General features: G+C 48.0%; 53 protein-coding genes (1 of these 53 running past the window's edge). 26 read left to right on the top strand and 27 right to left on the bottom strand.

Features of this window, described 5'->3' with window-relative positions:
* The 3 genes from B160_RS0113085 to B160_RS0113070 form a co-directional block, all read right to left on the bottom strand.
* Positions 1-1,079, bottom strand: the 5' end (the start) of a protein-coding gene (locus B160_RS0113085; RefSeq protein ID WP_018628374.1) for a SusC/RagA family TonB-linked outer membrane protein. The gene continues 2,104 nt to the left of window position 1, outside the view; the window shows 1,079 of its 3,183 coding nt (coding positions 1-1,079); its start codon is at positions 1,077-1,079; its stop codon lies off the left edge, out of view.
* A 389-nt stretch (positions 1,080-1,468) separates the two neighbouring features.
* Positions 1,469-3,376: a S9 family peptidase gene (locus B160_RS0113075; RefSeq protein ID WP_026309739.1), complete on the bottom strand. Its 1,908-nt coding sequence runs from the start codon at positions 3,374-3,376 to the stop codon at positions 1,469-1,471.
* 189 nt (positions 3,377-3,565) lie between these two features.
* The gene (locus B160_RS0113070) at positions 3,566-5,365 is read right to left on the bottom strand and encodes a POTRA domain-containing protein (protein ID WP_018628371.1); all 1,800 of its coding nucleotides are present in this window, start codon (positions 5,363-5,365) and stop codon (positions 3,566-3,568) included.
* Between the two features lie 224 nt (positions 5,366-5,589).
* Here B160_RS0113070 and hemW point away from each other — a divergent pair, with 224 nt between their 5' ends.
* Positions 5,590-6,711, top strand: coding sequence for a radical SAM family heme chaperone HemW (gene hemW, locus B160_RS0113065; RefSeq protein WP_018628370.1), 1,122 nt, complete (start codon positions 5,590-5,592; stop codon positions 6,709-6,711).
* Between the two features lie 17 nt (positions 6,712-6,728).
* Here hemW and B160_RS0113060 read toward each other — a convergent pair whose 3' ends face one another.
* From B160_RS0113060 to B160_RS0113030, 7 genes are all read right to left on the bottom strand, one after another.
* Complete coding sequence (locus tag B160_RS0113060) at positions 6,729-8,561, bottom strand: type VI secretion system baseplate subunit TssF (RefSeq protein WP_018628369.1); 1,833 nt, start codon at positions 8,559-8,561, stop codon at positions 6,729-6,731.
* Positions 8,562-8,599: 38 nt separating this feature from the next.
* Entirely contained in the window at positions 8,600-9,028 is a 429-nt protein-coding gene (locus B160_RS0113055; RefSeq protein ID WP_018628368.1) for a GPW/gp25 family protein, read from the bottom strand.
* Between the two features lie 4 nt (positions 9,029-9,032).
* Entirely contained in the window at positions 9,033-10,121 is a 1,089-nt protein-coding gene (locus tag B160_RS0113050) for a PKD domain-containing protein (protein WP_018628367.1), read from the bottom strand.
* Between the two features lie 27 nt (positions 10,122-10,148).
* Complete coding sequence (tssO, locus tag B160_RS0113045; RefSeq protein ID WP_018628366.1) at positions 10,149-10,670, bottom strand: type VI secretion system TssO; 522 nt, start codon at positions 10,668-10,670, stop codon at positions 10,149-10,151.
* A 55-nt stretch (positions 10,671-10,725) separates the two neighbouring features.
* Positions 10,726-11,832, bottom strand: coding sequence for a hypothetical protein (locus tag B160_RS0113040; RefSeq protein WP_040679849.1), 1,107 nt, complete (start codon positions 11,830-11,832; stop codon positions 10,726-10,728).
* A 65-nt stretch (positions 11,833-11,897) separates the two neighbouring features.
* Positions 11,898-12,752, bottom strand: a complete 855-nt coding sequence (locus tag B160_RS30665; protein WP_018628364.1) for a TssN family type VI secretion system protein — start codon at positions 12,750-12,752, stop codon at positions 11,898-11,900.
* A 38-nt stretch (positions 12,753-12,790) separates the two neighbouring features.
* Positions 12,791-13,660 carry a hypothetical protein gene (locus B160_RS0113030; RefSeq protein WP_157558048.1) on the bottom strand — a complete coding sequence of 290 codons (870 nt, stop codon included), beginning with the start codon at positions 13,658-13,660 and terminating at the stop codon, positions 12,791-12,793.
* Between the two features lie 308 nt (positions 13,661-13,968).
* Here B160_RS0113030 and B160_RS0113025 point away from each other — a divergent pair, with 308 nt between their 5' ends.
* From B160_RS0113025 to B160_RS31670, 11 genes are all read left to right on the top strand, one after another.
* Entirely contained in the window at positions 13,969-15,882 is a 1,914-nt protein-coding gene (locus tag B160_RS0113025; RefSeq protein WP_018628362.1) for a type VI secretion system Vgr family protein, read from the top strand.
* A gap of 3 nt (positions 15,883-15,885) precedes the next feature.
* On the top strand, positions 15,886-16,479 hold the full coding sequence (locus tag B160_RS0113020) for a DUF4123 domain-containing protein (protein WP_018628361.1): 594 nt from the start codon (positions 15,886-15,888) through the stop codon (positions 16,477-16,479).
* Between the two features lie 10 nt (positions 16,480-16,489).
* Complete coding sequence (locus B160_RS31370; protein WP_018628360.1) at positions 16,490-17,122, top strand: PAAR domain-containing protein; 633 nt, start codon at positions 16,490-16,492, stop codon at positions 17,120-17,122.
* 11 nt (positions 17,123-17,133) lie between these two features.
* Complete coding sequence (locus B160_RS0113010; protein WP_018628359.1) at positions 17,134-19,104, top strand: hypothetical protein; 1,971 nt, start codon at positions 17,134-17,136, stop codon at positions 19,102-19,104.
* Positions 19,105-19,116: 12 nt separating this feature from the next.
* Entirely contained in the window at positions 19,117-19,770 is a 654-nt protein-coding gene (locus B160_RS0113005) for a hypothetical protein (protein ID WP_018628358.1), read from the top strand.
* A 55-nt stretch (positions 19,771-19,825) separates the two neighbouring features.
* The gene (locus tag B160_RS29070; protein WP_018628357.1) at positions 19,826-20,275 is read left to right on the top strand and encodes a hypothetical protein; all 450 of its coding nucleotides are present in this window, start codon (positions 19,826-19,828) and stop codon (positions 20,273-20,275) included.
* A gap of 19 nt (positions 20,276-20,294) precedes the next feature.
* On the top strand, positions 20,295-20,777 hold the full coding sequence (tssD, locus tag B160_RS29065) for a type VI secretion system tube protein TssD (RefSeq protein WP_018628356.1): 483 nt from the start codon (positions 20,295-20,297) through the stop codon (positions 20,775-20,777).
* A 23-nt stretch (positions 20,778-20,800) separates the two neighbouring features.
* Positions 20,801-22,138, top strand: a complete 1,338-nt coding sequence (locus tag B160_RS0112990; protein ID WP_018628355.1) for a hypothetical protein — start codon at positions 20,801-20,803, stop codon at positions 22,136-22,138.
* A 67-nt stretch (positions 22,139-22,205) separates the two neighbouring features.
* Entirely contained in the window at positions 22,206-23,825 is a 1,620-nt protein-coding gene (locus tag B160_RS29060; protein WP_018628354.1) for a cell envelope integrity TolA family protein, read from the top strand.
* 97 nt (positions 23,826-23,922) lie between these two features.
* The gene (locus B160_RS30660) at positions 23,923-24,993 is read left to right on the top strand and encodes a lytic transglycosylase domain-containing protein (protein WP_169540057.1); all 1,071 of its coding nucleotides are present in this window, start codon (positions 23,923-23,925) and stop codon (positions 24,991-24,993) included.
* Complete coding sequence (locus tag B160_RS31670) at positions 24,983-25,177, top strand: hypothetical protein (protein WP_018628352.1); 195 nt, start codon at positions 24,983-24,985, stop codon at positions 25,175-25,177. Before B160_RS30660 ends, B160_RS31670 begins: the two co-directional genes overlap by 11 nt.
* A 35-nt stretch (positions 25,178-25,212) precedes the next feature.
* On the opposite strand, the gene accC is transcribed toward B160_RS31670, so the two are convergent.
* The 3 genes from accC to efp form a co-directional block, all read right to left on the bottom strand.
* The gene (gene accC / locus B160_RS0112970) at positions 25,213-26,553 is read right to left on the bottom strand and encodes an acetyl-CoA carboxylase biotin carboxylase subunit (RefSeq protein ID WP_018628351.1); all 1,341 of its coding nucleotides are present in this window, start codon (positions 26,551-26,553) and stop codon (positions 25,213-25,215) included.
* A gap of 115 nt (positions 26,554-26,668) precedes the next feature.
* Positions 26,669-27,145: an acetyl-CoA carboxylase biotin carboxyl carrier protein gene (gene accB, locus B160_RS0112965; protein ID WP_018628350.1), complete on the bottom strand. Its 477-nt coding sequence runs from the start codon at positions 27,143-27,145 to the stop codon at positions 26,669-26,671.
* Positions 27,146-27,339: 194 nt separating this feature from the next.
* A complete protein-coding gene (efp, locus tag B160_RS0112960) occupies positions 27,340-27,906 on the bottom strand; it encodes an elongation factor P (protein ID WP_018628349.1) in 567 nt (188 codons plus the stop codon).
* Positions 27,907-28,267: 361 nt separating this feature from the next.
* Here efp and B160_RS0112955 point away from each other — a divergent pair, with 361 nt between their 5' ends.
* Complete coding sequence (locus B160_RS0112955; protein WP_018628348.1) at positions 28,268-29,341, top strand: porin; 1,074 nt, start codon at positions 28,268-28,270, stop codon at positions 29,339-29,341.
* Between the two features lie 158 nt (positions 29,342-29,499).
* On the opposite strand, the gene B160_RS29050 is transcribed toward B160_RS0112955, so the two are convergent.
* Both B160_RS29050 and B160_RS0112945 read right to left on the bottom strand, forming a co-directional pair.
* Positions 29,500-29,919, bottom strand: a complete 420-nt coding sequence (locus tag B160_RS29050) for a DUF5684 domain-containing protein (protein ID WP_018628347.1) — start codon at positions 29,917-29,919, stop codon at positions 29,500-29,502.
* Positions 29,920-30,158: 239 nt separating this feature from the next.
* On the bottom strand, positions 30,159-30,608 hold the full coding sequence (locus B160_RS0112945; protein ID WP_018628346.1) for a GNAT family N-acetyltransferase: 450 nt from the start codon (positions 30,606-30,608) through the stop codon (positions 30,159-30,161).
* A gap of 341 nt (positions 30,609-30,949) precedes the next feature.
* On the opposite strand from B160_RS0112945, the gene B160_RS0112940 reads away from it, so the two are divergent.
* Positions 30,950-31,270: a hypothetical protein gene (locus B160_RS0112940; protein ID WP_018628345.1), complete on the top strand. Its 321-nt coding sequence runs from the start codon at positions 30,950-30,952 to the stop codon at positions 31,268-31,270.
* Between the two features lie 68 nt (positions 31,271-31,338).
* On the top strand, positions 31,339-31,782 hold the full coding sequence (locus tag B160_RS0112935; protein WP_026309738.1) for a tail fiber domain-containing protein: 444 nt from the start codon (positions 31,339-31,341) through the stop codon (positions 31,780-31,782).
* Between the two features lies 1 nt (position 31,783).
* Here the strand turns inward: B160_RS0112935 and B160_RS0112930 are convergent, their stop codons facing one another.
* Together B160_RS0112930 and B160_RS0112925 are read right to left on the bottom strand one after the other, a co-directional pair.
* Complete coding sequence (locus B160_RS0112930) at positions 31,784-32,416, bottom strand: response regulator (protein WP_018628343.1); 633 nt, start codon at positions 32,414-32,416, stop codon at positions 31,784-31,786.
* Positions 32,403-34,301, bottom strand: a complete 1,899-nt coding sequence (locus B160_RS0112925) for a tetratricopeptide repeat-containing sensor histidine kinase (protein WP_169540055.1) — start codon at positions 34,299-34,301, stop codon at positions 32,403-32,405. The genes B160_RS0112930 and B160_RS0112925 overlap by 14 nt, the downstream gene beginning before the upstream one ends.
* Before the next feature lie 271 nt (positions 34,302-34,572).
* On the opposite strand from B160_RS0112925, the gene B160_RS0112920 reads away from it, so the two are divergent.
* From B160_RS0112920 to B160_RS0112900, 4 genes are all read left to right on the top strand, one after another.
* Positions 34,573-35,223: a hypothetical protein gene (locus B160_RS0112920; RefSeq protein ID WP_157558047.1), complete on the top strand. Its 651-nt coding sequence runs from the start codon at positions 34,573-34,575 to the stop codon at positions 35,221-35,223.
* Between the two features lie 355 nt (positions 35,224-35,578).
* A complete protein-coding gene (locus B160_RS29045; RefSeq protein ID WP_018628339.1) occupies positions 35,579-35,884 on the top strand; it encodes a hypothetical protein in 306 nt (101 codons plus the stop codon).
* A gap of 135 nt (positions 35,885-36,019) precedes the next feature.
* Positions 36,020-37,567: a YifB family Mg chelatase-like AAA ATPase gene (locus tag B160_RS0112905; protein ID WP_018628338.1), complete on the top strand. Its 1,548-nt coding sequence runs from the start codon at positions 36,020-36,022 to the stop codon at positions 37,565-37,567.
* Positions 37,568-37,648: 81 nt separating this feature from the next.
* Positions 37,649-38,392 carry an AAA family ATPase gene (locus B160_RS0112900; RefSeq protein ID WP_018628337.1) on the top strand — a complete coding sequence of 248 codons (744 nt, stop codon included), beginning with the start codon at positions 37,649-37,651 and terminating at the stop codon, positions 38,390-38,392.
* A 19-nt stretch (positions 38,393-38,411) separates the two neighbouring features.
* On the opposite strand, the gene B160_RS0112895 is transcribed toward B160_RS0112900, so the two are convergent.
* Positions 38,412-38,753: a DUF2304 domain-containing protein gene (locus B160_RS0112895; protein WP_018628336.1), complete on the bottom strand. Its 342-nt coding sequence runs from the start codon at positions 38,751-38,753 to the stop codon at positions 38,412-38,414.
* Positions 38,753-39,442 carry a glycosyltransferase family 2 protein gene (locus B160_RS0112890; RefSeq protein WP_018628335.1) on the bottom strand — a complete coding sequence of 230 codons (690 nt, stop codon included), beginning with the start codon at positions 39,440-39,442 and terminating at the stop codon, positions 38,753-38,755. Before B160_RS0112890 ends, B160_RS0112895 begins: the two co-directional genes overlap by 1 nt.
* A 452-nt stretch (positions 39,443-39,894) precedes the next feature.
* On the opposite strand from B160_RS0112890, the gene B160_RS0112875 reads away from it, so the two are divergent.
* Positions 39,895-41,964 (top strand): tetratricopeptide repeat protein, encoded by a 2,070-nt coding sequence (locus B160_RS0112875; protein WP_018628332.1) that lies wholly within the window; start codon positions 39,895-39,897, stop codon positions 41,962-41,964.
* Position 41,965: 1 nt separating this feature from the next.
* Here B160_RS0112875 and B160_RS0112870 read toward each other — a convergent pair whose 3' ends face one another.
* Positions 41,966-42,763: a glycosyltransferase family 2 protein gene (locus B160_RS0112870; protein WP_018628331.1), complete on the bottom strand. Its 798-nt coding sequence runs from the start codon at positions 42,761-42,763 to the stop codon at positions 41,966-41,968.
* Between the two features lie 49 nt (positions 42,764-42,812).
* The gene (locus tag B160_RS0112865; protein ID WP_018628330.1) at positions 42,813-43,520 is read right to left on the bottom strand and encodes a methyltransferase domain-containing protein; all 708 of its coding nucleotides are present in this window, start codon (positions 43,518-43,520) and stop codon (positions 42,813-42,815) included.
* A 246-nt stretch (positions 43,521-43,766) separates the two neighbouring features.
* On the opposite strand from B160_RS0112865, the gene B160_RS0112855 reads away from it, so the two are divergent.
* The 6 genes from B160_RS0112855 (at position 43,767) to B160_RS0112835 (ending at position 50,559) form a co-directional block, all read left to right on the top strand.
* Positions 43,767-45,578 (top strand): ABC transporter ATP-binding protein, encoded by a 1,812-nt coding sequence (locus B160_RS0112855; RefSeq protein ID WP_040679842.1) that lies wholly within the window; start codon positions 43,767-43,769, stop codon positions 45,576-45,578.
* A gap of 34 nt (positions 45,579-45,612) precedes the next feature.
* Positions 45,613-45,801, top strand: coding sequence for a hypothetical protein (locus B160_RS31665; protein ID WP_157558046.1), 189 nt, complete (start codon positions 45,613-45,615; stop codon positions 45,799-45,801).
* Between the two features lie 288 nt (positions 45,802-46,089).
* Complete coding sequence (locus B160_RS0112850; protein WP_018628326.1) at positions 46,090-46,863, top strand: LytR/AlgR family response regulator transcription factor; 774 nt, start codon at positions 46,090-46,092, stop codon at positions 46,861-46,863.
* A 172-nt stretch (positions 46,864-47,035) separates the two neighbouring features.
* Entirely contained in the window at positions 47,036-49,357 is a 2,322-nt protein-coding gene (locus B160_RS32395) for a hypothetical protein (protein WP_018628325.1), read from the top strand.
* A gap of 66 nt (positions 49,358-49,423) precedes the next feature.
* Positions 49,424-49,906: a DUF1573 domain-containing protein gene (locus tag B160_RS30650; RefSeq protein WP_018628324.1), complete on the top strand. Its 483-nt coding sequence runs from the start codon at positions 49,424-49,426 to the stop codon at positions 49,904-49,906.
* 173 nt (positions 49,907-50,079) lie between these two features.
* A complete protein-coding gene (locus tag B160_RS0112835) occupies positions 50,080-50,559 on the top strand; it encodes a hypothetical protein (protein ID WP_157558045.1) in 480 nt (159 codons plus the stop codon).
* Between the two features lie 343 nt (positions 50,560-50,902).
* Here B160_RS0112835 and B160_RS0112830 read toward each other — a convergent pair whose 3' ends face one another.
* From B160_RS0112830 to B160_RS0112805, 6 genes are all read right to left on the bottom strand, one after another.
* Positions 50,903-52,030: a cysteine desulfurase family protein gene (locus B160_RS0112830; protein ID WP_018628322.1), complete on the bottom strand. Its 1,128-nt coding sequence runs from the start codon at positions 52,028-52,030 to the stop codon at positions 50,903-50,905.
* 267 nt (positions 52,031-52,297) lie between these two features.
* Entirely contained in the window at positions 52,298-53,686 is a 1,389-nt protein-coding gene (gene glmM / locus B160_RS0112825; protein WP_018628321.1) for a phosphoglucosamine mutase, read from the bottom strand.
* Between the two features lie 227 nt (positions 53,687-53,913).
* Positions 53,914-55,887, bottom strand: a complete 1,974-nt coding sequence (locus B160_RS0112820; RefSeq protein WP_169540051.1) for an LTA synthase family protein — start codon at positions 55,885-55,887, stop codon at positions 53,914-53,916.
* A gap of 300 nt (positions 55,888-56,187) precedes the next feature.
* Entirely contained in the window at positions 56,188-57,024 is an 837-nt protein-coding gene (locus B160_RS30645; protein WP_083927703.1) for an IS4 family transposase, read from the bottom strand.
* Positions 56,990-57,397 carry a DUF4372 domain-containing protein gene (locus B160_RS32545; RefSeq protein ID WP_051107167.1) on the bottom strand — a complete coding sequence of 136 codons (408 nt, stop codon included), beginning with the start codon at positions 57,395-57,397 and terminating at the stop codon, positions 56,990-56,992. The genes B160_RS30645 and B160_RS32545 overlap by 35 nt, the downstream gene beginning before the upstream one ends.
* An 11-nt stretch (positions 57,398-57,408) precedes the next feature.
* The coding region (locus tag B160_RS0112805) for a transposase (protein ID WP_018627784.1) at positions 57,409-57,671 on the bottom strand (263 nt) is incomplete at its 5' end.

Below are 57,671 nucleotides of genomic sequence, written 5' to 3'. Positions count from 1 at the left end.
TGAAAACCCTTCTGGAAAACCAGGTCCTGCCAGTTGGTAACCTTGTTGGCCATATAGTTATCGATCTCCGGTGATTTCAGCTCAAGCCGCGACAGCCAGGCGCGGAGCAGTTGCTCATCGGTTACCGAAGTTACCGGCGTTTTCTGATCATAGTTGTACCAGTCCAGTGGCTGCACATTGGTTAGTTTACGCGGATCCACAAACATTTCCGGGTATTTCTGAAGGTCTGCGTCGGTGCGCCTGCCTACTTCGTAATCGTACCGCCATGCCAGGAATTCATCGCCATTCATCACACGGGGCATACCTGCTTTTTCCACAAACCCCAGGTTGGCGTTAAACGTGATCCGCGGCTTTCCGGTGGCCCCCTTTTTGGTTGTGATCAAGACCACCCCATTGGCGGCCTTTGCTCCGTATACTGCGGTTGCGCTGGCGTCTTTTAAGATATCGATCGACTGGATATCATTGGGGTTCAAATCGGCAAACGTACCGTCGAAGATCACACCGTCCACAACATTCAAAGGGCTGCTTCCTGCTTTGAGGGTACCGGAGCCTCTTACCAGGATATCTGCATCGCCCCTTGCCGTATTTCCCGGGTTGCTCTGGCCGATGATGATACCCGCTGCGTTTCCCCTTAATAAGTCCTGAACGGACCGGGGTGCTTCTTTTTCCAGTTTTGTTGCCTGTACGGAAGCCACGGCACCGGTAAGATCCTTCCGTTTAGCGGTACCGTACCCGATCACCACCACTTCATCCAGCCCCATGGTTTCTGCGGTCATGACCACCTCCAGGGTCGCATTGCCACTGACCTCTTTTTCCAGGAGCTGATACCCTGTGGAAGTGAATTCGAGCTTTGCACCGGGTTTCTCCGGCACATGCAGGGTAAAAGCACCTTTTTGGTTGGTAACGGTTCCGGTTGTGGAACCTTTAACAAGGACCGTAACCCCCGGCAACGGGGTACCGCTTTGATTGGTAACAACACCGGTAACCGTCCACCGGTTATTCTGACCCAGGGATGGTTCTGCTTTCCAGACCCATATAAGTGTCAAAAATACAATTATCCAGTTCTTACAGCTGCTCATGATTTATTTGGTTTAATTTAAGTGGAATGATCGTTCTGCGAGGTACTTTGCACTATATACCCATGACCATAGACGCACCCGGAAGGGAATGCCTATTATGGTTCAGTACAAATACATTTCTTTAAAAAATACAATCGTTATCCGATTATAACATTTCTCAAGCTCAAGCAGTACAAATCTAATGATTAATTAATGAATAAAACAAGCATACAGGGGGGAACGATTTACGAAAACGTTGTAAATCGTTTGCCGCCAAAAGGTGCTTTTTGAACAACAGAAGCAGGTTCAGGATGTTGTGCACCATTTTGGCACCGGAAAGTTTTTTATAAGGCATCCTAACCGGTTTCCGGAGAAGGCCGGGTGATCATTCCTGTTTTGCAAGGCGGAGCTTACAGGGTTTCTTTCAGCCAGGCGAAGAATTCGCGTTGCCATACCATAGCATTCTGCGGCTTTAGCACCCAGTGGTTCTCGTCCGGAAAGAACAGGAATTTACTTTTAATGCCTCTTAACTGTGCGGCCTGGAAGGCACCCTGACCCTGCTCGATGGGTACCCGGTAGTCTTTTCCTCCCTGGACGATCATAATAGGAGTATCCCAGTTGGCTACGGCGTTTAAAGGAGAAGCCGCATAGGAGCGTTGTGCGGCTTTATTGTCTTTTTCCCAATAGTAGCCGCCTTTTTCCCAGTGTTCAAACCATAGTTCATCAGTCGTACCCGTCATTGCTGTAAAATCAAAAACGCCGTCGTGGGCAATGAATGTTTTGAACCGTTTTTGATGGCAGCCTGCCAGGGCAAAAACGGAGTACCCGCCAAAGCTGGCTCCCACGGCTGCCCGCCGGGTTACATTTACATAAGGTTCCTTTGAAATATCGTCGATGGCATCCAGGTAATCCTGGATCACTTTTCCGCCCCAGTCTTTGCTTACGGATGCATTCCATTGAGTGCCGAAGCCCGGCATACCGCGCCGGGAGGGGATCACGATAATATAGCCCTGGGAGGCCATTAAATGAAAATTCCATCGATACGAGTGGAACTGCGTAGTGGGGGATTGCGGCCCGCCCTGGCAATACAGGAGTGTAGGATATTTTTTTGAGGGGTCGAAATCGGGCGGATAAACGACCCATTCCATCATTTTTTTGTTGTCGGCGGTCGTTACCCAGCGGCGCTCCGTTCTGACCGGGGCAATATTTTTATAGGCGGCATCGTTTACATGCGTCAGCTGTGTAAGGGTCCCCGTTTTGATGTTGAGCTTATAGAGCTCTGATGCGTGGGAAATGTCTTCCCGGGCTACGATGAGTTCTTCGCCGGTTTGGGCAATAATGGATGTTACATCGAAATCGCCGCCGGAAACCTGCTGAATGCGGGGCAGCATGCGCGTGCGGCCAATATCGTTCACTGAAAAGACCTGCTCGGTTCCGTTGATGGGGGCGATGAAGAACAGGTGTTTGCCATCGCTGCTCCAGATAAAAGAAGATACATTGATCTGGTCGTTGTGACCGGTGAGGTTTACCGTTGTTCCGTTGGTCATCACCACCAGGTCATTCTTATCTGCTTCATAACCTTCGGTTTTCATCTGCAGCCAGGCCATTTTACCCTGTGGGCTAAAGGCCGGGGCCACATCGTAGCCTTTATTGTTTTCGGTCAGGTTCTTTGTGGCCCCGGTGGCAATATCGTATTCATAGATATCGGTGTTGGTGCTTACTGCATAGTCGGTCCCGAACTTTTTCTTGGTTACATAAAGGATCTTTTTGCTGTCGGGCGACCAGATGAAATCCTCGTCCCCGCCAAATGGCTGCTGCGGACAAAAATAGGGCTCGCCAGGCATGATATCCTTTTTTTCACCCGCCTGCCCGTCGGTATAGGGCGCGAAGAATACATGGCTGAAACGGCCGTCAAACCAACGGTCCCAATGGCGGTAATTGAGAGCGGTGTACACCTGTGCAGATGTTTTATCCAACTCCGGATAGCGGTCCGTTCCCAGCACTTTTTTTAGCAGGACGGCGTCGCTGCTCAGGATATACCGGCCATCGGGTGAGATGCGGTTGTTTTCCACGAGGCCGGCAGCATCGGTCAGCTCCGTTGCAGGGCCGCCGGAGAGGGGTATTGCATAGTCTTTTGTGTCCATTTTGTTTTCCGCAATATTAGGCGTGGACACTTTATAGAGCAATGATTGCCGGTCTTTCGAAATTCCTGTGGCGGATACCCGGCCCAGCTTTAGCAGCATTTCCGGACTGAGGGGTTGTTGTGCGTTGGCTTTTAGCATAAAAAGTATGGATAGAACAAGGGTGCATTTTCTCATATGAAAAAATTTGTGCAAAGGTACTTTCTTTGTTCCAGGTTTTGGGTTCAAAGTTTCGGGTTAGAGCCCTGTCGCTGCTTGCTGCGCATTGCCCGGTTCCGGGTTCTTAGCTGAAAGCTACATCCCTTCGAACAGGGACGCAGCCATCTCAGATTTCGATGCTCCATGCTCAAATCTCATCTCTGAAAACTAAAAATAATTAATAAACCCGAAATGGATCTTGGATTGTCGCAGGTTGAACCGGGTATCGTTCCGCTTTCCTACGGCCCAGGCGAGGTTGAAGATTCCGGCCTTTGTTTCAAAGGCCAGACCAATGCCCATTGCGAGGTAGTTGTAATTTTTATGAGCGCCCCTGCTGCCGTCGTATCCCCATCCTCCGTCGGCAAAAGCGTTGAGGTAGGAGTGCTCGCCAACGAGGTAGCGGTATTCCAGCGTACCGATGGCATATTGCGAAAGGAACTGACTTTGCTCGTCAAACCCGCGCAGCAGCCGGTAACCGCCGATCTGGAAAAGCTCGTTGCGGAAAATGTTTGCCCCGGCAAGATAGCCTCCCTGTATTGCAGCTTTTACGGTGCTGGTGCCGCGCCCGGACAGTGGAAAATAACGGGCCGCCAGCAGCCGGGTGCGTACCTGTACCGACCGGAGCTTTACGGTGTCATACAAACTTCCGAAATCAAACAGCGGATCTTCGGGGTCTTCCAGCTCCAATACCTGGTTGTTCTTTTTTATTTTTTTAATGCCGGCAGTGCCTGTAAATTGGATGTCGAGCCCGGAAACGGGATTGAAAATATAATTGGTGGTATTGAGCTGGTATTCCAGGCCGATATTGGAGATGCGGACCGCTGCCTCGCCCGGCAGCTTCCGGGTCTGCAGCAGCTCATTCTTATTGATGCTGTTAATGATCGTGGAAAACTGGTTGTAGAACAGCTTGGCCGTTTGCCGGGTGTTGATGACGTACTGTGTTCCGATGCGGTACTCGAAGTTGAGGTAGCTGGAATCGCGCTTTAACATATCAAAAGCAAGATCGAGACCAAAAGGTGACCGGAACAGGTAGGGTTGCAGAAAAGCAACGTCCAGCCGCTGGGAGGCGGCCTCAAGTCTTTGCCAGACCAGCCCGATGGTTTCTCCCCCGCCCAATGCATTTTTAAGATGCAGCAATCCTTCGCCCGTGATCAGCATTTTTTTTGATTGGGCATCGCTGTTGGGCAGAAAGCCGATAATAAAATTGACCTGGTTGCTCTTTTTTTGCTGCAGGAACACCTCAACAAGACCGCCCGTGCTTCCCCAGTAAAACCGCGGTGGATAGGGTTCTTCAATATAATTCAGCTTTTTCAGTTCGGTGCTGATACGCTGCAGCTTTTCTTTGTTGTATATCGAGCCATTTTTAATGTCAAGGTAGTTCTGGAGGTAATCGTTGCTTAGTTTTGCATTGCCGGTGATGCGGATGCTATCTATCCTGTACAGCGGGCCGGGTTGTACCTGCAGCTGTCCCGATACTTTATTGCCGTTGATGCGCAATGCGCCCATACTGATCCTGGCAAAAGGATACCCATGGTTTTCAAAATAATTCAACATGCGCTGTTGCAGGTTTTCCAATAAAGAATAGTCCAGCAGCCGGTTGGTGAACAGGCGCGCGTCATAGCCGGCCATGGCCAGCCACCGGAGGCTTTCCCCGGTGGCGGTCAGCGAGTCCCACGCATAACGCAAGCCCGTAAAAAGCTGCATATAGGCGAAAGTGGAATCGAACCGGAGCGAGTCGATAGAAGCCGTTACATAACCTTTTGCCTGCAACAGGGAAAGCAGCTGGCCGGTGTACTGGCGGCAATCGTCCTGGTTGATAAAATCGGTTTTGATACCCAGGGTTCCCTTTACAAAATTGCTGTCCTGATCTGCCGGATCAATGATCAGCGCATACCGGTTCTGGGATGCGGCGTGGAAGCCGGTCCATAAAAATAGCAGGAGCGTTAAATGGTATTGTACCTTTGCCATTCAGAAACACAAATAAACGTTATTTTGGTGAATGGTAGGCCGTTCGCGGGGCGGGCGCATGAATTATTAAATAGGTCGGCTGTATATGGGGTTGGGAATGGCCCTGATTCGCAGATCAGTGCTATAAACGCCTGTCTGCACAGCGCAATTTATGTACATGCCTGATCCCGTTCGGCTTGTGTGGGTGTGCCCAGTTTTTATAGCAAACAAAAAATCATAGATCATTGTCCGGTATTTATATCCATATTCCTTTTTGCAGGCAGGCTTGTCACTATTGCAATTTTCATTTTTCCACATCGCTGCATTACCGGGAAGCGCTGGTAAAAGCGCTTGGGGAGGAAGCAGCGCTTGCCGCAGCGTCAGACTTTATAAAGCCGGAGCCGGTTGCCACCGTTTACCTGGGGGGAGGAACGCCAAGCCTGCTGTCCGGGGCTGAAATTGATTTCCTGCTCAGACAGGTAAGAGCTTCATATCCTGTGGCCGGGAATGCGGAGGTAACGCTGGAGGCCAACCCGGATGACCTTAGCACCGGCAAGCTGGAAGATTGGAAAGCCGCGGGCGTGAACCGGTTGAGCATTGGCGTACAATCCTTTTTTGAAGAGGACCTTTTGTGGATGAACCGGGCGCACAACGCGGTACAGGCAAGAAAGGGACTGGAGCTTGCCGTGCAGTATTTCAGCAATATAACGCTGGACCTGATCTATGGGGTTCCGGGGCTGAGCAACGACCGCTGGAAGCAAAATGTACAAACAGCCCTGGAGCTGGGCGCTCCTCATTTATCCTGCTATGCCCTAACTGTGGAGCCTCAGACGCCGCTGGATAAAATGATCCGGAAACATATAAAAGAGCCCGTGGACGCCGGCCTGCAATCGGAACAGTTCCTGCTGCTGATGGATTGGCTGCAGGCCGCTGGCTATGAGCATTATGAGGTCTCAAATTTTGCAAAACCGGGATTCCGCAGCCGACATAACAGCGCCTACTGGAAGGGAACGCCTTACTACGGACTGGGGCCGGCGGCGCATTCGTTTAACGGAGACGTACGCCGCTGGAATATTGCAAACAACCAGCAGTACATCCGGGCCATCCGTTCGGGAACCATACCCTATGAGGAGGAAGTGCTGACGCCGATTCAAAAGCAGAATGAGTATGTTATGATCGCCCTCCGGACAATAGAAGGACTGGAGCTGAAAAAGCTGGGCAAGGAGGCACAGCAACAGATCCTAAAACAGGCGACGCGCCATGTTGCGCGGGGCCTGCTCATCGTGGACAATGCCCGTATTCGCTTAACAAAGGAAGGCAAACTATTTGCAGACGGCATTGCCGCCGATCTGTTTGCAACAGAATAGAAGGAGCGGTCGTGGCATCAGTCCGCCGGAATGATCCGGATCTCGAAGGGGAACGCAAAGGAAGCATGGGTCTCCAACTGGTAATACAGCAGCTTTTTCAGGTAAGACAGTTCCTCTTCCGGGTCATTATTCTCTTTAAGATACAGATCGATCCCGATCGTTCGTGCAATGCCCGTTTGGGCGCCCGGGAGCACGTTCATCTGTTTGTTCACAACTACGTTCTGCAGCCGGGTACCGAACAGCTCGTAGCACAATAGCCGGATGTCTTCTTTGCTGATGATCTTGCCTCTGGAAGAAAGCTGGCGCAGCAGCATTTGTTTTTGTGCATGGTCACTATAGCTTTCCACGCCACCGCTAACGGTGGTCAACGCCGCACAGGGCCCGGTGGTCAGCGCATGCATCACGGGTTTGAACAGCGCTGCCGCTTTTACCGCAGATGCCGCCGCCGGTGTGGTGGACCAATACTGCACAAATACGGTTTCCTGCTCTTTTTTTGATCGTAAGAGCACATAATTAAATGCAGGCTTTTCATCTTTTGAAGCCGCCAGCCGGTCCTGAAGCCGTGCCAGCAATTTTGAGATCTCATTGAGCTGGGAGGAAATAAAATCATTACTGACCCTGCTGAAGTAGGCGCTTTCATCCCGGATACGCTCGAGGAGATTGTTAATGGTATTGCGTACATCGCGGCTGCTTTCTTTACCTACCCGTGCTGTTCTTACAATAGCTTGTCCCTCGTAGATATTGTCATCACCCGGGTCCGGCCGCAGTTTATAGCTGCCGCCGTCGGTGCTTTCAATGCTTTTGATATCCAGGTAGCATCCGTTTACAGGCAGCGGAACGATATTGATCCATTTTTCCGTTTTGAAATGAATTTTTTCCGGTTTCCTGTTCAAAGCAGGGAATGCATTCACTCCTACCAGTAACCGCTCCAGGACCTCCTGTTGAAAATACCGGCTCAGTTTTAGTGTAACATAAATGACCTCTTTTGCTTTGATCTCTTCCTGGAGTTTGTCCGGCAGGTGAAGCAGGATGGGAGCGTCTTCCGGTGCAGGTCCAACGGATCCCTGCTGTACGGTAATGAACTGCTGTTCATAAACGCCGGCTATTTCCTTCCGGATCTTCCGGCTGTAATCGCCATCCCTTTCGAGGCTGTCTTTCAGACTGGTATCGTATTGTTCCTGCTGGTGATAACCTTTGGTAAAAGGGGCTTCCTGCTGGTTGATCAGCAGCCGGGCATGCTGAACGGCAAAATAAAAGTTTGCAGCTTCCGAATGCCCTTTCAGGTCAAAGAACAACTGCAGGCCCCGGAGCGAGGAAAACGCTTCCCGGGCATGAAGTGTAAAGTGGATCTCGTTAACGGGTTCTTTATCCTGCGGGTTCTCATGTACCAATAGTTTGCGCCCGGTTTCTGCCAGCCGGTAAACCCTGCTGCCAGCCCTTAGAAAAAGCGCATTTAGCTGAAACAGTTTTACTTCGCCGTTGGGTGTAAAGCAAAGCTCGGTCTCTGACGACGGTGTGCCGGGCGTTTGGGTAACGGCTACTGTACTAAAACAATGCTCCTGGTTCAGCAGTGCCGTTTTTTCTGCAGGTGTTGCCGTTAAGATGCAGGAAGCGGGCTTTGCCCTTAACAGTGCCTGGGGAAGCATCAGCGTTGAAAGCTCGCTGAGCAGATGACCTCTGACATCATTGATCTGGTGGCCGATGTTTTCGACCTCTCCTGCCAGCACATCAAAGATCAGCATCAGCAGCGGATCGAAGTTGGCTTCAATTTCATTTTCCGGAACCTGCCAGTGGGTGGCCGCCAGGCGGATCATCCGGTCCCGGATCTGCTCTTTTTTTAATTGTTCCATTGCCTGATATTGTGATTGTAGCTATGCATCGTTTACTGTTAGTCCAATGTAAGCGGTCCGATGAATAAACCCGTCTGGAACCGGAATGTTTCCAGGGTTTTCCGGATCTGCCCGTTTACAGTGACTTCTATTTTTCTTCTGGGAAGATCGGCATCTGCGGTCTTCAGCACTGCCAGCTTCACCTCCACGCTTATCTCCACGTTGGTGATCCTTTTTTCATAGAGCCCGATTTGTTTTTTGAGATTGCCCGCGATCAGCTCCTTTCTGGAGTCATTGTCCAGGTGAATATCGTAATCCGTTTCCCAGAAGGAGGAACCGTATGCGGCGTCGGTTTTGTTCTCCCCCGGCACCGTGGTAATGATCAGGTGAAGGTTGCGGAAAATGGAATCCATCAACCCGCAGGATGGCAGTTTCTTTTTATCAAAGAACTGGTCAAAACGCAGGGGCAATTTCAAATACTCTTTCAAAGGATTATTTATAGGTGATATAAATGATTTTTACACAATTTCCATTTGCGGGATCCCGTACTACTTTAAAGGATTGGATCCTTCTTTTTCTTTTTAGCAGGGGCAGTCCCTTTTTTTCCTTCAGCTCATTACAGAGTGCGGCAAAGGTTGTGGACTGATCATTGGCCATTACTTTTGTTCCGGCCCCGTTGCACAGGATATTATTAAAGTCATTCACTGTTTTCTTACCTTCCGTTACTTCCTCCAGCATGGCCTGTATGGCAGGTTCGGGCAGCTGTTCATACACTTTTGAAGCGGCGGGGGCAGGTTCCTGCGCCGCTGGTGCGGGTTCCTGAGGTTGCTGCGCTTCCGGTTTTTTTTCGGTGATTTCGCCGGGTAGTGGCGGCGGCCCCGCTTCTGCAGGGCCCGGAGGAAGCGGAACGTCGGAGGTGCCGACGCCGGCTCCCAGCGGATCGGTAACCTGTATAGTCTTTTGATATTGCGCACCCTGGTCCAGCTTCAGCGTTACGGTAAAAGCACCGGCTTTTGTGAAAATAAATTTTGCGGATTTGGTCTGTTGCTGCCCCAACTCCGGAAGCTCGTCGATACTCCAGTTGTATGTGGTAGATATTGCAGTAGTATTGAAGTCGATCTCGTTGCCGATGGAAACAATGTCGTCCGAAACGATACGGTTGAGATCCGGGCTGCCGGTTGTACCCGTCATAGTGCTGTTCTGAATGATCCGGATATTGATGGATTCCGTACAGTTTCCGTTGATGAGTGCGGTAACCAGGTAGTTGCCTTCTTTTATGAAGCTGTGGGTTACGGATGCACCGATCTGTGTGGCGGACCGGTCCCCGAAATTCCAGGTAACCATCAGGCTGGCATCATTACGGGTGGCAAAAAAACGGACCTGCTCATTTACGAAATAGGTGTTGGGGCCTTCTGAAAGGTGGTTGATATTGCTGGACGGTTTTAGCTGAAAATCAGGGCAGGACACATTTGTAGCTACTTTGTAGCTGAAGAGCGCCAGTGTGATAACGGCTACAGTGATCAGGGAGATCCATATTCTGAAATCCAGCCTGCCCCATTGTTTGGTATATACAAAATGCATAGTGTATTGAATGAATGATCTGACCGGTTATTTTTGACGCAGTAGCAGGTTTTGCATTTCCAGCTGCTTGTAAGAGTCCTGCCATTTGGTGAGCGAGTTTTTCAGTTCCTGGATCTGTGCATTGTACATCGCTACTACCGAGTCCTTGCTGCTGGCGGCTCTCAGGCCCTTTTTATCGGTTTGGGTATTGTTGAGCGCTTTGATGATCTGGGCGTAGATCTCTTTGGAGCTGGTTTCGTTTTTATTCAACTGGGCATCCAGCTCCTGGATCTTTTGTGTGATGCGGCCATCCACGAGGCCGGACCGGGCCGGATCTATATTGACGCTGTCCAGCAGCGACTGGGTCTGTAACATATAATTGGCAAACTGATCCCGGAACTGGTTTTCCTTTTCGATGATGGCAAGCTGCTCCCGGAGCTTTTCATTTTCTGCATAGGGGATCCGGATCCCAAAGAAAACGGTGGCAACGATCAGCGCAATGGTCAGGAAAAAGAAAAGCAGAAAACGGGCAAAGGCACTGTTTCTTTCGGGGGTATTATTGGGTTTCATGAATGCTCTTTTTTTTATGGGGATTGATCAACAGGGATCCGGGATGGCGGTACGGTTATCCAAAAAACCTTCTTTTGGGTTTGGGAGCGCTGATATCATTGTCCGGTAGCGTTTGTTCTTCTTTAACAAAAAGTCCTGCGTCCTTCCGTTTGCCGATAAACTCAAGATTGCTCAATGTGGAAAACAGCTTACCCACGACCTTGGCAAACCGGATGATCTGCCGGATATTTTCGTTGATGTCATTGTGGTTGTAGCGCAGGAGCGCCATTTCATTCAGCAATCCTTCCAGTTCTCCCTGGTTCAGCTCGCACCACTCGCACAGATAATTCATCAGTTCATCCTTGCCGGAGCCTGCGCGCAGGTCGATGGTGTTTTTGATGACCCTTGCCAGGGCGGCAATATAGCTGAGCATTCTTGCGGGTGGCTCATCAATGAGGTTCCAGCGATATTCTGTAAGAGCCTGCCCCAGGAAGAGCATCATCCGGTCGCACAGGAACCGCGCCAGCTCCGACAACGCATTCTGCTGACTTTTTTTGTAGATCTTCTGAACGATCTGGGAGCAGGATTGCTCAAGCCCTGCAAGGAACTGGTCCAGTTCAGCATGCAAACCCAGGAGGTCAGAAGATGCGGCGGTACACAGGCAGGGAGGAATGTATTCCTCCTCAATGTGCGCAACATTGCCGTTGACCGAGATCTTGCCGATCACGAGGGCCTCCGGGTGATGAATATATTGATGCATGTCGCGGTCATCAGCGATGAGCACCCCGAAGCCTGCCTTTACAAACGGGAACCGTGCGGGAGTTTCGTGGGGGTCGATAATGCCGGCGGGGTTCCTTTCGAAGGGTTTTACAAGCAGCACCACCCAGCAGGTGGCCGTTTGATGCACATCGATCTCCAGGGACACGGCAGGTACCCCATCCGTAGCGGATGCATCCGTAAAGGCGTCGATGATTACCGGAACACCTCCCTGGGTAAGGGCTTTCAGGGAAAGCACCGATATCCTGATGGTATGTTGATTGTCGACCGCCATCCGGACGTTGAAATTCTTTTCCCGGGGCAGCAGCCCGTACCGGACAGGGGAAAGACTTGTGGCGATCAGCTGGTGTGCAGCGGCGGCAGTGGCATTATCCTGGGCAATGAATAACTCCTTGTTTAATTTCATGCCATCTGACCAGTTTACACGCAAAAAAATTGATCCGTTATCCATGTTTCAGCTTTTGAAGGTATTTATTGAACGCGTTCGCAAATAATGACGGTATTTTCTTTTATATGATTTTGCGCTACTGTAATGTCTGCATGCAGCACTTTCGAAAAACGGTACCATCGGGGCCGGGTCCGGAACATCCATCCGGCTGCTTTTTCCTGGCTGCCATATTCGATCGGGGTTTCGCTGTGATCTTCATTGTATTCGTTAATGAAGTGATAGAACAGATCTCCCAGCAGCATATCTTCCGGCGCCTTGCCTCTGAAAAAAGTCCGCTTTCCGGAACCGGTGATCTTTTTTACAATTTCGAACCAGATCACATACAGGTGCTCGCCTTCTTTTTCATCAGGCATCTCAATGGTCTGCTCCGGATACCGCCAGGCAGGATATTCCGGCAAGGGAATGCCGGTGGCTGCGTCGAAGGTATGCAGGAGCAAAACTGGAATGAAGAAAGACAGCATACAAAGCAATACCGGGAAATACATAAAGTTCCGGTCTTTCAGGAAGTATTGCAGGGAGGAAAAGACGGCTACACATAAGAAAATGATGGAAATGCCGAAGAGCAACTCCGCAAACAGTTGCCTGTTCCGGTTATCACGGCGGGCGCGAAAGTATTTCTTATGGATCAGCAGCAGGAACAGGATACCCAGCAGGAGAAATACGGCACTCAGCAACCAGAATGTGGTAAACAGGTCGCGGGTAATATAGGTGATGACGAAGGCAATGGCGGATGAAATTGCGCCGCTGACAAAACTGAAGATCCACGGCTTTTTACCCATATTGCTGAACGAGCTGCTCATTTGCCGGACAAGGGGTATGAGTGCCAGTGAAGAGAAAAGAAAGATACCTGCGTAGAGTATGAAAAACTTTAACGCCATATTGTTGAAGTTTTGAAATAAATCTTTATGGCTCCCGGCTAAATATGGGCTCCGTAACCCAATACAGCGCCGAGGTCCTTACCGGCCTCCTCATCCTGTATTTCAAACTCGAACTGCGCATCTATTTCAAATGGAATAAAGAGGTCTTCAAATTTTTGAAGAATGGTTGTTTTGTTAGGTTGCGGGATAAATGGCTGCATTTCGAGATTCGATTTTCCTTCGATGGTGAAGATCCAGTAATGAAAAAGCTCTTCGGTGTTTTGCCCCAGAACACCATTCGTTCCCATAAAGCTGCCGGACAGGGAAGCAGCGCCTTGCAGGGAACGGGTGCTTTTACGCGTTTCTTCCTTCAGTAGCACTTTTTTGTTCAGGATATGGCTCAGCGCTGCGGCTGTTGACAAGGGATCGCCTTTTATGAAATGTAAATAAGGCATCAGTTGCACCATCCTGCCCGCCTCTTCTTCCGGAAGGGTTTCGTTAAAGTTCCAGAAGCGGAACCAGGAGCGGTCCCGCATTCCGCTTTGCAAATGGAACAGCGCATCCCGCTCTTCGGCTTCAACAAAAACCTGGTACCGGAAGAGCAACTGCTCAAGGGGTGCAAAAAAACTCCGCGCCCGCCGTTCTTCTTCCTTGAACCGTTTGTGCTCCTCAACGGCGTCCTGCACCGTACGCACCTTGCTGTTTCCCCGGGTTTGGTGAAAGAGCCCCTCCGGAAGCTTGTCGTAGATGCCGTCTCTGTTCACAACCATTTCAAAAGTGCAGTCAGTTTTGGTTGCGACCATTTCGGATACATCATTGCTGAAGCTTTTCCGGAAACCACCTTTCGGGTTAACCACGATCTTTTCCAACTCCACTCCCAACTCCACCAGTCCGGCGCATATGGCTTCTGCGCGAAACAGAGGTTTCATAATATAGTGATCCCGGGAGCTCATGTTGTTTTAATTATGACATCGTGATTCAAGATGAATATCATTCGGATGATCAAAAATAGAAAAAAAGGAGGGGGCCGTCTATACCTAATAATAGCGATGGTCTGTAGTAAGGCAATGATCTATTTTTACGAAGAATAAAAACCTATTCTGTAAACTATACAATCATGAGCCGGGTAATCTAAGAAAAGAACAACAGGGATGGAGCCCATGTATGGGCCATCTGCGTTACCAGACCTGCGGGGTGTTCATTTCATCTGTTTTGAAGCCGGCTTAAACTACAACAAATGTCGAACGACGCCATTTTAAGTAAGACGGAGATCGTCATCCAGGGATACAAAAACAGCCAGCCCGTTGTGTTCTCAAACCTGCTGCTGGATGAATCATTCATCAGCGTAAATCATTTTTCATTTTCCATACGGGCTGATGATGACCAGGCTACGCTCGACTCCATCATCCGGTTTAAAAAGGATATCCTGGGAAAGGAACTGCAAATAGAATTTAAAGACGGTTCCGGTGCGCTGCAACACCGTTTTAAAGGTCTTATCCGGGAGGTGAACTCTTCACTGGCAGATGAGCATAATTATGAATTCCAGATCAAAGGATCGGGTTTGTTCTGTAAAGTGGATAAGGTACCCGAGTTTCATTCCTTTTACAAACAGACGCTTTCCAATATTATTGAAAAGGCATACAAGGACTCCGGTATCAAACCGGCGGTTAAGAACAATCCTGCATTCAGCTCGGAGCTGCTTTATATGGTTCAGTACAACCAGACGCTGTTTGGGTTTACGACTGCGCTGGCCATGCGTTTTGGAGAATGGATGCATTATGACGGAGAGCACCTGGTGTTTGGAAAAAAGCCCGAAGGAGCGGCTGTGGAGCTCAATGCTCCCGATGATGTGTACAATCTGAATATCCATGCACATATGTTCCGGAACCCCATTGATGCGGTAGGAACGGATAGCTACAAGGGAGAAACGATAAAAGCTGCCCGGGAGGCCGAAGCACCCGGAAGTCCTATATTACAGGCAACCGGGAATGCGGGCAAGAAAGCCCTGGAAACCTGGGGGCATCATTTTGCCGGTTCGGGCTTCAATCAAAGCCACATCGAACGTATGTTCCGTATCGAACAGCAGGCCGGCTATGCGCGGTCCGCTGCCATTACCGGCGATACCCGCAATAACCGGCTTTCGATCGGGAAGATCATAAAAATAAAGGACCGGGACGATTCCGGGGGGAAACACTTCATCATTACAGACATTCATCATCACTGCACGCAGCCGGATCATTATCACAACAGCTTTACCGCCATACCCGCAGAAGCGGAAGTGCCGCCCTATACCAATGCCGGTATCGCTCCCCTGGCCAATTCCCAGCTGGCAGTGGTTACGGATAATGTGGATGACGCCGGTATGGCAAGAGTAAAAGTGCGGTTCTCCTGGATGAAGGAAGATGAAAAAACGCCCTGGATATCGGTATTGGTACCTCATGCGGGAAAAGACAAAGGTTTCCGCTTCCTTCCCGAAATTGATGATGAGGTAATGGTGCAGTTTACCGACGGAAATGCGGAATTGCCGTATGTGATGGGCGCCATTTATACCGAAAAGCACAAACCCGGCGTACCGGAAAAAGACAATAATATAAAGCGGATCGGTACCAAAACGGGCAGGCGGCTGGAGATGAACGATAAAGAGGGAGAAATGATCCTGGCGGATGATTTTAAAGACATGGTGGGCAACCGGGTTTTTATGATGAAGACGGAAGGGCAAAAGATCCTGCAGATCTCCAGTGGAAAGGATGAGGCGAATTTGTCCGTTGTGTTTCTCGATGGGAACAGGGGCCGTGTTACCCTGGGTGTAAAAAGCGGGAATACGGTGATCCTGCAGATCGACATGCAGCAGGACGGCAAGGTGATGGATATCATATCTGCCGGAACCATCAACATTAAGGCCGACCAGACCATCAACCTGGAGGCAGACGAGATCCATATGAAAGCGCGGCATATTGGGGTGAAAGCGAAGGTGCAGCTTGACCTGGAGGGAAAGACGTCGGCCGGATTGTCCGGGGAAATGGTCAAAGTAGATGCCGGTACGTCGCTGGATCTTAAAGCATCAGCACAGGCAACGCTGGCCGGTGCCATGCTGGACTTAAAAGGAGATGGCATTGCCTCGCTGACCGGAGCTCTTGTTAAAATAAATTGATCTGTGCGGTTTTTATGTTACGATACGGCTTTAAATGGAGAGTATACGCTCATACAGCTCTTGCATCGGTATCCGCGGCATGCTTCACTTTTCCGGGGTACCGATGATGAGGGGATCTGGGATGCAGCGCCCTATCTTTTTGAAGCAGCCTCCGGTTTTTACAGCCTGCGGCAGGAAAGCGCTTTAATACGGCTGGATCATTGTATGCTGCTGGAAACAGAAGAACCACTGGAGGAGGTCATCCGTTTTTTACAGGGGTTTGTATATCAGGCCACGGATGCGGGGCCTGCTTATTTCCGGATCTGGGATCCCCGGGTATTATTGGAGGCGTTTCCTGAATGGAAGGAAAAAGACCGCATCATGTTCTTCGAATTCTTTGATTGTTTTTATACCGAGTGCGCCGAAGAAGCGTTTCAGGATCGCTGGAAGCCGGATGAGCGGTATCGTTTAACTGCGGAACGGGTCCGGAAAGCAGCCATCTTCCCGGAGGACGGAGCCGCGGCAGTGGAAGTGGAAAGCGTACCGGATAAAAAGCCGGATGAACCGGCTGGCATTCCGAAAGAGGAGCCTAAGCGAAGAAGATTCTTTATTGAATAAAACAACATCAATGGGAAAACCTGCAGCCAGGATTGGAGATATGCATGTATGCCCGCTGGTCAACGGGCTGGTGCCCCACGTGGGTGGCCCGGTGCTGCCTGCCGGAGTGCCTAACGTATTGATCGGTGGGATGCCTGCCGCAACAATGGGTGATCTATGTGTGTGTACCGGTCCGCCGGACGTAATTGTACTTGGCAGTGCCGGTGTGCTGATCGGCGGGAGACCTGCAGCAAGAATGGGAGATATAACCGCACACGGGGGGAGCATAGTGGTGGGCTGTATGACGGTACTGATCGGGGAAACCGGCGGCGGCGGTGCTGGCGGAGATACGGGCGCCGGTATGGGCGGCAACTTAATGAAAAGCGGGAAGATCGGTGCAGCCCAGGCAAAAGATATGGCCAATACACAGGCACTAAAAGAGGCTGCCAAAAAAGGCAATGCCGCTGCTGCGAAGACTACCCGGGAGGATTTTACGGCCACGTTTACCCTTAAGGATGAAGCCCAAAAAGCAGTTGCCGGAAAACGTTATGAGATCCGCACCGGCGATGGAAAGATCCATGAGGGGAAAACCAACAGCAACGGGGAAACGCAGCCGTTACAGGGATATACAACGGCAGACTGTACAGTAAGCTTTCTGAAATAGAAATAACCGATATGCCCGGAGCAGATACAAAACAAACCTTTGAGCTCAACGACGTCCGACAGATGTTGATCCTGGTACGCTACCGGCCCATGGGCGCGGCGGAGGCCGATATGATGCTGGGAGGCGCTGCGGATGCCGTACAGGGAGCGGTTGATCAAGTGGAATCGGCCGCTGCTGCGTTGCCGGGCTTGGGCCTTTTTTTTAAAGAAGAAACAGAACCGGAGAAGAAATGTGATAAGGAATACACCTATTATAAGGATTATAAGGATTGGGACGCGTACATGAAAAAAATGAAGAACGAGCTCTCCGATAAGCTGCATGTTGATAATGAAGTGCTGGTCTTTGATTTTGATGCTTCCGATGCGGAAGGCCGGAAAAAGGAAGGGCAGAAGTTATGCATGCAGATAAAAGCAAAAACGGCTTCCTGGAAGGAGTACAGCGCCTGTTTTCATTTTGTGGGCCTGGCACAGGGTGGCAATGTAGCCAATGAGTGTATCAGCGAGCTGAGCAGGGAGGAAGCGTTTAAGGATAAATGGTGGGTGAAGTCGGTGGTGTATGTGGCCACACCGCTCTACCGCAACCAGCACGGGTTTGACGAGGAACGTGCCTTCCGGGGGAAAGGGAAAAAATATGCATTTGGCAACCGGTTTGATCTTACGGCACAGGCCATTGAGTATTTTGAGCCCAACGAGGAGTTGCGCCGGGTGGTGGCTGCATGCAATTCCAATACGCTTTCTGTTTTTACCGGCAAAATAAAGACCCGGCTGGTAGCCGCATTGGGCAAGCTGCTGGGCATTGATGGGTTTGGAACAGGTAAAGACAATGAAGGCCACCTTAACAAGCTGAAGGAAGCGAAGAATGAAATGCAGGGCCTTATAGAAGAATGTGTGAACGCCGTAAAAACACTGGTGAATGCCGTTCCGGACCTGATAAAGCCAGGGGATCTGCCGGAGTTGGATCAAATGCTCCGGGGATTTGATACGGTTCCGAAGCAGTCTGCGCAACGGCTTGAGGCGTTTATAGAGGAAGTAAAAAAAGCGGGCCAGGGTACAAGTCTTGATACGGGGCGGATCCGGAAAGAAAAGATACTGAACTGCCTCTGCCCCCTTGTGGATCGGCTGACCGCTTCGCTCCGGTTGTTTTCCATTGGATCCGGAACGGCCGGTCAGGCCTTTGATAAACTGATGAAACAAACGAAAGTGAAAAAGATCCGGGCGCCTCAACCGGTTCCGGTAAGCCAGCTTGGCGTGGATCCTTACCTGGAGAAACTGGCACAGATGGCTGCCGGTGTAAAGCAGCAACAGGAGGCGGGCAACGGGAAAGAAAGCGGGGAACAGTCTTCCGCTGACGGCATTGTTTATGACCAGTCGGTAACCATGATCGATCATTGCCGGAACAGGATCGCTTCGGTTACAAAGGAGCAGGATGTCGACCTGGAAAACAGTGACCTTTCCGGCGAGGACCAGGCTTGTATTGCAGAGGCGGTTACTGCTTTATTGCTGCCGATGATGCCCTCCAAAAAGAAGTTCTATGCGCAGCTGCTGCATTACCTGCCGCTGGATGGAATAAATGGGTTTCTTTCGAAACTAACCGGTGACGCGGCTTTTGCGCCCCTGCAGCAGCTGACAGGAAAGTTCCTCGGAGATTTTGATGAGGGAACCCCGGAGGAGCCGGGGCTGAAAACCTCCATCAGGCAATTCGATACCGAGCTCTGCCGGATAAAAGGATTTCTGAACCGCAGTAACTATCCGGTGCACAAGGACGTGAACAGTCTGTACTTTATCTACAATAGTCATAACCTGGTATTAAAAAAAGCGTATGGTCCGGTGCTGAATGCGATCGACCTGGAGACGGGATATCTGGATTGTATGGAGCGCGCCGGGAGCACCAATTTTTTTAACCTCGAAAAAAATGAATACAGAACGGGGAGCGCAGGCTCTTCACAAGAAACGGTTCCGGCTGTCCGGAAGGCAGCATCATAAAATGGATTGGGTATGTTTGACGGTTTGGGAGAGTATTTAAAAGCGCGGGCCATCTGCACGGGCGCCACGGATGAGCAGGTCTATAATTCCATCATGAATTACTGGACATGGGTCTCACCGCAACCCAATGCCCGCGCGCATCTGCGGCATTACCGGCGGGGCGGCGGAAGGGACTATACAGAACCGCAACTGGCGGCTTTATTCCATTCAAATCCCAGGATCCGGACAAAGGTATTCGATGCCATCGGCCGGCAGCTCCGGGCCCGGCCACACAACGATTCCGGAAGCATTATCGGAAGGGGTGTTGATGATGGAAATCCGCCCCCGGTCGGCCAGGAGGATTATGATTCAGAAGACTGGCTGAATGCAAATGGCAATATTGATGAAGTGCACTGGCGGTTGACGAATGATTACAACCCTTATGACAACCGGGAAACCGGCGACCGGGCCTACCTGCTGCGGGCGCAGCGGAGGGGAACTGTTTTTTTGATGCAGATACAGGTAGCCATCCGCGACCCCTATACCTGGCATCCGCATGAGCAGCGGCCTACCCAGTGCATTCATCAGGCAATGGAGCGGCTGAAGACCTCCGGAGCCGCAGATTATATCACCACCGGCACTGCGGTCCTTTCCATGCCCTCCGTTTATTTGCCGGCATGGATGTAATGGTGCGCGGCAGAGCGACTTCCGTATTTGGAAAAACAAAAATAAAATACCGATCATGACAGACGAATTCGGCGAACAGCAATTTGGTGGTGGCCGGCAGCCGGTGGAAACGGTTGCCGACATTGCTCCCAACCGGACGCTCATCGCAGGCCGGTTTACTGCAACCGTTCCGGTGAAGCCGGCAGTGGTGCAGGGCCTGCAGCAACTGGAAATGGTCTTTGCCCATTACCAGCCGGAAGTGACGGTAGTCCTGGAAGAAGCAGACGGCAGTAGGATCCAGGAAACGCTGCACCTCAGGGCCCTGGAGGATTTTGCACCGGATATGGCCGGCCTGCAGAGCCGTGTTTTAAAACGCGGCACTTTTCAGACGGAAGAATATTTAGAGGCTGCCCGCATGCTGCAGACGAACGAACCATTAAAGCAGGCATTGGGGGCGGCAGCAACGCGCAGCGAATTACAGGCAACGATCAAAAAGATGATCGCTGCACTGGAACCCTATTTATAAAGAAACTAAAAACAATTGTATGTCATTTTATGCAATACTAAAGATCTCGGGCAAAACATATAACGTGCTGAGCGCCGCCTATGACTTTAAAAAGTCCGCGGACCAGTACGGGAAGCCGAAAGTAGGTACAGACGGGGGGCTCATCAGTCTTACCGTTGAATCTTCCCTGGATACCATGTTTATCAAATGGATGTTTTCCCCGACGATGACACAGGAGGGCGAAATTATCTTTATGAAGCGGGACACAAAAGCGGCAATGCGCCGGGTACAGTTCTCCAACGGGTATTGCCTCCACTACTCGGAAACCTTTACGGGCTCGGGAGAGAATCCGATGACGATCGGCCTGCTCATTTCCTGCAGCAAGATCGAGATCGATGGGGAGGTCTTTGATAAATCCAGGTTCTGGGGAAATACCGGCGCAGGCGCTTCGGGATCCGGCGCACCGGCCGGCGCGGACAGCAGTGCTTCCGGCGGCAACGTTCATTCCTTTATACCGGATTAATAAATGACCGGTAAACACCTGTTATGACGGGAAATACAGACCATACCGCAGCTATCGTGCCGGCAAACGATCTTGCCGGAGCATCGTTGTTTCAAAAGGAAATGATCCTGCTTCTTGCTTCTTTTATCGAGGGATCCGGGTACCTGGATCCGGACCGGAAGGCACAGAAGGATCTGTTTCTGGAAGAAGCTGGTTTTGAAGAAGAACGTACCCGCCTGCTGGCCCGTTTGCGGATCTGGGAGACCATACTGGACACCGGTACAGCGGTGGACGGAATGATCCTGTATTGCGAAAGAATGGCAGCGGAACAGCAGGTGCGCCACCAGCAAAATCTGAAAACGATCCTGGGGGCCACGCGTAAGCTGGAATGTATGTACCGTTCGGTACACGCCTTTTTTGCGAATACCGAAAAAGACCGGGTTCCCAATGTGTCTTTTGTAAATGCGGACCTGGGGGAGCTGAAAGATACCGATGATCCGTTGCTGACCGATTTTGTGCGCGAGGAATTCAAAAAGAACTACGACCGCCTTGATCTTCGTGACCATTACAGCCTGCTGGTGATCCCCGGATACCTGGGCAGCAGGGCAGCGGTAGAGGTATGGGCAAAGCTGGCACATGAAAATAAAGTGATGCTGATCACGGATTTTGAACACCTGGATGAGCCGGATGATGTGATGGAACTTTTTGAACGGGTACATCACGCCGGAGGCGAAAAGTTTTTGTCCAGTGTAATGATGACCTGTAACTGGCTGATAGCAAGAGGCGGCTATACGCAAGCTGGTGAGGAGGAGGATCTGTACATGCCACCTTCTGCGGCGCTGGCGGGAAAACTTTATGCAACCTTAATGAGCCAGGTAGCTGCGGGAAAGAAGTTTGGCATCCTTAAAGACGTAACCGGTGTGGCTTTTGAGCTGAAGAAAAGTGAGATCGCTCACCTGGAAAAAATGAGCCTGATCCCGATGGTAAAGGAACAGGGGCGGGTTATCGCCTTTTCCGCAAAGACCTTGTTCAACGGGGAGAATATGGGGCTCCAAACCTATTCCGTGGTACGGGTGTTTGATTATGTAACCAAAGTATTGATCGATTTCCTGAACAGGAGGGCCTTTGAGAATTTTAACGCCAATACAAGAAGGGAGCTGATGACGCAGATCGTGTTGTTCCTCGACAGCATTTCTGGCCCCCGCAAGCTGGTGGAGAACTTTACGATCCGGAGGTTTGAGCAGGACGCCATCAAAAAAGACAATATCCACCTGGATATTTATATGAAGCCCTATTTTCCTGCAAAAAATTTTCTGATCAAAATGGAAGGGCAAAAAAATGATGAAGGCAATACCTGGGATACGGATTATGATGATCCGTAGGTCCCGTGAAACCAGGTTCCAAATTTCAAGTATCAAATTCCGAATTTCAGACTTCAATATTCAAGCCATGTACAGCCCCGGCTATTTTAAAAAATGTTTCCTGATCGCACTGTGCTGCGCTTTTTACCATGCGCATGCAAGCTCCCAGAATATTAACGGGGAGAAGATCATTGTTGGCCGCGAAAGCATCACCATCATTAACTTTCCGGATAAAGTGGTGAATATAAATTTTTCTGATGAGGCGGCCTATGACTATTATGTGCCCAAAAGGAGGGAAGAAAAATCGATCTCCATCCAGTTTAACAAAGAAAAGGAGAGCGGGCCTACCACCGGCTTGCTGGTGAATGAGGGAGGGCGCAGCCATATGTTCCGGCTGTTATTCGATTCCTCTTACGATATCAATGATGACAGCCGCCCTCCCCTTTGGTATGATCATTCCAACCTAAAAGAGCTGAAAGCCTTTGTAAAGGATCAGAAAGAGCAAACAGAAACTGCCTCGGGGGATGAACTGGCAAAAGAAAAACAGCGGCAGAAAGAAGCAGGGGCTTCCCGCCGGGCAGAAGCACTGGCTGCGCAGCAAAAAGCGGAGGAAGACGCAGTGGCAAAGGCACCAGCCGCTTCATCCGGAGAAAATGCTGCGGAACAGCAGCAAAAGAAAGCGGCGTTGGAAGAAGCGCGCAGGGAGGCCCGGGAGCAGGAGCGGCAATTGGAGCTGGCATCGGAAAAGGCTGCTGCTGCCCAAAAGGCGGCAGACGAGCAGGCCCGGAAAGAAGCCGAAGCGCTGGCGCAGCAAAAAATGCAGGATGAAAAAAGGCAAAAAGAGCTAAAGGAAAAGAAAGACGCCGAAGCATTGGCAAAAGCGCAGCAGGAAGCACAGGAAAAGGAAAAACGGCGGCAGGCGCTTTTGGCAAAAAAGAGAAAGGAGGAAGAGGAAAAGCATAAAAAAATAGTGGAAGAGCTTGCAAAAAAAGAAGCTGCCCGTAAAGAAGCGCAGGAGCGCCTGGCGAAGCTTGAGGCGGAGAACAAAAAGAAGGCAGCGGATAAAGCCTATTCGGAAGCGGGGTTATGGCAGCGGTATGGTAAGAAAGGCATCGATCTGTACAATTTTCCAAGGAACCAGGTGCCTACCGTAAATTCCGATTTTTATGTGGTACGGGATACGCTGAGAAATTTCAGGATCGCTGATTCCTTGTTGCATACAGACATCGCAGATAAGCTCAATATCATTGCCGATAAGCCGGTCAATAAAGCGGTGACGATTTCCCTGGAAAATATTGTGTTTAAAGATGTGCACACCTATTATAAATTAAAGATAGCGAACAATACGGATGAGGATTTTCTGATGGGCAGAACATATATGTACTGGTACGATGCTGCCGAGCAGGCGAAGATGATGGTAAAAGGGAGCTATGTGACATATATCGGGTTTTTTCCGCTGGTCCGTCCACACACTGTACAGTATGTGGTTTTTGTAACACGGTCGCCCAATGTAACGGATAAGGAAAGCCTGGTATTGTTTGTAGACGAGCGGAGAAAGGATAAAGGAACTGCCAGCATCGTGATCACCGGCGCTGCCTATAATGGGGAGCTGGCCAGGGTGCAGACGACGGTTGGGGCGGCTGTTTCCTCAAAGCGGGAACGGAGCGATCCGGAAATCAAAAAAAAGAGCAAAAGGAAACTGAAATAACCGGGTGGATAAAAGACCGGGATCCTGTATGACATAAAGACCCCTTTATGTATTGCCCCAATAAACCTTAAAGATGTTGCACGTGTACAGGAAATATATGATCGCAGTGTTGGCTGCCGTTTTTTTTCCGTATTGCGGGTACGCCCAGCATATTGTTTCGTTCTGCGGAGAACCCGTTCCTATGGATCAGCAGTTTATCCAGGATAAGCTGATCAATACCATCAGGAAGCAGGTGAATGTTGTCAATTTTCCCGCGCTGCGCAAACGGGCTTTTGCATATTTTCCACTGGTGGAGCGGTATCTGGCGGCCTATGGCCTGCACCGGGATCTGAAATACCTCCCGATCGTGGAGAGTGGTTTTTTAACGGCGGAAGAATCGGCAGTGGGTGCGAAGGGAATCTGGCAGATCATGCCTGCAACCGCCAGGAGCTATGGGCTGGTGATTAACGAAGCCCGGGACGAACGGGAGAATTTTGACAAGGCCACGCGCATGGCCTGCACGCTGATAAAGGATAATTATAATATGCTGATCCGGTTTGTTGGCAGAACAAACTGGCCACTGACCATCGCGGCGTATAATTTTGGCATTGGAAATATTGTAAAAGCGGTCAGGGCGCAGGGATATAATTATTTTACGATGAAGCTGAATCCGGAAACCGCACTATACGTGTATAAGATTATTGCGGTAAAGGAATTATTTGAATACCCGGAGCTGTATAACTCAAAATTTGGGTATAATATTTTTAATCCCAGGACCGGTCCCAAAAACATGCCTGACCAAAAGGACCTTAAGGTGGTGAATGACCCGGATGTGTTGACGGAAATAGAAAAAGAGGTTGCAAAAAACGCCGGCAAAAAAGAGCCGGTGGTGCGGGAAGAATATGTTATGGCGCATGTAGAAGGGAAGATCAAAAATTTCCAGGATGGCGATATTGTAGATGTAGTGCTGGATGAGGACCTGCAGACCGCCCGGAAGGGTCTTTCGTACAAGGGGTACAAATTTGGCGTGCAGGGATGGATCATTGATGACCGGGTATTTTTCAAGCTGGGGTATGATCACGACGTAACCTTGCTGGACACCAACAAGGAAAAAGGAATATTGCTGACCGACCTGCTTTCGCAAAAACGGATCGATGTTCTGCTGAAAAACCTGGTGTATGAAAAATGAGCCGGTCGGTTTTGCATCTTCTTTTCATCCGGGATCCGCTCCGGGCCGGGAACAGGGCAAAAAAGTGGCTGCATCAAAAGTCTTTATTTGTCTTGCCGAACTTGTTTCGGCATCTGAAGATAGTTATCAGTTAATAGATTCTGAAACAAGTTCAGAACGACAATACGTTTTAAACGACTTTTGATCCAGCTTCCTTATATCCTGGGGGTGGTGATCCTGTTATTTTTTCATTACAAAACTTTCCATGAATTTGGTATTGAAATTTCCATTGCGGAAATCTTCATGCTGCATTAATTGCAAATGGAAAGGAATGGTTGTTTTAATGCCTTCGATCACGTATTCGCTCAGCGCGCGGTACATGGTATTGATGGCTTCGTCGCGCGTGCGCGCTACCGTGATCAGTTTCCCGATCATAGAGTCGTAATAGGGAGGAATGGTATAACCCGCGTACACGTGACTGTCTACCCGTACGCCATGACCCCCGGGAACATGGAGGTTAGTGATCTTGCCGGGAGAAGGGCGGAAATCATTATATGGGTCTTCCGCATTGATGCGGCATTCGATGGCATGCATCTGTGGCAGATAGTCGGCTCCCGAAACTTTTTCACCCATGGCAATTTTGATCTGTTCCTTGATCAGGTCAAAATTGATCACTTCTTCGGTAACACAATGCTCTACCTGGATACGGGTATTCATCTCCATAAAATAGAAGTTCCGGTGTTTGTCTACCAGGAACTCGATGGTTCCCACACTTTCGTAACCAATGGCTCCGGCCGCTTTTTTTGCAGCTTCGCCCATTGCATGCCGCAGTTCTTCGGTCATGAACGGAGAGGGAGATTCCTCTACCAGTTTCTGGTGCCGGCGCTGGATAGAGCAGTCGCGCTCACTAAGATGGCAAATGGTGCCATACTGGTCGCCGGCTACCTGTATTTCTATGTGACGGGGCTCTTCCACGAATTTCTCCATGTAGATCCCGTCGTTTTTAAAGGAGGCGGCGGCTTCTGCTTTTGCGGTATCATAAGCCCGTTCTATTTCTGCTTCTTCCCAAACAATGCGCATTCCTTTTCCGCCACCGCCGGCTGTTGCTTTCAAAATAACCGGGTAACCGATCTCCTTGGCAACGCCTTTGGCGTGATCGAGGCTCTGCAAAAGGCCTTCGCCTCCGGGAACCACCGGTACGCCGGCTTTGATCATGGTTTCCTTTGCGGTAACCTTATCGCCCATTTTATTGATCATTTCGGCTGTAGGGCCGATAAACTTGATGCCGTTTTCGTTACAAATATTCGCGAACTTGGCATTTTCTGCAAGAAATCCATATCCCGGGTGCACTGCATCTGCGTTGGTGATTTCCACCGCTGCCATGATATTGGGTACATTCAGGTAGGAATCTACACTGGCCGGTCTTCCGATACAAACCGCTTCATCCGCAAATTTAACATGCAGGCTTTCACTGTCTGCAGTAGAATAGACCGCTACGGTCTGGATGCCCATCTCTCTGCAGGTACGGATCACACGCAGCGCAATTTCCCCTCTGTTTGCGATTAATATTTTTTTAAACATGTTTCTAATTTGATAATTTGAAAATATGCCAATTTGAAAATAAGAAACCAATTAAAACATTTTGAAAACAGTTCTCCGTTTTCAAATCTTCAAATTGGTTGATTATCAAATTAAATTATGGTTCTACTAAAAACAATGGCTGATCAAATTCAACTGGCGAGGCGTCATCTACCAGTACTTTGACGACCTTTCCGCTTACTTCGGCCTCTATTTCATTAAAGAGTTTCATGGCTTCGATTACACAAATAACCTTGCCGGGAGCCAGCACATCACCTTCTTCCACAAAATTTGGTTTGTCGGGGGCCGGTTTCCGGTAAAAAGTACCGATCATCGGGCTCTTGATCGTAATGGTATTAGAGGGCGCTTCTGTTGTTTGGGAAGCGGGCACAGGAGCTGAAGGTGCTGTTTGTGTGGGCAATGCAGCTGGCACCTGGGCTTGCTGCAGTTGCACCGGAGCAGCGGCCACTACCTGGGTTACCTGTTCTTCCTTTTGGCGGATACAGATTTTGAAATCTTTTTGCTCAATGCTCAATTCACCGATATTGGATTTGTTAATCATTTTGATTAACTCCTGGATTTGCTTAAAGTCCATATTCTTCAAGATTTAAAATAGTTTGGAGTCAGATTTGCCCTGCTTTTTACTAATAGAGAATCAATAAAAAAAGAGAAAAGCTAAGGTAAAGAATTCGGTAGCATTTTCTTTAATATTTTGGGAAAACACTACAATTTATACGAAAAATGGCTTAAGATCGTTTGATTTAAGCCATTTTTCAGGGTTATTTTGATTTATTCTTTTACACGTTCCACGTACTCGCCCGTCTTGGTATTTACCCGGATCAACTCCCCTTCATTTACAAAAAGCGGTACACTAACGGTAGCTCCGGTTTCAACGGTTGCAGGTTTCAGTGTACGGGTCGCAGTATCGCCTTTTAAGCCCGGCTCGGTATAGGTAACCAGCATCACGATTTTATCCGGAAGCTCCACACTTACGGGAAGCTCGGTTTCCGTATTCATGGCAATTGCAACTTCCTGTCCTTCTTTCAGGAATTGGGGAGCGTCGATCAGGTTTTCTGCAACGCTCATTTGTTCAAAAGTGGTATTGTCCATGAAATTGTAGCCCGTTTCGTCCTGGTACAGATATTGATACGCCCGCTTTTCAACCCGGACAGGGAAGATCGTATCGCCAGAATTCCATGTTTTTTCAATCGTACGGGTGTTGTCCACACCTTTTAACTTAGCCCAAACCTTAGCTGCAGCACGTGCAGTTTTGTTCTCGCCAAATTCCACTACTGAATAAAGGTTGCCATCGAGCTTTAAGATCATGCCGCGGCTGATGTCTGCTGTATTTGCCATGTAATTTTTTTTGAGGCGGCAAAGATAGCTGTTGCAGACAAGTTCTCAAACAGCCCGGGTGAAAAATATCAAATGAAAGAGAAAAGTAAATTAATAATTTATATATTATGTTATAATATATGTGATATAAATTACCATAAATTAACTATTTATTATAGATTTACTCATTTTATATTGTAAATTGTTCTATGTTTTATTAATTTATGTCATTTTTTATTAAAATAGTTAATATTAATATAATATTATATGTATATGAAACTGCATTATCTCCGTTATGATAAATGCTAAAATAGCAGACTACCGGGAGCAGCTGTCTTTGGAAAACCACAAACTATTTTAGGAAAAATTAAAATTTTATTGAATGAGAAAAATCCTGTTGCTCACAAAAACAATTTTCATATCAGGTGTATTATTGGCCCAGGACCAGGCCCCAAATGAACCAGGGGAGAAAGGGACCTTGCAGGTTAACGGTTCGGTAGATGCCTATTACCGTTTTAATTTGAACCACGCAAAGTCTGTTCAGCAAACAAATAACTTTACCAGTTTTACCAATACGCACAATTCGTTTGAGTTGGGTATGGCGTCATTAAAAGCAAGCTATACCAAAGGCAGGGCCGGTGTTGTGGTGGACCTGGGCTTTGGAACGCGGGCAAAGGAGTTTTCTTACAATGAAAGCGGCGTTGCACAAGCCATCAAACAGGCTTATATTACCTATGCTCTTACCGATGCCGTCAGGTTATCTGCAGGAAAATGGGGCACGCATCTGGGTTATGAACTGCTGGACCCGCAGCTTAACCGGAATTACAGCATGAGCTATATGTTCTCCTATGGGCCCTTTTCACATACAGGTCTGAAAGCAGATTTTACATTGGGCAAGGGTTTTGGTGTGATGGCCGGTGTTGCCAATCCCACGGATTATCTTTCGGCACCCTGGAACAAGAAATTCATCATCGGGCAGGTTAGCAAGACATCAGAGAACGTAAATGTTTATTTAAACTATGTGGGAGGAAAGGACACCGCCGGCATTGCATCGAACCAGCTGGGGTTAACGGCTTCGGCAAAGATCAGCGACCTGTTTTCATTGGGGTATGACGGTACGGTAAAAATGGTAAAACCGGAAGACGGGTCTTCTCAAAGCTGGTGGGGATCCGCGTTGTATGTGAACATTGATCCTTCTGAAAAATTTGGGATCACGCTGCGCGGCGAATATTTTGACGACAGCAAAGGGGTGATCACCAACCCGGATGGCAGCGCTTTACTGGGCACTTCAGTTGTGCAGGGGACGCTCTCCTTTAATATTAAGCCGGCCAGCGGGCTGACGATCATTCCTGAGTTCCGGATCGACAATGCAAAAGCCCCTGTTTTTATAAAAAATTCGGGCGACGGAACCCGGAGCACCGGCTCCTTTCTGCTCGCTGCCGTATATGCTTTCTAACGATACCATTACTGCTGGTAAAGCCCCGCTGCGTGCGGGGTTTACCTTTTTCAAGGATGGTTGGACCAATGTGCGGGATCCCTCATGGCTTTCTTCATCTTAAGATAAAGGCCGGAACAAATGCTCCGGCCTTTATTGCTGTATGCAGCGTTTGTTCTTCAGACATTGTTTTTTTCAAAATCAAAGCTATTTTGCTCCTGTGCTGCACGGAATGCTACCGGATCTCCAAAAGGGCCCAGGTACCGGGCGCTGCCAAATCCGAGGATCGGATAAAATACAAAGCTTAGCAAAACCAGGCCAACGGTAAATCCTTCGTCTTTGCCAAAACTTTTGGAAAGCATGTTGGCCGTCCAGATACTGAAAACAATGTTGACCAGCGGGATCAGCATCAGTAGGATCCACCAACTGGGTTTCCCAACGATTTTCAGCAGGATGTAGAGGTTGTAGATGGGGATGATGGCGGCCCAACCCGGCTGCCCTGCCTTTTCGAAAATTTTCCACAGGGCAATGATCATAATTACAATTACGATAAGATAACAGGCAATAAGGCCCGTGGGAATACTTGGCTGTTCGTACATAGTAGTCTGTTTTTAAGTTTAAAATGATTTAGATACACAAGATATTAAAAAATAACAGGTCCTCAGGATTTTAGGGGGTATAACATTTTTATTCCGGGGCGGCGCGTAAAGATCCCGCAACTGACCGCCCTGATTCGTGTCCTCACGGATCAGAGAAATGTTATGCCCCGAATTTTACCGGTAAGTTCTATGCATATTTTCCTGCCCTGCTCCTTCCTGGCATCTTTTTAAAAAAGGGTCTAAACAGACACCGAACAATTGATCCATTCGCCGTCAAAATGGGCATTGTATTTTTTGTAAAAATTAATGGCCGGTTCGTTCCAGTCCAGCACCTGCCAGCAGATGCGTTTGAATCCCTTTTCTTTTGCTTCTTTAAACAGCTGGTCAAACAGCCGGGCACCGATCTTATGGCCCCGCATTTGTTCGGTAACAAGAATGTCCTCCAGGTACATGGCCTGTCCCTTCCAGGTGGAAAAGCGGATATAATAAAGGGCAAAAGCTACAATGCCTGTCTCTGTTTCCGCTACAAATGCCCACCAGACAGGGTTCGGGCCAAACCCGCTTTCAGTAAAGTGTTCCAGCGAAACGGTCACTTCCTGCGGTGCTTTTTCATAGCTGGCCAGCTCCTGTACCAGTTCCAGTATCCGCCGGCAGTCGGCCGCTACGGCTCTTCGAATTTTTATTTCCATGATCGCAAATTAGGATATTTTTAATTGGCGTATTTGCAATACGATCACATCCAGGTTGGTAATGGACAGCAGTCCGGGAAGGTTTTTGCATATCCGGGAAATCAATGAGAAAAATGTGCCTACGGATTACGCAGAATAGCAGAGATGGAAAATGTCTCTAACGATTCATGAGGGGCAGACCTATGCAAAAAGACAATAGCATCATCAGTGAATGGTCTGTGTACATATGGGCAATCCGTTAGAAAAATATACTCAAAGACGGGGAATACCTCCGGTTTATTCACAAACGGTTTATAGGGTCTATCCGCGAAAGCAACGGTTCTGTTATCTTTGCAGCATTCATGTCTGGCCTGATACGATATCTTACTGCCGGCTTTTTATGGCTGGTGATCCTGTCTGCAGCTTTTGCACCGGGTATCGTCCGGATGTATGAAGCGTCTGTGAAGAAAGCGCATATTGCCCTTGCGGCCAAGGCCGGGATGGAAAAAAGCGCCTGCGAAATAAAGGAGTTGCCACCTGAAAAAGAATTTATTGATAACAACAGTTTTCCCGCATTGCCGCAAAGAACTTCTCTTATAAAGGAGTTTTGTGCTTTCCGGCAGCCCTTTGTTCATCCGCTTTATGCCCGCATTCCCACGCCACCTCCGCGGCCCGCTGTCTAAATACCTTGTTTGCCGGGCTGTAGTCCCCGGAGATGTTATTTTAATTTCCTTTTAATGAATCAATGATCATGATGAACCGCAAAATTATTGTGCGTGCACTGGGTGCTTTTGTTTTTTCATGCGCGGCCTTTGTTGCCGATGCGCAAACATTGACCGATAAAGAGCTTAAAACCCGGGTAGCCGAAATTGAAAACCCGTTACAGAAGATTGTACAGCTGGAGCCGAAACAGTTCGAATACAGAGTAAAGGGTTATAAGTACCTGAAGCTGGGCGAAGGAGCGCGGTACGGCTTTATAGACGATAATATAAAAAGGGTTTTTCCCGGCCTTGTTAAAGAGAAAAAAGTGTCCTATATGTTTGGCAAAAACGCCTACAGGGATGCAAAATTGAACACTATCGATGAAACGGGCCTGATCCCAGTGCTGGTGGCGGCTATCAAACAGCAGCAGGAAGAGATCGAACTGCTGAAGGCGGAGTTAATGAAGCTCAAAAAAGAAACAGCCGGCAAATGATTTAAAGGAGACCTTTTTCAGTAGCTTTTTTTATCAGCGCTGCGGAATTATTGACCTCAAATTTTTGCATCAGGTTCCGGCGGTGGGTCTCCACTGTTTGCGGACTGATGAACAGTTGCTTTGCAATGGTGCTGGTAGTGGTTCCCTGGCTTACCAACAGGAGTATTTCCTTTTCACGCGTGGTAAGACGGGGGCGGTCCTTGTCGGCAGCAGCGGGGCTGAAGAGTATCTTCTGCAATTCGGATTGCAGGATGAACCGGTTTTTCATAACCTCGGCAATGGCCGTGATCAGATCCTGTTTGGAAGTGTTTTTTAGCAGGTAGCCGTCTGCTCCGTTCTCCAGCATTTCCTGGATTACGCTTCGCTCTGTATGATTGGTAAGGGCGACGATCTTTGTGCGCGGATATTGTCTTTTTACGATACGGCACATTTCCAGTCCCGACATTTCAGGCAGGCTGATGTCCAGCAGGAGCACATCGATTGCGGAGGCCTCTAAAAAAACCAGCGCTTCTTCGGCGGTTGCAAAAATACCTTTTAGTTCCAGCTCCTCGTTGTCGTGAAGGATGCTGTTCAGCCCTTCGGCAATGATGGAATGATCTTCCACCACGATTACGGATAATTTATGGGTTGCCATTGGTCTTCAGTTCTATGTTTATAATGGTTCCTTTAGCAGGCCCGGAATGGACGTCCATCCTGCCTTTCAGAAAGTCTACACGGCTACGGATATTATCCATACCGATCCCCCGGTGTTTGCCCGCTTCTGCCGTGTTCATTCCCCGGCCATTATCTTCTACGGTAATATAAAAAACATCTTCGTCCTGGCTGCATTGAAGAAAAGCTTCTGATGCACCGGAATGTTTCACGATATTGGACAATAGTTCCTGTATGATCCGGTAAATAATGATCTGTATCTGGCGGGGAAGGGTTTCGCTGATATTCATAAAGCTGAAATCGACGGTCAGCTGTTCGTTGGAAACGGACTGGCAGAGATCGGACAACGCGGTGCGCAGGCCGGAGCGCAGCAGGGCTTCAGGCATCATGTTCCGGGCAATGCGCCGCAGCTCTGTTACGGAATCGTCCAGCTGCATGATGACCCTGCCTATTTCAGTTGAAGAGTCCTCCTGCAACGCGTTGGTGAGATTTATCTTTACGCCTGCAAGCATACCGCCCAGCCCGTCGTGGAGATCGCGGGCCATGCGCGCCCGTTCCTTTTCCTCACCTTGCAGCAGGGCCTGCGTTAGGGCGATCTGCTGCCGCTGTTTGAGGGAGCGGACCTCCTGCTCGGCCCGGGCGCTCCGTATCCTGCTGAAGTAAAAGAAAAGCAGGGATGCCAGCAGCAACCCCCCGATGCAACCCCACATGATCATCCGCTGTACATTGGCCTTGTTGCTGATGGCTAACAGCTCGTTTTCCTTTTGGGCGTAGCTGTACTTCGTTTCCAGGGCGGCGATCTGGATCTTTGTCCGGGCCTCGTTCAGGCTGTCTGACAGAGCCGCATATTGAGTTAGCCAGCTGAAGGCGGCCGTCATATTTTTCAGGCTTGCTTCCGTCATGGCCAGGTCATGATAGATCTGTTTCCGGTCGAGGTCTGTGGTAATATAGCTATCCCGATACATTTTCAGCAAAACATCGCGAGCTGCCCGGATATTGCCTTCGTCTTGCAGCATCCGCGCTTTCTGGTAGAGGAGGGTACGCAGGTCGTTGCGGCTTTTTATTTTTTCGGCAACCGAAAGCCCGTTCTCAATACTTTGCGCAGCCCGTCCCGGCTGATGGGTATTGATATAGTATTGGGCTTCGGTAGTGTAATAGTAGGGTTCGTAAAGGGATCCGGGTTGGGTCTGTATGATGCTCAGGGCACTGTCCAGATGCGTCTTTGCTCCTGTGTTATCTCCCTTTTGCGAACAGATCTTGGCAAGGTTAATAAAATTATCGGCCTGCCGTAGGTCTTTGGGCTGGTTGCGCTGGAAGATGGCCACCGACTTACCGGCATATAAAATGGCCTTTTCATAGTTGCCGAAGTTTAAGAATGGCAGGGAAAGGTTGGTATATCCCTGTGCCACGGCCAGGCTGTCACCTGCCTTTGCCGCAAGGGGAATGGCGTGTAGTAACAGGACATCGGCAAATGTTTTGTTGTCACTTTTATATTGTGCCAGCACTCCCTTATTGGCCCAGGCACGGCTTTGATAGCGATAGGAGGCGGGGGTGGTATAGTTGCTTAAAAAAAGGAGGGCCCGGTCGAAATTTGCTTCGCTTCTGGAAGCGTCATAATCCATATACAGGCGTCCCAGGTAAAAGTGACCCACTCCCCGGTAGTAAGCGTGTTTCCCGGCTAACTGCAGCCCCTGTTGTATGAAATGAACGCCGTGCAGGGTGTCGGTGGTGGATAGCTCATCCCCCAGCAGGTACAGGATCGCCGCTTTTGCCGTATCTGTCTTTTGCATGCCCGATAACCGCAGCAGACTGTCTGCCACCGGGCCGTATTGGGCAAAAATCCCTCCGGGCAGCAATAGGGCAGCCATAAGCATGCAGCTTTTTCTGATGTATGTTTGGACCGCTGTCATTTTTTTATTCGTTCTATGCAGGCAGGGGGATCTCAGATTTCAATGCCTGATGGTGTCTCTTTAACCCACAAAAATCCGGTTTTCAGACCGGTCTGTCAATACCCGGATACCTGTATTTCGCCTACCGGTTTTCATGGATAAAAAAAATGAAGGTTTTTGCGGATTGTTTGTAACCGGTATTTGGATCACTTTAGCAGGGTCATTGTTGCCTAAAGCTAAAGGAAAATTTATGAAGAATTATCAAAAACTGTTACTGGCCGTTCTAACCTTATTCGTATGGGCACCCTCCTGCAAAAAAAGCGATGTTTCCAAAAAAGAAATATCGCTGTATGAGACGGATTTTAGTAACGATGATGGGAACTGGTCCATCGTCACTTCGGGGAATTATCCGGCCAGCATCCGGGATGGCTATTATCACATGGCGAACAACAGCAGCCAGGGGATCCATTTTTACTGGACCCGTGCCTTGTTTTCGGGCATTACCCATACCACTGCCATTGAAGCCAGTGTAAAAGTGTTTCCTGTCGGCGGAAGCGACTATGGCACGGGTGGACTTATGTGGAATGAGCGTCAGCAAAACAATACCCAGTTCTTTTTTGTGATCAGCTCCAGCGGGGAATTTGCCATATACGGATACCCGAATGCCGATGAGACCCTCGTAAAATATAAAGACTGGGCCCTGCACAGCAAGATCCGTAAGGATCAGTTTAACAAGCTCCGGGTAGAGCTGCGGCAGGAGACCTTGTATTTTTTTATCAACGATGCCGAGGTTTATAAGATGACGGCGGTGAATGACCGGTCGCTGGATCTGAGTGGGTTTGGGGTTGTGAGCGGGTCTTCCATGCAGGTAGATTACTTTAAAGCCGTGGAGCGCCCCTGATGCTCAATACCCGAATAGCGGGAATTTTTTTTCAGCCTGTTTCTTAAAACGAAACCGGATGAATTTAAGAAAGCTGAGCATTACGCAAAATGGTCTGGTCGCCATTAAATGATCCGTCATAGGCAGCGCCCTTATCACTGAAGGTGTTTGAATTTTTAAAAAACGGGCAGCATTTACCGCAGGAGTGTTTTGCTGAACTCCTGACCGGATGGGTGTTTCAGCAATTATTGGATGAAAAATATTTTCCCCAAACAGTTCCTGAAACAAGTTCGGGACGACCTGTCTTTATAAAAAGTAGGGTTTTGACAAAAGGCTTCAACGACTTACTTTAAAACAAGGATACAAATTAGTAGAAATGAAAAGAGCTTTGTTATTGGTGATGTTGCTCCTGGCCGGCATAGCCACCCGGGTAAGCGCACAGGGTCTTCAGAAAATGCAGCAGCGGCAGAAAGCCGCGATTCAATCAGCGTTCAAAAAGAAACAGGTTACACCCAAAGAGTATTACAAATTACAGGAAGAGCAGAAGGTGATCCGGAAAGCAATGGAGCGGGCAAAGGCCGACGACTATCTGAGTCCTAAGGAGCAAAATGATATCTATGGAAAGTTACAGCGGGCCGAAAAGCGGCTGCGCAAATATAAGACCAACCGGGAAGTGTATTAGCGGCCGGTCCCCGGACGGGACCACTAAAGTACTGTTCCGGATCTTCGGGATATAAAACCCCGGCGTTTCATTGCCTCAACGGCTTCCGCTTCAATTTGGCAAACAGATTTGCATAAAATGAATTAACTTCATTTCATGTTGGTGAAAATCAATGGCAGCGCTGTTTATGGAGTAGAAGCCATCCCCATCATTATAGAAGTGAACTGGATGTCCTCTGGTAAAGACCCTATGATTGTTGGCCTGCCGGATAGTGCGGTTAAAGAGAGCTGGCAGCGGGTGGAAAGCACCATCAAGACCAATGGTTTTGAAATGCCCCGGACCAAAGTTGTGGTGAACCTGGCGCCTGCTGATATAAAGAAGAGCGGAACTGCTTTTGATCTTCCGATTGCCATCGGGCTGCTGGCGGCAACTGAGCAATTAAAGAACCAGGCAGCGCTGGAAGGGTATGTGATCATGGGTGAACTGAGCCTGGACGGACAACTTCGTGCGGTTAAAGGTGCATTGCCGATCGCCATCCAGGCGCGCAAGCAGGGCTTTAAGGGATTGATCGTACCCCGCGTAAATGCCCGGGAGGCAGGTATGGTCAATAATCTTGAAGTATATGGTGCGGATCATATACAGGAGGTTGTTGATTTTTTTGAGAACGGGGAGCAGGGAATGACACCGGTGGTGGTCAATACCCGCGACGAATTTTTTGAGGCACAGTATGATTTTGATATTGACTTTTCGGATGTAAAGGGTCAGGAAAACATTAAGCGGGCGCTGGAAATTGCAGCAGCAGGCGGACACAATGCCCTACTGATCGGACCGCCCGGCGCCGGAAAGACCATGCTGGCCAAACGGCTGCCCACCATTCTGCCGCCCCTCACATTGCAGGAGGCGCTGGAAACGACCAAGATCCATTCGGTAGCGGGGAAATTGCCGGAGAACGCCACCCTGATCTCAAGAAGGCCATTCCGGTCGCCGCACCATACCATTTCCGATGTAGCCCTGGTAGGCGGGGGAAGTACGCCACAGCCGGGGGAGATTTCACTGGCCCACAACGGGGTTCTGTTCCTCGACGAACTTCCTGAATTTAAGCGGACGGTTCTGGAAGTCATGCGCCAGCCCATGGAAGAGCGGAGGGTAACCATATCCCGCGCTAAAATGGCGATCGATTTTCCCGCGAGCTTTATGCTGATCGCCTCTATGAACCCCTGTCCCTGCGGTTTTTACAACCATCCCGAGCGGGAGTGTACCTGCCCGCCGGGTGCGGTTCAGAAATACCTGAACAAGATCTCCGGACCTTTGCTGGACCGGATCGATCTTCATGTGGAGGTTACACCGGTGCGTTTCAGCGAGCTTTCGGCCGGGCACGCGGAAAAAAGCTCTGCCGGGATCCGGGAGGCAGTCATCCGCGCGCGGGAAACCCAGCTGGCCCGTTTTAAGGACGATGCCGGTATTTACTGCAACGCGCAAATGAGCAGCAGGCAGCTGAAGGAAATTTGCGTCATCGATCATGTGGGACAGGTACTGCTGAAAAAAGCAATGGAAAAGCTCAGCCTTTCCGCAAGGGCCTATGACCGTATCCTGAAGATGGCGCGGACCATCGCCGACATTGAGGATGCTCCTGTGATCCGCCCGGAATTTCTTGCGGAAGCGATCCAGTACCGCAGCCTTGACCGGGAGAGCTGGGCACGGTAGAGGATGTGCAATTAGAATGTAACCGGAACAATACGGAATGCGAAAGAAAGCATTTGGAAGGGTTGGTTTTTCGATGCGTGTATGATAAAGCGACAATACATAAATTATTTTGAGATCGTTAAGGAGCATACAACTGCTGATGCCTATCCGTTTACAATACCTGCCATCCGGTCGCTGAAAAAAGTGTTCCTGCATCCAAAGGTAACGTTCATCATCGGGGAAAACGGATCCGGCAAATCAACATTGCTGGAAGCGCTTGCGGTGCAATATGGATTCAATGCTGAAGGCGGCTCACGGAACTTTTCTTTTACCACCAGAAAAACCCATTCATCGTTGTCTGATTTTCTGCGGATCGGAAGAGGGATCATCAAACCACGGGACGGCTTTTTTTTCCGTGCCGAATCCTTTTACAATACAGCTTCGTATGTTGACGACCTGGAAACAGAAAAGCCGGGATTATTACAGCATTATGGCAACAAATCGCTGCACTCCCAATCCCATGGGGAATCCTTTTTTTCTTTATTTATGCACCGGTTTCATGGCCAGGGACTCTATATCCTGGATGAGCCGGAGGCAGCCCTTTCGCCGCAACGGCAGCTGGCATTTCTGGTGCGTATGCACGAGTTGGTCCGGGCAGAAAGCCAGTTGGTCATTGCCACACATGCCCCGATCATTCTTTCCTATCCAAATGCGAGGATCATCGATCTCTCCCTGCCCAAACCCGGGGTTGTTACGTTTAAAGAAACCGCATATTATACGATCTACAAAGCCTTTTTCAGCGATCCGGCCGGCATGCTGGCAAAATTGGGGATCGGCGGTGCATGAAAGATCCGGGATGCCGGTTCTACTGCCCGCCAGCTGACGGATCTTTTTCGTGGTGCAGGGCATTGCTGACTGCGTCGTTCCTGATGATCTGGGTGATCTTCTTTTGCAGGTCCCTGATTTTTTTGTACAAAACGATAATAGTGAGAAACAGGAAAAGGAAAGTGAAATAAAAGAGCAGGTCCACACCTCTGTTTACGCCAACCAGATGCGCGATTCCTGTTAACTCGTCCGGGAAGACAATGATAAAGACACAGGACAGGAATAAAAGAAGGATGAGTATCTTGTTTGGCTTGAAAATACTGGTGATGTATAAGGTCATCAGCGAAACGCAGATGATCAGTATGATCTGAATGCTGTTCATTATTTGAAAAGTTTATTGATGAGTATTTGACGCAGAATTTTAATGCTGTCGAGATTTTGTTGTCCTTTTTGTAGGGAATAATTTGTATAAGTGATCACCACAGGGAATTCATCGTATGTCAGTTTTTTGTCCCTGATCTGCATCAGGATCTCTGTGGCATGGGCCATTCCGTTTTCGTTCAGATGGATGGCTTCGATCGCCTTCCGGTTCATTACCCGGAATCCGTTGTGCGCGTCGGTAAGAAAAAGCCCGGAAAAAAAATAATTAACGATCCTTGCCATCTTTAGCAGCATCGTCCGGGTTCTGCTCATATTGAGCGCCTTGGTTCCCTGAAACCGGGAACCAAGTACAATATCCAGGTTCTTCGAAATAAGAAACTCGGTCATCGGCCTTATTTTTTCCGCGGGGTGCTGCCCGTCTGCATCAAACGTAACAAAATAGTCGCAGCCGGGAAGCCCTCTGGCAAAGTTGAGTCCAGTTTGAATGGCGGCTCCCTGACCGAGGTTTACCGCGTGGCGTAAATAATATACCGGCAGACCTATGATCATTTCTTTGGTGTTGTCTGACGATCCATCGTCTACAAGAACGATCGTATAACCATATGTAAGCAGATCATTCAGTGTTTCCTTTATCACTCCGGCCTCATTGTAAGTGGGGATGACCACGCATATGGAATTGCTGAAGCTCATGTACTATTAGTTTTATTTTATATACAAATATAAGCCGGTCATTCGGGTTTTCGCAAATGCGCAGGCAAAAGACTCGTCTGGCCCCGCAATGTAAAAAGATTTTTACGCGTGTTTTTCGTTTTTTGCAATAAATAAACTCCTTAACTTTATAGCAGAAGCCTTCAGTGCCCGGGCCTGTAAAAGCAGCTTTTGATTTTCATCAAAAGACTTCCGATCCGTTCTGGATTTTATAAAACCATACTTTTCCCAAAGCATTAAATGAAATGCGCTCTGCCTTTACCTGAAAATCTGGTGCAGTTTATTCCGGCCACACCCGGATCACCAAGAGCAAATTCCAGCGATTTGTACAGCATTATGCAATTTGGGTTAACTTTGCGCACCATGCTTTTCGGCTAGCGGACGTTTATGACCTGGTGTTGATTCCGCTGGGGCTGAAGAGAACAATAAAGCTTATGACCAAAATAATTGTAGCTCCCGTAAAAACGAAGAAACGAAAAAGCCTGCTTATTTCCGGCTTATTATTATTGATTTTATTGCTGCTCGCCTACGCCAACCATTTTGACAACGGTTTTCATTTTGACGACAGTCATACCATTCAGGAAAATTTGGCGATCCGCAATTTGAGTAATATTCCTGAGTTCTTTACCAATGCGGATCTGTTTAGTACCAGCCCTACGCACAGGGGATTACGACCCCTGGTAACAACCACACTGGCCATCGATTATTCGCTGGCCGGCGGGTTGAACCCGGTTGTATTTCAATGGTCTACATTCCTATGGCATATCGGTTTGTGCATCATGGTGTTTTTTATGTATCGGCAGCTGATCCGCAAAGCCATTCGTCCTGACTGGGCCCCGTTTATAGCGCTGGCAGGAGCGGGGTGGTTTGGCCTGCATACGGTGGTTGCGGAAACCATCAATTATATGATCTCGCGCTCGGATGTGCTTTCAACTTTTTTTATTGTGGCCTCCTTTCTGACGTATATTACATATCCGCAGAAGCGAAAATATGGGGTATATATCCTGCTGGCTGCGGCTGGGGTTTTTGCGAAGGAGACCGTCCCTGTATTGCCGATATTATTATTTTTCTACATCCTTCTTTTTGAAAAGGAGATCTCACTGTACGATGCCCTCAGAAAGCCGAATATAGGGAAAGTGGTCAACAGCATCCGGATGCTGCTGCCCCTGGTCGCAGTGGTTGCGGCGGTTCAGTTATATACCCTTTCAAAAATAACTCAAGTGTCGACATCTCATGGAATGTCAAATCCGCTGGGCTATAGCTGGCTCACACAAACCTATGTTTGGTTTCATTATTTCCGGTCGTTCTTTTTGCCCTTTGATCTGAGCGCTGATACAGATCTGGGGGTGATCAGCAACCCGCTTGACTTCCGGATCCTTATAGGCGTGTTGTTCGTTATTGCATTGGTGATTACGATTTTTAAGACCTCCCGTCGCCCTGCAACCCGGCCGGTAGCATTTGGGCTGATCTGGTTTGCGGCTTCACTGTTGCCGACATCGCTGGTACCCTTTGCCGAGGTTATGAATGACCACCGGATGTATTTTGCTTTTGTCGGATTGACCTTGAGTGTAGTGACGGCATTGAGCTTGTTCGTCACAAAACGCAAATCGGTTTTTCTCAGGCATAAAAATTATAGATACCTGGTGGCCGGGTTTCTGCTGATTATCCTGGCCAATGCATTTGGCGTATATAAGCGTAACCAGGTTTGGGATAATGAAGAGTCCTTGTGGAAGGACGTAACTGAAAAAAGCCCAAAGAACGGCAGGGGGTGGATGAACTATGGATTGACACTGATGGCAAAGGGTGATTACAAACAGGCGGTTGTCTTATTCAATAAGGCCAAAGAATTCAATTCAGGGTATAATCTTTTGTATATTAACCTGGGTATTGCCTATGGCGGACTGAGAGAGCACAGCAAGGCCGTAGAGAACTTTACTACGGCATTGGTATTGGCGCCGAATGATGATGAGAGTTACAGCTATTTTGCACGCTATTACCTGGAGCAGAACAAGTTTGAAGATGCAAAAAACCTGGCGGAAAAAGCCCTGGCAATCAACAGCAGGTCCTATATATCCTATAAAGTCTTAATGGGCGCCTGCCAGGCGTTGGGTATGTGGGACAAGTTAAAGCAAACCGCCGCTATCGTATTGCAGTTAAGCCCCGGTGATCCGGGAGCCCTGCAGTATTTACAGGCTGCCCGGCAACGAAAAGCGATAATACCACCGCCAAAAAATATTACCGATGCGGTTTCCGTAATTAATTACATCAATATCAGTCTGGAACAGTACAATGCAGGGAAGTATGAGGAGTGCATCCGAACCTGTGAACAGGTACTGTCTATAGCCCCGGATAACGCAGACGCATATAACAATATCTGTGCAGCCTACAACATGTTAAAAAAGTGGGATAAGGCCCGGGAAGCCTGCCAAAAAGCTTTGCAGCTGAACCCGAAACATCCGAATGCACCGGCCAATTTAAAATGGGCGATTGACCAGAAACGGTAAGTTAAATTTTATTATCATTCAGCCCCCTTGTATAGACCTTTGAGATCAGTTGCCCTATAGATTTACCCCATATAGACTGCAAAACCGTCAGTTCTTCCTGTTGGCGTTTTCCTATTTTGATCTGGTTGGTTGTTTCTGAATCTTCATGGATGCGATGCTTTACAAGTTTTTTCTCGATATAAATAAAAGCCCCTTTTTGTTTGGCAAGGGCCAGCCAGGCTACCCAGTCCAGCACACAGGTGTATCGGTTTGAGAATTGTATTTCCTGAATGCTCTGCCGGTCCAGGGTAACCGACGGACAACAAATAGAATTGCCAAGGGCCAATACCGCTTTTTTGACCCATTTATTCTGAATCGTATTTTTGATGCGAAATGGAAAAAGCAGAGCGTTTTTTACAAAAGCGTTAAGCGACCTTTTTCGTTCTGCTCCATTTACAAGATCCGTATAACCTGTAAATACCATTAATGGTTTTTTGTTTTGAGATTGGTTCAGCCTGGTAAGTACTTCTTTTGTAAAGTCTTTATCGTAGAGGTCGTCCTGGTGGGCAATGGTCACATACCGTGTAGTTGCCTTACTCATGGCAAAGTTCCAGTCGCCGGCAATAGAGCTGGTTTCATCGGAGATAAAATAAGGGATGTGGTGACGAGCTACAATATTTTTTATATGATCAGATGGGGTAGAAGTGGCGATAAGAATATTTGTCGGCCTGGTTTGCTGTAGCAAACTTTTTACGCAGTTCTCCAGATGTGGAGAGTCCTTATAAGCAGGTATCACGAATGTATGCGTTTTATCCGGCATGAAATAGGGGCATTAATGGTTAGGTACAAAATAAATGATTCCGGATGGCTTAAAGTACTATATCTATAATATAACCTCCTCCGGTTAAAGGAAAACAATATTCCATAAAATTCACCAGCTTCTCGGAAATCTTTACCAATTCCTTTTTTAAGCCACGTGAGTTCAGAATCATTTCGGTAAATCGTACGTGATACGGGATAATGTGCCAATGTCCGAACCCGGCATTCCGGCATAATGTATTCAGGGTTTTGTAAGAATACACTTGAAAATGATCTTTATGGGCGGATTCTCTTTTGATAAACGCAAGCCCGAGATTAAAAAAAGAAGTAGCATTGGGTGTTGAACATATAAGCCTTTTTCCCTGAAACATGCTTTTCATTTTTTTTAAGAACATGAGCGTGTCGGGTAAATGTTCGATAAGCTCACCTGCGATGATAACATCGATTTCCTGGTGGTTAAAATCCAGTTTTTCGAGATGATAAATGTCTCCTTTCAACATTTTGATATTTTCGGTATATAAAATCCCCTCCTCCGGCATCTGTGCGGAATTGTCCACACCGATATGCGTTTTACAGACTGCGGAAATCTCATCAAAAAGATAAAAGCCCGAGTCATTTTTTACCAGTGCAGTTTCGTCATAACATCCAAGATCGAGCACATTTCTGCCGGTGCATGCCTTTTTGAGATAATTGATCCGGTGAACGGGATTACCTACAGACAGTTTTTCCAAAGGAGTGTAACTAATACTGTTGCTCATAAGAATATTGGCTCGGTTTTTTTGCAGAAAATTTTATTCGGCATAAAAATAGTCAATTGAATGATTCATATAGCGGATGCTCCTGTTTTTTTGCTGCAAGCTATTGAAATGGCAGCTTTTAAACTGCCTGCGTTGCAGACCTACGAGCGCAAACTTTTGTTTCGTTTGTTTGTTGGAGTAAAGAAAAATTTCACGGTAAACAGGAAATTTTTATTTTGGCGTAAATTTTAGAATCCGTTATCACCTATGCGCATTCTCCTTCAATACATAAAACCTTATCGCTGGCTGGTAATGCTGGCGCTATTACTGGCAGCTGTAAACCAGGTTTTTTCGCTTTTTGCCCCGCTGATCAGCGGAAAGCTGCTCGATCTTTTTGCCACCCACCCGCATCATTTTGATCCGGCGAAAACCCTGCCGCGTACGGAGCACCAGTATCTTTTTGGCGCGAAGGGGCAGCACGGGCTTTTCTTCTTCCTTATGCTGCTCATTGGTACAGCAATGGTAAGCCGTATCGCCAAGGCGTTCCAGGACTATTTTGTAAATGTGATCATTCAGAAATTCGGGGCTACTATATTCACGGATGGCTTAAAACACTCCATGCGGCTTCCTTACCAGGATTTTGAAGACCAACGGAGCGGGGAAACGCTTTCGATCCTGACCAAAGTGCGGACCGATACGGAAAAATTCATTACCAGTTTTATCAATGTTTTTTTTGTCATTATTGTAAGCATCGTTTTTGTTTCTGTATATGCATTTCAGCTGCACTGGTCCATCATGCCGGTATATGCAATCGGAATTTTTGCCATTGCCTACGTAACCAGTCTGCTCAGCCGGCGCATCAAGGTGATCCAGAAAAATATTGTAAAAGAAACGACCGCGCTGGCCGGTACTACAACAGAAAGCCTGCGCAATATTGAGATCGTGAAAAGCCTTGGATTGACCGAGCAGGAGGTGCGGCGGCTTAATAACAATACCTTTAAGATACTCGGGCTGGAGCTGAAGAAAGTAAAGAGCATCCGGGCGCTGAGCTTTATACAGGGTACGATGGTGAATTTTCTGCAACAGGTGATTGCATTTACCTTGCTGTGGCTGATCTATAAGGATGCCATTTCCCCGGGACAATACCTTTCCCTGTCGTTTTATGGATTTTTTATTTTTGGCCCGATGCAGGAGATCGGGAACATCATCATTTCTTACCGTGAGGCCGAAGCTTCGCTGTATAATTTTCACAAACTCATGCAGCGGAAAGCGGAGCCCCGGCCGGTACAGCCCCGGCAGATCGGGATGATCGAAACGCTGGAATTTAACAACGTGGTATTCCGGCACCAGACAGCTCAGTTCAATGCGCTGAATGATATTTCCTTTGCCGTAACGAAGGGCGAAACGATCGCCTTTGTAGGCCCGAGCGGATCGGGGAAAAGTACGCTGGTGAAATTACTGGTAGGCCTGTACCGGCCGGCAAAAGGAACGATCTGTTACGATCATGTAAATGGGGATGCGATCGATTTTGACCAGCTGCGGGTGCAGATCGGTTTTGTAACGCAGGATACTCAGCTGTTTGCCGGAACCATCCGGGAAAACCTGTTGTTTGTAAACCCCCAGGCTACAGACAATGATCTGGCCGATGCCTTGGAAAAGGCCAGCTGTACCGGTCTGCTGGCCCGGGCGGAGAACGGACTGGATACAGTGATCGGCGAGGGCGGATTAAAACTCAGCGGCGGTGAAAAACAGCGCATTGCCATTGCAAGGGCGTTGCTGCGGCATCCGAACCTCCTGATCTTTGATGAGGCTACTTCAGCACTGGATTCGATCACGGAAGAAGAGATCACCAAAACCATAAAAGTTGTTTCTTCCAAAAAGAACCAGATAACGGTACTGATCGCTCACCGGCTAAGCACCATTTTGCATGCTGACAGGATCTATGTACTGGAAAAAGGAGAGATTGTTGAAACCGGAAACCACGAAGCATTGCTCGAACAGAAAGGACTCTACTATGCAATGTGGCGGCAGCAGATCGGTGAGCGCAAAAAGGAAGTGTATGAGCCGCTCCCGTCCTGACAGGTAAGTTGTTTAGTTTTTAATATACCCCGCGATGGGGCTGAGAGATCATATGACTGCTTTTGTTTTTCCTTTCCGGTCTTCGGAAGAAGAGATCATTGCAGGGCGATGGATGGTCTTTTTCAATTCGAGCGTGCCGGGTCAGCCTGTATGGCTCCAGATCGCCTGCATTGTTCTGCCGCACCCGCGAAAAATAGAAACACCCCGCTCAGGGCTTCAATAGTTCTGACGGATCTTCTGCACATAGCAAAATCACTTTTTCCCTTTCCCGGCTTTTCAGAAGCATTATTTTTTTGTGAAAAACAATTTCATAAAACGCTTATTATGAATATGTTGTAATAATTGTGAAAAAAAAATTATGAAAAAAAGTTAATATTTTTATAAAAGTTAATATATATTGCACCTACCAATGCGTTTTTTTCTGTTATGGGGTTAAAGATGTTAGGGGTTGTCATTTGTAAAAACATAACTGCGAAAAACTAACTTATTATAAAACAAGCTGTGATTATCTATGAGTTTTAAAATTCAGATTGTTGAGGAGGACAAGGTTTCATGGAATTTGCTGAAATTTAAAATAGAAAGTGTAACTGATAACCAATTGCAATTCCTGGATTATTGCTCCACTATGGAACAAGCCATCGGTGCGATCTTTTTGCACCGGCCGGATATCCTCATATTTGATCTTAAGTTATTAAAGAATAAGGAATTTGAAATAATAGAGAACCTTATAAAACAAAAAATATTCCGGGTTAAAATCATTGTTGCGGCGTCTCCCAATCAGCTGAGCCAGCTGCAGAGCATTATTGACATCGGCGTTACATCGCTGATCATGAAACCCATTAATTCCAATGATCTCCGGAAGTCCGTAAGCCGGGTCATTGGCCTTTTGTATGAAGAATCAAAAGACGCTATTGAAGATCATTTTATTACATTAAAAGCCAACCGGTCGCTGCTGTATGTGAACCAGCGGGATATTCTTTTTGTAGAATCCAACCGCAACATTTGTGAGATCACATTTAAAGACGGTACTCAGAAAACGGTTAATGAAAACATCACGTTCATTGATCAGCGCATTCATTTAAAAGAGCTTGTCCGGATTGATAAAAGCACCATCATTAACATTTCAAAGATCGTGTATCTTGATAGTGATGTGTTTAATAAAGAGTGCAAGTTAAAATTGACCAACGGGAATGAAATTAACAAATCCCTTAGCAAAATTGGCATGAGCCGTTTGTATAAAATTGTTTCGGATAAGCGCAAAAATGAAGGACGTATTGTTTTTTAAATGCGTTTCGTCCTTCAAAAATCACTTTATGTCCTTTGTTAGTAAAAGTAAAAACAGAACATCGTATTCTTGTGGCATAATAAAAAAATCAACCCTGCGTAAGCCGAAAAGCAGTTCTTAGAGTAGGCATTATTTAATCATTAACTAGTCAATAAAATTAAATTAAACTTTTATGAGACGTACATTCTTATCCGTCCTAGTTCTAGCTTCCCTGCTTACAGGTCTGGATTCTTGTAAGAAAGGAGACACCGGTCCTGCAGGTCCTGCGGGTCCTGACGGTGCTGCTGGTGCTGCGGGCGCTCAAGGTCCTCAAGGTGCAACCGGTGCTGATGGAACCCAAATTATTGCCGGTAACGGCGCTCCTGGCGCAAATGACGGTGCCGTGAACGATTTTTATTTCGACAAAACCGGTAAACTGCTGTATGGTCCGAAAACTAATTCAGGTTGGGGCACAGGTACTTCATTAGCTGGTGCTGCAGGCGCAACTGGTGCTACAGGTGCAACCGGCGCGAATGGGGCGAATGGTGCTACAGGTGCAACCGGCGCGAATGGGGCGAATGGCGCCACAGGTGCAACCGGCGCTACAGGTGCAACCGGCGCTGCAGGTGCTAACGGTACTAACTTCCTGGCTGGTCCTGGTAATCCTACGGCAGCCAATGGTCAGAATGGAGACTATTGGTTTAATACCACCGATTCCAAACTATTTGGTCCTAAAGCAGGAGGTGCATGGCCCGCAAATGGCATTGCCATCGGCGTAACAGCTACACCCCGTGTATTCTTCCTTGACATTTCACTGAATCAATTACAAGGTCCTAATGTAACGAAGCTGAACAGCCTTGGTACCTATCACGATACCGCGCTGATGGTGAATAAAGACATTAAGATCAACTCTTCCTACGAACTGAACCGCGTAGATGTAGAGCAGCGGATCGCTGAATACCCGGATTGGTACACCTTTAACGGTCGTGAGATCATGTTTATTGATGCGGCGTTGACATCTACCAACCAGCTCTACATGATTCCGACAAGCACAAATGACCTTTTTGGTATTATTCCTCTTGTGCCAAACGTTGTGGGACGTCAGTTCATCTATACAAAAGATCCTAAGAATGCTGCTTTCATGGCTGCTGTAAGAGCTGCCGGTGTAGCTGCAGGTGTTTCTGTAGGCGCCCAGGGCGGTGGAACCAACAATCCTCCTAACCCGCTTACCGGTGCATATGCGAATCCTGCGCCCTGGAATCCTTCAGGTCTTCCGGGTCAGCAAGCCACCGGTGGTGGTTTAAGATACGGTAAAAGCGCACCTCCAGTTGCTCCTGTTGGCGTGAGCCCGACCAATATCTACACGTTCTCTCAGGCCGACTACGACCGTCTGTCTGAAAATGCATCTTCATTCCCTGTTGGTAGCACCAATAACCCGCTTTGCTACTGGCAGTATGCAGAAGCAGGGCGTTCTCCAAGCGGTACTCAAACCGGATGGGCGATTGGCGACCTGGTTGATTTCTGGCCGATGTGGAAAAAAGCTCCTCAGGTGAATACAGGTACAGGTGAAGACTATGATCTGAAAAAGACCATTGACCTGGAAGCTGTTACTGAAAAAGGTTTGGGTGAGGCCTGGAAAGCTGCACGGAAAACAGGTTCTATCGATTTCCATTATATGTTTGGTACACCTAAAGGTTATGATGATGACGGTGGCCGTGCTTCTCAGTGGAGCCTGCGCGATATCATTAACACCGGTGAAGTTCCGGGTGGTCCTTTGGCAAAAACTTATCAAACAGGATCTATCCCTGGTACTCCCTGGCCTGGTGCAACCGAGCCTTTCCCTGGTGGAAGCCGTACGCTGAATCTTCAGAATTGGTACAATATCTGGTTTAGCCTTAACGATCGTGGTGCTACCGGCGCTCCGGGTAATTCTTCAGGTGACCAGGATGGAAGTGGTGCGGCAAATGATTACAGCCGCGAGAACGGAGCAAATGGAGATTCTTATGATCTGACTCCTCCTCCCTACCTCTTTGCGCCTTTCGTAGCCTACAATGGTACAGAGACCTTTACAGTAAATGATCCTAATTTTGGTACTTATGACGTTCCGGAACCAACAAACAGCTCATCATATCAGTACGATGGTATCTGGTTGTACAATGGTTACCTGAAGGTGAACTACCGTATTTATAACGGTGGTAAAATTACCCGCGCGGTAGTAGGTCCGTTCAACCCGAACTATCCTTACCTGGGTAACTACCAATACAGCTGGACTGGTCCTAAGGGTTATATCGCTCCTTATGGTGCAAACCCGACACACGGAAGCTACTTTGATGGTCCCTGGCCGAGCAATCAGAACTTTGCTTGCGAAGGATTCTACTTCAATGGTAAGTTCATTCCGAACGTGACCAAAAGAGAAGACGACGTGTTACTGAAATTAAAAATTCAGACCATTCCGTCTAACAATCCTGATGACGGGGCAATCATCCTGAAAGCTCAGGGTCAGAAAATAAAGTAAACAAACTACTTTATAGATAGTAAGAGGCTACCAACGGTAGCCTCTTTACTTTTTATTTTTTTACATATGAATCAAATAATCAGACAGTATTCCGGGCTGGTCTTTTTTGCCATTTTTTTTTATGCCTGCAACGGACATTCGGACCGGAGCGAAACAAAACCAACCGCCAAGGGAAAACTTCCGGATAGGAATAACATGATCCCGGATATTTTGAAGGACTCTGCAAATTTTACAACGCTCCGATGGGAAGACTCCACATACAGGGATCTTAAAGTCCTGAAAAGAGGCGATTCTGCAGCAATGGTCTACCGTTTTATCAATACGGGTAATAAGCCCCTGATTATATCGGACGTTAAGGCAGGTTGTGGCTGCACTACTCCCGAGTGGCCAAAAGAACCGGTTTTGCCGGGCAAAAAAGGCGTGATCAGGGCTGTGTTTTATACAAAGATGCAGGCGGCGGCCACACATGTAAAGCAGATTTTTGTAAATGCGAATACCTCGCCGCATACAGGTCATATACTCACTTTTAAAGCCGAGGTGATTGAATAGCATTGTCCGGGAATTTTATGTAATCGTTTCGTCGAAATGTCGAGTCAAAAGGTGAGGTATGGCTGACAAAACAGATGGAGTGGTTGAGAAACTTTCTATAGAAATGTTATAAAATTCCTCTCCTATCGTTTTTCTTTGCGCTTTGTTTTACCTTTGCAAAAAATTAAAGAGATATGAGAATAAAACTACTGTCCTCCGTTTGTCTGCTATTTGTATTGACGATTATTTCCTGCAAGGATGAGGATAAAAATCTGAAGGGTGAGACGCCCATCGAATCGATCGAGGATATACAAAGCCACTACAAGGCAAAGGATTCCACAATTGTTGAAGCCTATGTAAATGACAAATCCACTGTATCTGTTAAGGATATTGATTTAAAGGATACGACCTATTCCGCCCGGACGAAAGTGTTATATAAAGCGGTAACCGGAAGCGAGTCATTAGCAGTTGTGTATGGTTATAAAATCGATAACTCTCCGGGTATTGCCATTGTTCAAAGAGGAAACGCGAAACCGGTAAGATTGCCTGAGATTGAACATACGGGTGTCAAACAGGCAGTATACAGCAACGGCAGTATAAAGCTTACCCGTAATGGTAACTCAGTATTTTACGCGGAAGATTCAGGGTCTGATCAGTTTGTTGAAATTGAGTAGCAATGCTTTAGAGCATTAGTGTAGACATAGAAGATTTTTTTTGACGGAGAGAAATTGGGGCGATTGCCCCAATTTTGCTAAAGGTCAACTGTGAATGGGGTGTTATGCTATGCCGGCGGCGGAAAAGTGATATTCATCTATAAACGACGAACGATCTAAAGTACTGTTATTGTTGAGCCACCCAGAAAGGTAGTCCATCAATACGTGATGACTTGATCTCCTATTCGCATTTTCAGGGAGGCCCTTTGCAGCATCTCCCCTGTCTCGTTTTGATGAAAGGAATTTTATGAGAGGGCTGCTTGTTTTTGAGAAAGCCTTAAAACTCCGCCTGTGCAGAAATCTCCTACAACAGCTCTTTCAGCTGATCGATCGTATGGTCGATTTCCTCTTTTGTATTGTATTTGCTAAATGAAAAGCGAACGGGTACCAGGTCCGGTGCCGTACCGAGCGCGGCAATAACGTGTGAGCCCTGGCTGGCGCCACTGCTGCAGGCACTTCCGCCGGAAACGCAGATATTGTGAATGTCAAGATTGAACAACAGCATTTCGGACCGCTCAGTCTGGGGAAATGATGCGCTTAGAACGGTGTATAAACAACTGCCAAATGCATCGCCGTTAAAGGTTACTTCCGGGATCTTCTTCTGCAATTGTTCCGCCATATACTGCTTCAGCTCCCGGATGTAGGCTGCTTCTTCTTCATAGCGGCTCATGGCCAGCTCCAGGGCCCTGGCAAAGCCAACAATGCCATAGACGTTTTCTGTTCCGGCGCGCATATTTCGTTCCTGTCCGCCACCAAATATGAATGGCTTAATCTGAAGGTTGGCGTTTACATATAGAATGCCCGAGCCCTTTGGCCCGTGAAATTTATGGCCGGATGCGGAGATGAAATCAATATCGATGCGTTGCAGGTCGATAGGATAGTGGCCTACGGTTTGTACGCAGTCTGAATGAAAAATGGCTCCGTATTTCCTGCACAGGGAGCTTACGGCGTTAATGGCCAGCAGGTTTCCTATTTCGTTGTTGGCATGCATCAGGGTTACCAGGCACCTGCGTTCCTGCGCTGCCAGCTGCTGTTCCAGGTCCTTCAGGTCCACGTGGCCATTGGGCAGCAGGTGCACAAGGCTGTGGGTGACCGTATTCCCGTCGCTATAGTGCTCTACTGTATGCAGCACCGCATGATGTTCAATACCCGAGGTAATGATATGTGTGCAACCCAGGTCCCGGATCGCGGCGTTAATGGCTGTATTGTTGCTTTCTGTGCCGCCCGAGGTGAAGAAGATCTCGCCCGGTTTTACATTTAGATGACGGGCTACTGTTTTCCGGGCTGTCTCCACCGCAAGCCTTGTTTCCCGCCCGTAAGAATAAACTGAAGATGGGTTCCCAAAGCCCGTGGTCATATAGGGTAACATCGCATCCAGCACTTCCTTGTCGAGGCAAGTCGTAGCGGCATTGTCTAAATATATCTTTTTCATGAATGTTCCTTCCTTCTAACCGGTAACGCTCTTTCCGGGAAAAACGATCTGCAAAGTTAAGAAAGCTAAGGCATATATATTTTGTAGACTACGGGAAAGGCAATCGGTAACAGGCCATGGAGCATCAAGCATAAAACCGGATCAAACCGGTATCAATAAACCTCCGGGTACGATGCGAAATCTAACGGTTCCTGATTGGCTCCTGTTGATTGAACTTTCAACCTGAAACAAATGCAGGAACGCCCTTTAGTATCTCTTATCCAAGGTCTACATACTCTCCTTTATATCCTGCATCAGTTTCTGCGCAATATTCCTGGCTTTCAGTTCAAAATCACTTTCTGAGTAAATGCGGATAATAGGCTCTGTATTCGACATTCTCAAATGCACCCAGTCATCATCAAACTCAATCTTAAGACCGTCTTCGTCATTCAGCGGTAATTTGCTGTATTTCTCCTTGATCCGGGCAAAGATGGACGGCAGGTCGGTATTCTTATCCAGCTCAATTTTATTTTTGCTTATAAAGTAATCCGGGTACATACCCCTGAGCGATTTAATGCTTCCCTTTTGGTTGGCCAGGTGGCTCAGGAACAGTGCGATGCCGATAAGGGCATCACGTCCGTAATGAAAATCGGGTACAATGATCCCGCCATTGCCCTCTCCTCCGATAACCGCATCCACGGCCTTCATTTTGGTAACAACATTTACTTCTCCCACGGCCGACGGATAATAGGCTCCCCCGTGCCTGAGGGTGATCTCTTTCAGCGCTTTGGTACTGCTCATATTGCTTACGGTATTGCCCGGACGTTTTGAAAGGATATAGTCCGCTACAGCCACCAGCGTATATTCCTCTCCAAACATGCTTCCGTCCTCGTTAACAAAGCAAAGACGGTCTACATCCGGATCCACAGCAATACCAAGGTGTGCTTTTTCTTTTACTACCACGCTGGACAATTCCGTTAAATGATCCGGAAGCGGTTCAGGGTTGTGGGCAAAGTTACCGGTTACATCACTGTTCAGAACGATCACTTCCGCTACCCCCAGGGCCTTTAGTAAAGCCGGAACAAAAACAGCACCCGTAGAATTAATGGCGTCTACCACCACCTTGAAATTTTTCTTTGCGATGGCCTCTTTTTGAACCAGCGGATAGGCCAGGATGGCATCAATATGCTTTTGCATATACGTGTCGTTCTGTTCTGTGATGCCCAGTTTGTCAACCGTTGCAAACTCAAAATGTTCTGCTTCGGCGATGTCCAGGAGCTCCCTGCCCAGGTCGGCTGAAATAAATTCTCCGTCCTTATTCAGCAACTTAAGCGCATTCCATTCCTTGGGGTTGTGACTTGCCGTAAGAATAATGCCTCCGTCGGCTTTTTCCATCGGTACTGCTATTTCCACCGTTGGGGTAGTACTGGGCCCCAGGTCCACCACATCGATCCCCAGCGCGCTGAGGGTTGCTGTAACCAGGTTACTGATCAACGGCCCGCTGATACGCCCGTCGCGCCCTACCACTACTTTTATTTTTCGGGATGCTGAAGCCGATTTTTTGAGGATGGTTCCATAAGCTGCAGTAAACTTAACCACGTCTACCGGGGAAAGGGTTTCTCCCGTTTTTCCACCGATCGTTCCGCGGATCCCGGATATACTTTTTATAAGAGACACAGTATGTTATTTTAATTTTTAGAATAAAAGCCCTGTAATTGACCACCAAAAGCTTATTGCGGTTGCAAAAGTACACTCCTTAAGCGACATTATTTTAGTTATAACATTACTTTTATTGAAAAGACGCAAATACGGTTTCCCCGAATGCGGTAACCGGTTATGTGGAAGCTAAAACGGGATCTTCAGGCATAAAAACGCTGGTAAAGCATGCAAAAAACAGCAGGGTACTACGGCTCTCTTTTGTTATTAAGCAGCAGGTATTGAGCCGTTTGGTAATAGGCATCTGTGAGGGCGCTCATTCTTTTTTGCACGGAATCCAGCACCGCAGGGGAATAGAAAGCAGAAGTATCGATCGGTGCCAGGTCCTCTTCTGCAAAATCAAGGCTTTTGACGTAATAGAACTGGTCCGTAACAATGCCGATCTTGCCGGCCGTATTGGTAATGAATGCGAGGTTTCCCTTTTTTCCGGGCGCAAGAAGATCGCGGCCCAGTGTGAAATTGTCGTAAGGGCGCTGGAGCAGACCGGCAATGGTAGGCAGTACATCGATCTGCGAAACCGTTTCTTTTCTTAACTGGGGTGCTACGAGGTAGGGCGCGTAAATCAGGAACGGAACGTGCTCGTCCGAAAGGCGGAGGGTGGTCCAGATCGCTGGATAAACGCTGGTGGCATTGCCGGCCACCCCATGATCACCGATAAAGACAAAGATCGTATTGTGAAAATAGTCTTCCCGCACAGCGGCCTCCATAAACTTTTGAATGGAATAGTCTGCATAGCGGAAGGTATTGTATTCTTCCAGTGACTCAAATCCGTTCTCCTGCAGCATTTCTTTGGGAACTTCTTTCTTATGAAAGTCGCTGTCCGTTTCCGGTATGGTATAAGGCCGGTGATTGTCGGAAGTTTGTATGATCGCGAAAAAAGGCTGTTGCTCTGTTTTAAAAATATCGTTCGCCGCCAGGAAAAGATCCTTGTCGCTGACGCCCCAGACATTGATCCGCGGGGCATTGATCGTTTGCTCGGTATGTAGCTGGAGGCTGTCGATGTTCCTGAGCAGGCCCTCAAAATTGTTGAATCCCGGATCCCCGCCGAGGAAATAGTGTTTCGAATAATCCGTAAAATTATTGATGATGGTATTCTGGTCAATGGCCTCGGGGTTGCGTGTAGAAAATTTGAATAGCTGAACATCCGGCGTGCCGGTTAAAATGGCAAAAAGCCCCCTGGCGGTGGAAAAATGCGGCGTAAAACAACGCTCAAAAAAGACGCCTTGCCTGCTCAGCGAATCGAAGTAGGGGGAGGCATTCAGGAGGTTGCCGCTCATGCTGCTTTTGTACATGCTGTACGACTCGCAGATCACCAGCACTACATTGGGCTTGCTTTCCAGGGCTGCACTGTGGGGGGCAACGGTGCGTTTAAATCCAAAGGAGGCCCTGGGTGGAAACTGTAAGAACTCTGCCATAATGGGAAAGGCTTCCCGGGCGCCTTTTTCGTTGATCACCGGTTTGCGGAACCGCATAGTGGAAAAAAAATTCTGAAGCGGATTCAGCGCGAGGTAGGTTTTAAAACTGTCTTTGAGCGCAAAGGAATCCTTCCATTTCAGCGGTGCGTCATCGATCTTGCCATAAATGAAAAGGCCCAGCAGAAGAGCCGTAATTACAAACGGCATTCTGCGATGCATAATGGCCTTTCCATCTGTGAGGTTGATGACCTGCCAGTGGCTTTTATTCAGGGCCCATTTAAAACAAACAACAGCGGCAGCCAGTCCCACCAGGATCCAGATCAGCGGATAGGTTTGCCAGATCATGTTGAGCGAAATGCCCGGATCTTCCACAAAATTCATAGCGCCGGCATCCAGCCGGGTCCGGTTATAGGAAAAGCTCACCATATCTGCAATAAAGAACAGGAACAACAGGAAGGTGATCGCCGCCAGGTACCAGGTCCAGATGCGTTTATTGCGGGCAGAATAAAAGGGGGAGAAGGTCCGTTGATAGCTGAATAACACGATGGGCAGCAGAAAAATAGCGATCCAGCGAAGATCGTATTGGATCCCCAGCACAATTGAAGGAACACAGTCGCTAAAAGAGATGCCGGGTGGTTTGAATGCAAAAAAGGTGATCAGCCGGAAGCTGAAAAATAAGACAAAGAGTACCAGTCCCGTGTTGATCACCCACAGGATCGTTTTCGGTATTTTCAGCCTTGATAACATAAAGTGTAAAAATAAACAAAAGCGGGTTACGGTTTGTAGAAGCTTTGAACCCGGGACAGGTAGCTTTATTACGGGATGCCGGATAAAACAATCAGATACGTTAAAAAAATGATCCAAACTCCCTTTATAAAAAAATACCTTGGGGTAAGGAACACTGCTGCCCTGCAAATGCTGGAGAAATATAAAAACAATCATTGTTGTCCGACTAAAATCGGGTTAAAATTGCTGTAACTCTTTACAGTAAAGCGTTACAGGGTAAAAACTAATATTTCAATTTCAGGGGAGTACCCCTTTGTTTTTTTATGTCTGAAAGGCAAACGGCGATCCATTTGCTTTCTTCCATGCCTTATAGCAATCTTTGATAAACTCAAGAAGTGATACATAGCTCATTAAATGCAGCCGGATAACGGTAATCATATTGGCGAACGACTTTTTAGTGGCTGCTTTTTTTCTGATCACTACCATCAGCAACTGAGCGATCAATACGCAATACACCTGGGTTTTAATGGCGTTCACGCTATTACCCCAAAAATATCGCAACGGGAAATTTTGCTTTATCTGCTTGAATAGTAATTCGATCATCCACCGGTTTTTATAAATAGTGGCTACCTGGTTCGCCGGTAAGCTAAAATTGTTGGTGATAAATACATATACCTTTCCATCCTTGCTTTTGTAGGCAATACGGCGAAGTTTTAAGCGCTCCTGTTCAATGCCATTCTGTTTTACCCCAACCGTTATGTATTGTTCTTTGAGCACACCAGCCACGTTTTTCTTCTTCGTTCTGTCAACCAATACTTTTGTAACATGAAATACCGCATTGTCCTTCATTCGGGTCACAAACCATATCTTTTGTACTGTCCATTTTGAAAACTGCTGATAGACATTGTAGGCCTTATCAAAGACCAGCCAACTATTTGCAGGCAAATCCAATTGGTACAGGAACTTACGGTCATGCTCACGTGCAGCGGTCATGCGTACAAATTCTGCCACTCCACTGAATGCATCCATCAGCGTATGTACTTTAATGCCTCCCTTTTTGCGACTGCCTTCTTTAGGATTACGTCCTACTCCACGAAGCAGCTCGCTGAACAATTGGATGGTACTACTGTCTATGATCTTTAAATTTCTGATGCTCAACCCTCTTTAACCGGCTGTCCGAGATAAAACTGTGATATTGCCCTAACAGTTCTGTATAAATCATTTCGAATACCAGGAAACTTCTTTTGGTATTGGCATCTGAAAGTGTACTGCGGGCTGGGGCTTTATCAAATCCCAGATGAACAAGCCGGCCTTCGCACGCTAAAAGCCCCTCACATAGCTCACGCAGGCCATTACAATAACTAAATACCCCGTACAAAAGGCTCACCAGATGTACCCGTAATGGTAGCTTTTTATAATACCGGTTTGCATGATACTTCTTATTAACCTTGTTTATCAAAGAACTCCTTATCAAATTTAATAGCTGTGATAATACCGGCTGTCCGGTAAACTTTTTATCTTTATCTATCATTAGAAGCCATCTCAAAAGTATTTTTTCATAATGATCATAATGCAAGCTATTTGAACAAAGGCCAGGAAGTTGGTATCATGATATTCGTAACGCACATAACATCTTCGATAATTGTGAATCCAGGCAAACAATCTCTCCACTTTCCAGCGATTTCGATAGCGCCGCAAGGGTCGTCCGTCCTGGGTGGGTTTGGCCTTTCTGTTAGAACGATGTGGCGCGATCAGTTCCACCTGCTGTTTTCTAAGCTCTTTGTCAGCCTTATCACTATCATAGG

Source organism: Niabella aurantiaca DSM 17617 (genome assembly GCF_000374125.1).
Taxonomy (GTDB): Bacteria; Bacteroidota; Bacteroidia; order Chitinophagales; family Chitinophagaceae; genus Niabella; species Niabella aurantiaca.
Note: the sequence above shows the minus strand (reverse complement) of the source record. Positions and strands in the feature narration are given on the sequence as shown.

What these genes read in the sequence shown, in the direction of transcription:
- B160_RS0113075 (WP_026309739.1), bottom strand. Translation starts at nt 3,376, where the DNA reads ATGAGAAAATGCACCCTTGTTCTATCCATACTTTTTATGCTAAAAGCC.
- B160_RS0113070 (WP_018628371.1), bottom strand. Translation starts at nt 5,365, where the DNA reads ATGGCAAAGGTACAATACCATTTAACGCTCCTGCTATTTTTATGGACC.
- B160_RS0113060 (WP_018628369.1), bottom strand. Translation starts at nt 8,561, where the DNA reads ATGGAACAATTAAAAAAAGAGCAGATCCGGGACCGGATGATCCGCCTG.
- B160_RS0113050 (WP_018628367.1), bottom strand. Translation starts at nt 10,121, where the DNA reads ATGCATTTTGTATATACCAAACAATGGGGCAGGCTGGATTTCAGAATA.
- tssO (WP_018628366.1), bottom strand. Translation starts at nt 10,670, where the DNA reads ATGAAACCCAATAATACCCCCGAAAGAAACAGTGCCTTTGCCCGTTTT.
- B160_RS0113040 (WP_040679849.1), bottom strand. Translation starts at nt 11,832, where the DNA reads ATGAAATTAAACAAGGAGTTATTCATTGCCCAGGATAATGCCACTGCC.
- B160_RS30665 (WP_018628364.1), bottom strand. Translation starts at nt 12,752, where the DNA reads ATGGCGTTAAAGTTTTTCATACTCTACGCAGGTATCTTTCTTTTCTCT.
- B160_RS0113030 (WP_157558048.1), bottom strand. Translation starts at nt 13,660, where the DNA reads ATGAAACCTCTGTTTCGCGCAGAAGCCATATGCGCCGGACTGGTGGAG.
- B160_RS0113025 (WP_018628362.1), top strand. Translation starts at nt 13,969, where the DNA reads ATGTCGAACGACGCCATTTTAAGTAAGACGGAGATCGTCATCCAGGGA.
- B160_RS31370 (WP_018628360.1), top strand. Translation starts at nt 16,490, where the DNA reads ATGGGAAAACCTGCAGCCAGGATTGGAGATATGCATGTATGCCCGCTG.
- B160_RS0113010 (WP_018628359.1), top strand. Translation starts at nt 17,134, where the DNA reads ATGCCCGGAGCAGATACAAAACAAACCTTTGAGCTCAACGACGTCCGA.
- B160_RS0113005 (WP_018628358.1), top strand. Translation starts at nt 19,117, where the DNA reads ATGTTTGACGGTTTGGGAGAGTATTTAAAAGCGCGGGCCATCTGCACG.
- B160_RS29070 (WP_018628357.1), top strand. Translation starts at nt 19,826, where the DNA reads ATGACAGACGAATTCGGCGAACAGCAATTTGGTGGTGGCCGGCAGCCG.
- tssD (WP_018628356.1), top strand. Translation starts at nt 20,295, where the DNA reads ATGTCATTTTATGCAATACTAAAGATCTCGGGCAAAACATATAACGTG.
- B160_RS0112990 (WP_018628355.1), top strand. Translation starts at nt 20,801, where the DNA reads ATGACGGGAAATACAGACCATACCGCAGCTATCGTGCCGGCAAACGAT.
- B160_RS29060 (WP_018628354.1), top strand. Translation starts at nt 22,206, where the DNA reads ATGTACAGCCCCGGCTATTTTAAAAAATGTTTCCTGATCGCACTGTGC.
- B160_RS30660 (WP_169540057.1), top strand. Translation starts at nt 23,923, where the DNA reads ATGATCGCAGTGTTGGCTGCCGTTTTTTTTCCGTATTGCGGGTACGCC.
- B160_RS31670 (WP_018628352.1), top strand. Translation starts at nt 24,983, where the DNA reads ATGAAAAATGAGCCGGTCGGTTTTGCATCTTCTTTTCATCCGGGATCC.
- accC (WP_018628351.1), bottom strand. Translation starts at nt 26,553, where the DNA reads ATGTTTAAAAAAATATTAATCGCAAACAGAGGGGAAATTGCGCTGCGT.
- accB (WP_018628350.1), bottom strand. Translation starts at nt 27,145, where the DNA reads ATGGACTTTAAGCAAATCCAGGAGTTAATCAAAATGATTAACAAATCC.
- efp (WP_018628349.1), bottom strand. Translation starts at nt 27,906, where the DNA reads ATGGCAAATACAGCAGACATCAGCCGCGGCATGATCTTAAAGCTCGAT.
- B160_RS0112955 (WP_018628348.1), top strand. Translation starts at nt 28,268, where the DNA reads ATGAGAAAAATCCTGTTGCTCACAAAAACAATTTTCATATCAGGTGTA.
- B160_RS29050 (WP_018628347.1), bottom strand. Translation starts at nt 29,919, where the DNA reads ATGTACGAACAGCCAAGTATTCCCACGGGCCTTATTGCCTGTTATCTT.
- B160_RS0112945 (WP_018628346.1), bottom strand. Translation starts at nt 30,608, where the DNA reads ATGGAAATAAAAATTCGAAGAGCCGTAGCGGCCGACTGCCGGCGGATA.
- B160_RS0112940 (WP_018628345.1), top strand. Translation starts at nt 30,950, where the DNA reads ATGTCTGGCCTGATACGATATCTTACTGCCGGCTTTTTATGGCTGGTG.
- B160_RS0112935 (WP_026309738.1), top strand. Translation starts at nt 31,339, where the DNA reads ATGATGAACCGCAAAATTATTGTGCGTGCACTGGGTGCTTTTGTTTTT.
- B160_RS0112930 (WP_018628343.1), bottom strand. Translation starts at nt 32,416, where the DNA reads ATGGCAACCCATAAATTATCCGTAATCGTGGTGGAAGATCATTCCATC.
- B160_RS0112925 (WP_169540055.1), bottom strand. Translation starts at nt 34,301, where the DNA reads ATGGCTGCCCTATTGCTGCCCGGAGGGATTTTTGCCCAATACGGCCCG.
- B160_RS0112920 (WP_157558047.1), top strand. Translation starts at nt 34,573, where the DNA reads ATGAAGAATTATCAAAAACTGTTACTGGCCGTTCTAACCTTATTCGTA.
- B160_RS29045 (WP_018628339.1), top strand. Translation starts at nt 35,579, where the DNA reads ATGAAAAGAGCTTTGTTATTGGTGATGTTGCTCCTGGCCGGCATAGCC.
- B160_RS0112905 (WP_018628338.1), top strand. Translation starts at nt 36,020, where the DNA reads ATGTTGGTGAAAATCAATGGCAGCGCTGTTTATGGAGTAGAAGCCATC.
- B160_RS0112900 (WP_018628337.1), top strand. Translation starts at nt 37,649, where the DNA reads ATGATAAAGCGACAATACATAAATTATTTTGAGATCGTTAAGGAGCAT.
- B160_RS0112895 (WP_018628336.1), bottom strand. Translation starts at nt 38,753, where the DNA reads ATGAACAGCATTCAGATCATACTGATCATCTGCGTTTCGCTGATGACC.
- B160_RS0112890 (WP_018628335.1), bottom strand. Translation starts at nt 39,442, where the DNA reads ATGAGCTTCAGCAATTCCATATGCGTGGTCATCCCCACTTACAATGAG.
- B160_RS0112875 (WP_018628332.1), top strand. Translation starts at nt 39,895, where the DNA reads ATGACCAAAATAATTGTAGCTCCCGTAAAAACGAAGAAACGAAAAAGC.
- B160_RS0112870 (WP_018628331.1), bottom strand. Translation starts at nt 42,763, where the DNA reads ATGCCGGATAAAACGCATACATTCGTGATACCTGCTTATAAGGACTCT.
- B160_RS0112865 (WP_018628330.1), bottom strand. Translation starts at nt 43,520, where the DNA reads ATGAGCAACAGTATTAGTTACACTCCTTTGGAAAAACTGTCTGTAGGT.
- B160_RS0112855 (WP_040679842.1), top strand. Translation starts at nt 43,767, where the DNA reads ATGCGCATTCTCCTTCAATACATAAAACCTTATCGCTGGCTGGTAATG.
- B160_RS31665 (WP_157558046.1), top strand. Translation starts at nt 45,613, where the DNA reads ATGGGGCTGAGAGATCATATGACTGCTTTTGTTTTTCCTTTCCGGTCT.
- B160_RS0112850 (WP_018628326.1), top strand. Translation starts at nt 46,090, where the DNA reads ATGAGTTTTAAAATTCAGATTGTTGAGGAGGACAAGGTTTCATGGAAT.
- B160_RS32395 (WP_018628325.1), top strand. Translation starts at nt 47,036, where the DNA reads ATGAGACGTACATTCTTATCCGTCCTAGTTCTAGCTTCCCTGCTTACA.
- B160_RS30650 (WP_018628324.1), top strand. Translation starts at nt 49,424, where the DNA reads ATGAATCAAATAATCAGACAGTATTCCGGGCTGGTCTTTTTTGCCATT.
- B160_RS0112835 (WP_157558045.1), top strand. Translation starts at nt 50,080, where the DNA reads ATGAGAATAAAACTACTGTCCTCCGTTTGTCTGCTATTTGTATTGACG.
- B160_RS0112830 (WP_018628322.1), bottom strand. Translation starts at nt 52,030, where the DNA reads ATGAAAAAGATATATTTAGACAATGCCGCTACGACTTGCCTCGACAAG.
- B160_RS0112820 (WP_169540051.1), bottom strand. Translation starts at nt 55,887, where the DNA reads ATGTTATCAAGGCTGAAAATACCGAAAACGATCCTGTGGGTGATCAAC.
- B160_RS32545 (WP_051107167.1), bottom strand. Translation starts at nt 57,397, where the DNA reads ATGATAGATAAAGATAAAAAGTTTACCGGACAGCCGGTATTATCACAG.